46 protein-coding genes (2 of these 46 only partly in view) are annotated in these 57,671 nt (G+C 72.4%); 18 read left to right on the forward strand and 28 right to left on the reverse strand.

From position 1 onward, the window contains the following. The 3 genes from WME98_RS02850 to WME98_RS02860 form a co-directional block, all read left to right on the forward strand. Positions 1-374, forward strand: the 3' portion of a protein-coding gene (locus tag WME98_RS02850; protein WP_437949844.1) for a DoxX family protein. 118 nt of this gene lie to the left of the window's left edge; only the last 374 of its 492 coding nucleotides appear in the window; its start codon lies off the left edge, out of view; its stop codon occupies positions 372-374. A 45-nt stretch (positions 375-419) separates the two neighbouring features. After that, entirely contained in the window at positions 420-836 is a 417-nt protein-coding gene (locus WME98_RS02855; protein ID WP_437949845.1) for a VOC family protein, read from the forward strand. 112 nt (positions 837-948) lie between these two features. Further along, the gene (locus WME98_RS02860) at positions 949-1,581 is read left to right on the forward strand and encodes a glutathione S-transferase family protein (RefSeq protein WP_437949846.1); all 633 of its coding nucleotides are present in this window, start codon (positions 949-951) and stop codon (positions 1,579-1,581) included. A 28-nt stretch (positions 1,582-1,609) separates the two neighbouring features. Here WME98_RS02860 and WME98_RS02865 read toward each other — a convergent pair whose 3' ends face one another. From WME98_RS02865 to WME98_RS02875, 3 genes are all read right to left on the reverse strand, one after another. Further along, complete coding sequence (locus WME98_RS02865) at positions 1,610-1,966, reverse strand: ArsR/SmtB family transcription factor (RefSeq protein WP_437949847.1); 357 nt, start codon at positions 1,964-1,966, stop codon at positions 1,610-1,612. Between the two features lie 125 nt (positions 1,967-2,091). Next, positions 2,092-5,991 (reverse strand): ATP-binding protein, encoded by a 3,900-nt coding sequence (locus WME98_RS02870; protein ID WP_437949848.1) that lies wholly within the window; start codon positions 5,989-5,991, stop codon positions 2,092-2,094. A 223-nt stretch (positions 5,992-6,214) separates the two neighbouring features. Continuing rightward, complete coding sequence (locus WME98_RS02875) at positions 6,215-7,192, reverse strand: LysR family transcriptional regulator (RefSeq protein ID WP_437949849.1); 978 nt, start codon at positions 7,190-7,192, stop codon at positions 6,215-6,217. A 46-nt stretch (positions 7,193-7,238) separates the two neighbouring features. On the opposite strand from WME98_RS02875, the gene WME98_RS02880 reads away from it, so the two are divergent. After that, positions 7,239-7,622: a YybH family protein gene (locus WME98_RS02880; RefSeq protein WP_437949850.1), complete on the forward strand. Its 384-nt coding sequence runs from the start codon at positions 7,239-7,241 to the stop codon at positions 7,620-7,622. A 42-nt stretch (positions 7,623-7,664) separates the two neighbouring features. Here WME98_RS02880 and WME98_RS02885 read toward each other — a convergent pair whose 3' ends face one another. Beyond that, positions 7,665-9,140 (reverse strand): sigma-54-dependent transcriptional regulator, encoded by a 1,476-nt coding sequence (locus WME98_RS02885; RefSeq protein ID WP_437949851.1) that lies wholly within the window; start codon positions 9,138-9,140, stop codon positions 7,665-7,667. Further along, positions 9,137-10,675: an ATP-binding protein gene (locus WME98_RS02890; RefSeq protein WP_437949852.1), complete on the reverse strand. Its 1,539-nt coding sequence runs from the start codon at positions 10,673-10,675 to the stop codon at positions 9,137-9,139. The genes WME98_RS02885 and WME98_RS02890 overlap by 4 nt, the downstream gene beginning before the upstream one ends. Before the next feature lie 310 nt (positions 10,676-10,985). Between WME98_RS02890 and WME98_RS02895 the strand changes: the two genes are divergently transcribed. From WME98_RS02895 to WME98_RS02905, 3 genes are all read left to right on the forward strand, one after another. Further along, positions 10,986-12,677: a SulP family inorganic anion transporter gene (locus WME98_RS02895; protein ID WP_437949853.1), complete on the forward strand. Its 1,692-nt coding sequence runs from the start codon at positions 10,986-10,988 to the stop codon at positions 12,675-12,677. Between the two features lie 125 nt (positions 12,678-12,802). Then, positions 12,803-13,336 carry a hypothetical protein gene (locus tag WME98_RS02900; protein WP_437949854.1) on the forward strand — a complete coding sequence of 178 codons (534 nt, stop codon included), beginning with the start codon at positions 12,803-12,805 and terminating at the stop codon, positions 13,334-13,336. Between the two features lie 276 nt (positions 13,337-13,612). Continuing rightward, a complete protein-coding gene (locus tag WME98_RS02905; protein WP_020738171.1) occupies positions 13,613-14,116 on the forward strand; it encodes an SRPBCC family protein in 504 nt (167 codons plus the stop codon). Between the two features lie 112 nt (positions 14,117-14,228). Here the strand turns inward: WME98_RS02905 and WME98_RS02910 are convergent, their stop codons facing one another. The 3 genes from WME98_RS02910 to WME98_RS02920 form a co-directional block, all read right to left on the reverse strand. Next, positions 14,229-14,612 (reverse strand): DUF4180 domain-containing protein, encoded by a 384-nt coding sequence (locus WME98_RS02910; protein WP_437949855.1) that lies wholly within the window; start codon positions 14,610-14,612, stop codon positions 14,229-14,231. A gap of 135 nt (positions 14,613-14,747) precedes the next feature. Beyond that, positions 14,748-15,602, reverse strand: coding sequence for a M55 family metallopeptidase (locus WME98_RS02915; protein ID WP_437949856.1), 855 nt, complete (start codon positions 15,600-15,602; stop codon positions 14,748-14,750). 680 nt (positions 15,603-16,282) lie between these two features. Then, positions 16,283-17,215 carry a DUF2935 domain-containing protein gene (locus tag WME98_RS02920; protein ID WP_437949857.1) on the reverse strand — a complete coding sequence of 311 codons (933 nt, stop codon included), beginning with the start codon at positions 17,213-17,215 and terminating at the stop codon, positions 16,283-16,285. 624 nt (positions 17,216-17,839) lie between these two features. Between WME98_RS02920 and WME98_RS02925 the strand changes: the two genes are divergently transcribed. From WME98_RS02925 to WME98_RS02935, 3 genes are all read left to right on the forward strand, one after another. Then, positions 17,840-18,238, forward strand: a complete 399-nt coding sequence (locus WME98_RS02925) for a YciI family protein (RefSeq protein WP_437949858.1) — start codon at positions 17,840-17,842, stop codon at positions 18,236-18,238. After that, on the forward strand, positions 18,235-19,506 hold the full coding sequence (locus WME98_RS02930) for an RNA polymerase sigma factor (protein ID WP_437949859.1): 1,272 nt from the start codon (positions 18,235-18,237) through the stop codon (positions 19,504-19,506). Before WME98_RS02925 ends, WME98_RS02930 begins: the two co-directional genes overlap by 4 nt. A gap of 201 nt (positions 19,507-19,707) precedes the next feature. After that, positions 19,708-21,222 (forward strand): trypsin-like peptidase domain-containing protein, encoded by a 1,515-nt coding sequence (locus WME98_RS02935; protein WP_437949860.1) that lies wholly within the window; start codon positions 19,708-19,710, stop codon positions 21,220-21,222. Positions 21,223-21,363: 141 nt separating this feature from the next. Here the strand turns inward: WME98_RS02935 and WME98_RS02940 are convergent, their stop codons facing one another. Then, positions 21,364-22,359: a quinone oxidoreductase family protein gene (locus tag WME98_RS02940; protein WP_437949861.1), complete on the reverse strand. Its 996-nt coding sequence runs from the start codon at positions 22,357-22,359 to the stop codon at positions 21,364-21,366. Between the two features lie 80 nt (positions 22,360-22,439). Between WME98_RS02940 and WME98_RS02945 the strand changes: the two genes are divergently transcribed. Continuing rightward, on the forward strand, positions 22,440-23,303 hold the full coding sequence (locus WME98_RS02945; protein WP_437949862.1) for a helix-turn-helix domain-containing protein: 864 nt from the start codon (positions 22,440-22,442) through the stop codon (positions 23,301-23,303). A gap of 376 nt (positions 23,304-23,679) precedes the next feature. Further along, a complete protein-coding gene (locus WME98_RS02950; protein ID WP_437949863.1) occupies positions 23,680-24,414 on the forward strand; it encodes a YbhB/YbcL family Raf kinase inhibitor-like protein in 735 nt (244 codons plus the stop codon). 490 nt (positions 24,415-24,904) lie between these two features. Here the strand turns inward: WME98_RS02950 and WME98_RS02955 are convergent, their stop codons facing one another. Next, complete coding sequence (locus WME98_RS02955; RefSeq protein WP_437949864.1) at positions 24,905-25,747, reverse strand: hypothetical protein; 843 nt, start codon at positions 25,745-25,747, stop codon at positions 24,905-24,907. 364 nt (positions 25,748-26,111) lie between these two features. Between WME98_RS02955 and WME98_RS02960 the strand changes: the two genes are divergently transcribed. Continuing rightward, positions 26,112-27,110, forward strand: a complete 999-nt coding sequence (locus tag WME98_RS02960) for a hypothetical protein (protein WP_437949865.1) — start codon at positions 26,112-26,114, stop codon at positions 27,108-27,110. A gap of 72 nt (positions 27,111-27,182) precedes the next feature. Here WME98_RS02960 and WME98_RS02965 read toward each other — a convergent pair whose 3' ends face one another. The 5 genes from WME98_RS02965 to WME98_RS02985 form a co-directional block, all read right to left on the reverse strand. Then, positions 27,183-32,207 carry a protein kinase domain-containing protein gene (locus tag WME98_RS02965; RefSeq protein ID WP_437949866.1) on the reverse strand — a complete coding sequence of 1,675 codons (5,025 nt, stop codon included), beginning with the start codon at positions 32,205-32,207 and terminating at the stop codon, positions 27,183-27,185. Between the two features lie 358 nt (positions 32,208-32,565). Then, positions 32,566-32,874, reverse strand: coding sequence for an RDD family protein (locus tag WME98_RS02970; protein ID WP_437949867.1), 309 nt, complete (start codon positions 32,872-32,874; stop codon positions 32,566-32,568). Positions 32,875-32,963: 89 nt separating this feature from the next. Beyond that, the gene (locus WME98_RS02975; protein ID WP_437949868.1) at positions 32,964-34,145 is read right to left on the reverse strand and encodes a glycosyl hydrolase family 8; all 1,182 of its coding nucleotides are present in this window, start codon (positions 34,143-34,145) and stop codon (positions 32,964-32,966) included. A gap of 261 nt (positions 34,146-34,406) precedes the next feature. Beyond that, positions 34,407-34,601, reverse strand: a complete 195-nt coding sequence (locus tag WME98_RS02980; RefSeq protein ID WP_020738187.1) for a ferredoxin — start codon at positions 34,599-34,601, stop codon at positions 34,407-34,409. Then, positions 34,598-35,851: a cytochrome P450 gene (locus WME98_RS02985; protein WP_437949869.1), complete on the reverse strand. Its 1,254-nt coding sequence runs from the start codon at positions 35,849-35,851 to the stop codon at positions 34,598-34,600. The genes WME98_RS02980 and WME98_RS02985 overlap by 4 nt, the downstream gene beginning before the upstream one ends. A gap of 195 nt (positions 35,852-36,046) precedes the next feature. Between WME98_RS02985 and WME98_RS02990 the strand changes: the two genes are divergently transcribed. After that, positions 36,047-36,907: a YkgJ family cysteine cluster protein gene (locus tag WME98_RS02990; RefSeq protein ID WP_437949870.1), complete on the forward strand. Its 861-nt coding sequence runs from the start codon at positions 36,047-36,049 to the stop codon at positions 36,905-36,907. A gap of 622 nt (positions 36,908-37,529) precedes the next feature. Continuing rightward, entirely contained in the window at positions 37,530-38,270 is a 741-nt protein-coding gene (locus WME98_RS02995; RefSeq protein ID WP_437949871.1) for a translation initiation factor IF-2, read from the forward strand. Between the two features lie 29 nt (positions 38,271-38,299). Here WME98_RS02995 and WME98_RS03000 read toward each other — a convergent pair whose 3' ends face one another. The 7 genes from WME98_RS03000 to WME98_RS03030 all read right to left on the reverse strand — a co-directional run bounded on the left by WME98_RS03000 (position 38,300) and on the right by WME98_RS03030 (position 46,708). After that, positions 38,300-39,664, reverse strand: a complete 1,365-nt coding sequence (locus tag WME98_RS03000) for a porin (RefSeq protein ID WP_061621514.1) — start codon at positions 39,662-39,664, stop codon at positions 38,300-38,302. A 419-nt stretch (positions 39,665-40,083) separates the two neighbouring features. Next, positions 40,084-40,725, reverse strand: coding sequence for a bifunctional 4-hydroxy-2-oxoglutarate aldolase/2-dehydro-3-deoxy-phosphogluconate aldolase (locus tag WME98_RS03005; RefSeq protein ID WP_020738196.1), 642 nt, complete (start codon positions 40,723-40,725; stop codon positions 40,084-40,086). Continuing rightward, a complete protein-coding gene (locus tag WME98_RS03010; RefSeq protein WP_437949872.1) occupies positions 40,722-41,819 on the reverse strand; it encodes a PfkB family carbohydrate kinase in 1,098 nt (365 codons plus the stop codon). The genes WME98_RS03005 and WME98_RS03010 overlap by 4 nt, the downstream gene beginning before the upstream one ends. 101 nt (positions 41,820-41,920) lie before the next feature. Further along, the gene (locus WME98_RS03015) at positions 41,921-43,585 is read right to left on the reverse strand and encodes an MFS transporter (RefSeq protein WP_437949873.1); all 1,665 of its coding nucleotides are present in this window, start codon (positions 43,583-43,585) and stop codon (positions 41,921-41,923) included. Continuing rightward, complete coding sequence (locus tag WME98_RS03020; protein ID WP_061628366.1) at positions 43,582-44,355, reverse strand: SDR family NAD(P)-dependent oxidoreductase; 774 nt, start codon at positions 44,353-44,355, stop codon at positions 43,582-43,584. Before WME98_RS03020 ends, WME98_RS03015 begins: the two co-directional genes overlap by 4 nt. Beyond that, positions 44,352-45,470 carry a hypothetical protein gene (locus tag WME98_RS03025; RefSeq protein ID WP_437949874.1) on the reverse strand — a complete coding sequence of 373 codons (1,119 nt, stop codon included), beginning with the start codon at positions 45,468-45,470 and terminating at the stop codon, positions 44,352-44,354. The genes WME98_RS03020 and WME98_RS03025 overlap by 4 nt, the downstream gene beginning before the upstream one ends. Continuing rightward, positions 45,467-46,708: an enolase C-terminal domain-like protein gene (locus tag WME98_RS03030; protein WP_437949875.1), complete on the reverse strand. Its 1,242-nt coding sequence runs from the start codon at positions 46,706-46,708 to the stop codon at positions 45,467-45,469. Before WME98_RS03030 ends, WME98_RS03025 begins: the two co-directional genes overlap by 4 nt. Before the next feature lie 789 nt (positions 46,709-47,497). Here WME98_RS03030 and WME98_RS03035 point away from each other — a divergent pair. Then, positions 47,498-48,367: a PAS domain-containing protein gene (locus WME98_RS03035; RefSeq protein ID WP_437949876.1), complete on the forward strand. Its 870-nt coding sequence runs from the start codon at positions 47,498-47,500 to the stop codon at positions 48,365-48,367. Positions 48,368-48,404: 37 nt separating this feature from the next. On the opposite strand, the gene WME98_RS03040 is transcribed toward WME98_RS03035, so the two are convergent. Next, complete coding sequence (locus tag WME98_RS03040; protein ID WP_437332060.1) at positions 48,405-49,013, reverse strand: antibiotic biosynthesis monooxygenase family protein; 609 nt, start codon at positions 49,011-49,013, stop codon at positions 48,405-48,407. Between the two features lie 37 nt (positions 49,014-49,050). Further along, complete coding sequence (locus WME98_RS03045) at positions 49,051-49,494, reverse strand: hypothetical protein (protein ID WP_437949877.1); 444 nt, start codon at positions 49,492-49,494, stop codon at positions 49,051-49,053. 491 nt (positions 49,495-49,985) lie between these two features. Here WME98_RS03045 and WME98_RS03050 point away from each other — a divergent pair, with 491 nt between their 5' ends. Next, positions 49,986-51,185: a patatin-like phospholipase family protein gene (locus tag WME98_RS03050; protein ID WP_437949878.1), complete on the forward strand. Its 1,200-nt coding sequence runs from the start codon at positions 49,986-49,988 to the stop codon at positions 51,183-51,185. A 41-nt stretch (positions 51,186-51,226) separates the two neighbouring features. Here the strand turns inward: WME98_RS03050 and WME98_RS03055 are convergent, their stop codons facing one another. Beyond that, positions 51,227-52,318 (reverse strand): OPT/YSL family transporter, encoded by a 1,092-nt coding sequence (locus WME98_RS03055; RefSeq protein WP_437949879.1) that lies wholly within the window; start codon positions 52,316-52,318, stop codon positions 51,227-51,229. Further along, positions 52,279-52,824, reverse strand: a complete 546-nt coding sequence (locus WME98_RS03060) for an OPT/YSL family transporter (protein ID WP_437949880.1) — start codon at positions 52,822-52,824, stop codon at positions 52,279-52,281. Before WME98_RS03060 ends, WME98_RS03055 begins: the two co-directional genes overlap by 40 nt. 211 nt (positions 52,825-53,035) lie before the next feature. Between WME98_RS03060 and WME98_RS03065 the strand changes: the two genes are divergently transcribed. After that, entirely contained in the window at positions 53,036-55,717 is a 2,682-nt protein-coding gene (locus tag WME98_RS03065) for a serine/threonine-protein kinase (protein WP_437949881.1), read from the forward strand. Between the two features lie 85 nt (positions 55,718-55,802). Here WME98_RS03065 and WME98_RS03070 read toward each other — a convergent pair whose 3' ends face one another. Together WME98_RS03070 and WME98_RS03075 are read right to left on the reverse strand one after the other, a co-directional pair. Continuing rightward, the gene (locus tag WME98_RS03070; protein WP_437332065.1) at positions 55,803-56,537 is read right to left on the reverse strand and encodes a response regulator; all 735 of its coding nucleotides are present in this window, start codon (positions 56,535-56,537) and stop codon (positions 55,803-55,805) included. A gap of 27 nt (positions 56,538-56,564) precedes the next feature. Then, on the reverse strand, positions 56,565-57,671 hold the 3' portion of the coding sequence (locus WME98_RS03075; RefSeq protein WP_437949882.1) for a sensor histidine kinase. The gene runs 429 nt beyond the window's last position; the window shows 1,107 of its 1,536 coding nt (coding positions 430-1,536); the start codon falls outside the window, past its right edge — the gene reads right to left on this strand; its stop codon occupies positions 56,565-56,567.

The following is a 57,671-nucleotide window of genomic DNA, read 5'->3' on the forward strand; positions in this document are numbered from 1 at the left end:
GGGCGGGCCGCGTCCTGAGCGGGCTGGCCACGCTGTTCCTGACGTTCGACGCCGCGGTGAAGGTGCTGAAGCTGTTCCCCGCGGAGGCGTCGACCGCCGAGCTCGGGTTCCCGGCGCACCTCGTCCCCACCCTCGGCTACCTCCAGATCGCCTGCCTCGTGGCCTACCTGATCCCGCGCACCGCGGTGCTCGGGGCGATCCTGTGGACCGGCTACCTGGGCGGCGCGATCGCGATCCACGTGCGGGTCGAGAACCCGCTGTTCAGCCACACCCTCTTCCCCATCTACGTGGCCGCGTTCCTCTGGGCGGGGCTCTGGCTGCGCGACCGCCGCGTGCGCGCGCTGACCGCGAGCCCGTCGTCGCAGGGCCGATGAGCTTCACGTTTCACGACAGTCCATCACGGTAAAGGAGAAGCAACCATGACCACGAACACCCCTCGCAAGCTCTTCGTCAACCTGTCCGTCCGCGACCTGAAGCGATCGATGGAGTTCTTCAGCAAGCTCGGGTTCGAGTTCAACCCGCAGTTCACGGACGAGAAGGCCGCCTGCATGGTCGTCAGCGAGGAGGCCTATGTCATGCTCCTCGCGGAGTCGTTCTTCAAGACGTTCACGAAGAAGGAGATCTGCAGCACGAGCACGCACACCGAAGGGCTCTTCGCGCTCTCGTGCAGCAGCCGGGCCGAGGTCGACGACATGGTGAAGAAGGCGATCGCGGCGGGCGGGTCGCACGCGCTGGATCCGCAGGATCACGGCTTCATGTACGGCTGGAGCTTCTACGATATCGATGGCCACCACTGGGAGGTCATGTGGATGGATCCCAAGGCGATCCAGCCGTAGCCGGCGGGGCGCGGGCGCGCCGCCTGGAAGAGCCACCATGAAGGCGGGGAGGTGGGGAGGTCGTCGTCCGTCCTCCCCGCCTCCCCGCCTCTCGCGATCGAGGACGTCACCGATGATCAAGGTCTACAACTTCGCGCGCGGGGCCCGCGGCCTGCGGGTGATGTGGCAGTGCGAGGAGATGGGTTTGCCCTACGAGGTCGAGATGGTCTCGTATCCGCCGAGCGAGGCCTATCGCGCGCTGCATCCGCTCGCCAACGTGCCGTTCCTCGAGGACGAGGGCGGCGTGGCGATCCACGAGTCCGTCGCGATGATGCTTTACCTCGCGCAGAAATACGGGCCCACGCCCCTCTTGCCCGACAAGGACGATCCGGCGCTCGCGCGCGTGCTGCAGATGACCGTGTTCGGCGAAGCCGCGATCGGGGCGGGCGTCAACGCCCTGCTGACCGCGCATTTCGGCGCGCCGGAGGCGGACAAGCGCAACTGGTCGGTCGTCACGCACGAGGCGAACGTCGAGCGGGCCCTGCGCTTCACGGCCAGCCTGCTCGGCGACAGCCCGTTCCTCGCCGGGGAGCGCCTCACGCTCGCCGACATCTCGGTGAGCACCGCGATCGGGATCTACCGCGGCGCGCTCGGCAAGGCGCTGCCCGACGCGCTCGCCGCCTACCAGGAGCGGATGGCCGCCCGGCCGGCGCTCGAGCGCGCGCGCGCGAGGTGCCGCGGCCCGGAGAGCCCGTCGCGCGCGTGAGCGCGACGCCGGCGCGTCCGCCCCTGCCCTAGCGCTTCGAGCGCTCCCCCTTGTTCTCCCGTTCCTTCAGCTCCTCCAGCAGGTCGTCGAGGCGCTCGTAGCTGCCCTCCCAGAAGCGCTTGTAGTTGTCGAGCCAGCCGCTGGCGTCCGCGAGCGGCTTGGCCTCGATCCGGCAAGGCCGCCGCTGCGCGTCGCGGCCGCGCGAGATCAGGCCCGCGCGCTCCAGCACCTTGAGGTGCTTGGAGATCGCGGGCTGGCTCATCGCGAACGGCTTCGCCAGCTCGGTCACCGACGCCTCGCCGGACGCGAGGCGCGCGAGGATCGCTCGCCGTGTCGGATCGGCGAGCGCAGCGAACGTTGCGTCGAGGCGCTCGGACGGGGTCATTGCATAACTCCTTGGTATAAAAACCATTTAGTTATACAATGGGGTGTCTGTGTGGTCAAGCCTCCCGGCGACGGCGGCTCGGCCGGGAGGCTCCTGTCGCGTCCCACGTCACGTACGCCGCGCGGCTACGCGCGCGGCGCGGTGAGCACGTCCTGCAGCGTGGCGCCGCCCACGGGCTTGATCAGGTGCAGGTCGAAGCCGGCCCGCCTGGACCTGGCCTGATCGTCGGTCCCGCCGTAGCCCGACAGCGCCACCAGGTAGAGCGCTTCGCCGCCCGGCGCGGCCCGCGCCCGCCGGGCGACCTCGTAACCGTCGATGCCGGGCAGGCCGATGTCCACGAAGGCCACCTGGGGGCGCAGCTCCAGCAGCTTCGTCACGCCCTCCAGCCCGTCCGCCGCCACCGCCACCTCGTGCCCCAGCGCCTCGATGTACGCCCGCATCACCCGGCGCACGTCCTCCGCGTCCTCCACGACGAGCACCCGGCGCCGGTCGGCCGCCGCCTCCGGCGCCTCGGCGCGCTGCGCCGGATGCGGCGGCGGCCCCTCGCGCGGCGCTGGCGGCGGCTCGTCGCGCGGCGCGAGCGGCCCGGCGCTCGGCGCAGGCTGCGGCGCCGCGCCCGGGCCGAGCGGCAGGCGCACGGTGAACTCGCTGCCCTGGCCCGGCCCGGCGCTCGCCGCGACCACGCTGCCGCCGTGCAGCTCCAAGAGCCGCCGCACCAGCGTGAGCCCGAGCCCCAGCCCGCCCGTGCGCCGGTCGATCGTCTGGTCGACCTGCGTGAACAGATCGAACACCTTCTCGAGCATCGCCGCCGGGATGCCGCGGCCCGTGTCGCGCACCCGCAGCACCGCGGCCTCGGGCGCGCCGCCCGCCGCCTCGCGCGTGAGGCGCACCGAGATCGAGCCCCCCGGCGGGGTGTACTTCGCGGCGTTGGTCAGGAGGTTCGTCACCACCTGCTCCAGCCGCGTCGCGTCGGCCCGCATGCCGAAGCCCCCGGGCCCCACCGACACCGAGAGCGCATGGCGCCGGGCCTCGAGGGCCGGCCTCGCCGCGGCGGCGGCGTCCTGCACCACGGCCGCGAGATCGACGTCCCCGAGGCGCAGCTCCACCGTGCCCCGCGTGATGCGCGACACGTCGAGCAGATCGTCCACCAGCCGCACGAGGTGGCCCATCTGCCGCCGCGCGATCTCCCGGAAGCGCGCCGACGTGGGCCCGTCGCCGTCTACGTCGTCGAGCAGCGTCAGCGACAGGCTGATCGAGGCCATCGGGTTCCGGAGCTCGTGCGCGAGCATCGCGAGGAACTCGTCCTTGCGCTGATCGGCGAGCTTGAGCGCCTCGACGAGCGCCTCCACGCCCCGCCGGGCGCGCACCTGGTCGGTCACGTCGAACGCGAAGACGAAGACGCCCTCGATCGCCCCGTCGCGATCGCGCATCGGCTGGTAGACGAAGTTGAAGAAGACCTCCTCCGTCGTGCCGTCGCCCCGGCGGTCGAGCCGCACCGGGAGCTCCTTGCCGACGATGGGCTCGCCGGTGCGGACCACGGCGTCGAGGAGCTCCCAGATGCCCTGTCCATCGAGCTCGGGCAGGGCGGCCCGGATGGGCTCGCCCACGAGCGCGCGACCGCCGACGAGCCGCTGGTAGAGCGGGTTGACCACCTCGAAGACGTGCTCCGGCCCGCGGAGGATGGCGATGGGCCCCGGGGCCTGCATGAAGAGGTCGTTCAGGTACTGGCGCTGCCCCTCGGCCTCGCGCCGGCGGCGCGCGAGCTCCACGTGGACGCGGACCCGCGCGAGGAGCTCCTTCGCGGAGAACGGCTTCACGAGGAAGTCGTCGGCGCCGGCCTCGAGGCTGTCGACGCGCGCCTCCTCGCCCGCGCGCGCGGAGAGCATCACCACGGCCACGCCGCGGGTGCGCTCGTCGGCGCGCAGCGCCCTGAGCAGGCCGAAGCCGTCGAGCCGCGGCATCATCACGTCGGTGAGCACGAGATCCGGCGGGTGGGCGCGGGCGCGCTCCAGGGCGGTTTGACCGTCGGCTGCGGCCTCCACCGTCCACCCCTCCGCCGCGAGCAGCCGCAGCGCGTACTCGCGCATGTCCGCGTTGTCGTCGGCGACGAGGACGCGCCCCGGCAGCTTCCTACCCGGCCCCTCGCCCGCCGGCCGGGACGCCGGCGCCTGCTCGCCGCGGAGCCACTGCGCGGCCTCGTCGAGGAAGGGCGCGGCGTCCCGCCCCCCCGCGGCCGGCGGCGAGGCCCGAGCGACGCGGTCCTCGGGCAGGTGCGCCTTGCCGAGCGGGATGGACACCGTGAAGCGGCTGCCCTCGCCCAGGCGGCTCTCCACGGCCGCGACGCCGCCGTGGAGCTTCGCCAGCTCCTGCACCAGGGCGAGGCCGATGCCGCTGCCCTCGTAGCTGCGGCCGCTGGCCCCCTCGACGCGGTGGAACCGGTCGAACACGTGCGGCAGCTCGGCCTCCGGGATGCCGGTGCCGGTGTCCGCGACCGACAGGACGGCCCGCCCGCCCGCCGCCTCCAGCGAGACCCGGACGCCCCCCGCGAAGGTGAACTTGAAGGCGTTCGAGACGAGGTTGAGGACGATCTTCTCCCAGAGCTCCCGGTCGACGTAGGCCGGCTCGGCGAGCGGCGGGCAGTCGACCGTGAGGGAGAGGCCGGCCCGCTCCAGGAGCGAGCGGAACGAGCTCGCCAGGTCCGCGGTGAAGGCGCCGAGCTCGGTCGGCTGGTAACTCGCCTGGATGCGGCCCGCCTCGATGCGCGAGAAGTCGAGCAGCGTGTTGACGAGCCGGAGGAGCCGGAGGCTGTTGCGGTGGACGATCGCGAGGCGCTCGCGCTGCCGCGGAGGCAAAGGCTGCTCGGCGTCCGAGAGGCCGTCCTCCACGGGCCCGAGGATCAGCGTCAGCGGCGTCCGGAGCTCGTGGCTGACGTTGCTGAAGAACGCCGTCTTCGCGCGGTCCAGCTCGGCGAGCGCCTGCAGCCGGCGCTGCTCCTCCTCGCTGGCCCGGGCGTTCTGGATCGCCGTCGCGCAGTGGCCGGCCACGAGCCGCAGGAAGGCGCGGTAGTCGTCGTCCAGCACGAGCCGGGGGCTGACGCCGGCGACGAGGAACCCGGCCGGCCGCCCGCCGGCGCCGGCGCGGGGGAGCGGCAGCACCACCGCGCGGCGCGCGGCGTCCGGCCACGGCCCGCCCGGGAGGGGGCCGACGCCCGCGGGCAGCTCGGCGAGATCCACCTCCGCGTCCTCGCGCAGCGCGCGATGCAGCGGCCACACCGCGCCGCCGGCGGCGTCGAGGCTCACCGTCGCCGGCGCGGCGGCGTGGCCAGGGTCGAGCCCGGCGGTCGCCGCGAGCCGGGCCTGCGCGCCGCCCTCGTCGGCGACGTAGAGCAGCGCGAACGGCAGGTCGCGCCCGGCCTCCGCCACGGTGTCCATCATGACCCGACAGGCGTCCTCGACGTTCTTGGCGTCGGCCACCCGCGCGCCGAGCGCCGCGAGGAGCTTCAGCCGGCGCTGCCCGAGGATGTGCCCGGTGCTCTCGGAGCACGCCACGAAGACGCCCGCGACAGCACCCCTCTCGTCGCGGATCGGGCTGTAGCCGTAGTTGAAATAGCACTCTTCCAGGAAGCCGTTCCGATCGAGGATGAGCAGGCCGTCCCGGAGGTACGTGGCCCCTCCGGCGAAGACCTTCTCGATCATCGGCTCGATGACGTCCCAGATCTCCTTCCAGCACGCGCGCCCCGCCTGGCCTATGGCGGCCGGGTGCTTCTTGGAGCCGAGGATGGGGCGGTAGCCGTCGTTGTAGAACTGGATCAGCTCTCGGCCCCACCAGAGGAACATGGGGTGCTCGGACGAGAGCAGGATGGAGAGCGCGGTGCGCAGCGACTGGGGCCACGCCTCGACGGGGCCGAGCGCCGTCCGCGACCAGTCGATGGAGCGGATCAGCGCCCCCATCTCCCCGCCGCCCGAGAGCGCGGCGCCGCCCGGGTCCAGCCCGTCTCCGGCGCTCGCCGCCTCGACCCGGCTCATGCCGGCCTCCGCTCCCCGCTCCGATCGAGGTGGCTCGCGCGCAGTCCCGTCATGGCGACCGTTCGCTTGTACCACACCCCCCAGGGACCGGCCTCCGGCGCCGCCGCGTCGCGGGGTCCCCGCGCGTTTTACCTGATGAGTTCGTCAGAGGCTCTGTACACCGCTCGACACGATCCCTGCATGTCCATCGCCGCCGCGGAGCGGTGATGATGGGCTCGGCGCGTCACGCGGCGGCGTCGAGCAGCCGCGGGTGCTGGCTCACGTGCTCGTAAAGCAGGTCCAGGAAGACGCGGACGTGCGCCGGGACGGCGCGCGCGCTCGGCGTGACGGCGAACAGGCGGAGCGCCGGGCCGGTCCAGCGAGGCAGGACGCGCACGAGGCGCCCGGCGCGGAGATCGGCGTCGACGACGAACGGCGGGAGGAGCGCGATGCCCGCCGCGCCGAGGCAGGCCGAGCGCAGGTGGGCGTCGCTCGTGGTCAAGAGGCGCGGCACGGCGCGGACCCGGACGGCGCGGCCGGCGCGATCGACGAGGCGAAGGGAGAACGCGCTCCGATCGCGGCCGAACGCGCACAGGGCGTGCGACGACAGGCCCTCGGGCGCCCGCGGCGCGCCGCGCGCCTCGAGGTAAGCCGGGGACGCGCACAGGACGGGGCTCGTCTCGCCGAGGCGGCGCGCCCCCTGCGCGGAGCGGTCCCTTGGCGACAGGACCCGGAGGGCGACGTCGATGCGCTCGCCGACGAGATCGACATAGCGATCGTCGGTGAGGCACTCGACGCGGACGTCGGGGTAGGTCGCGAGGAGCCGAGTCACCGCCGGCGCGAGCAGCCGCTCGACGAACGCCTCCGGGACGGAGACGCGCACCGTGCCCTGCGCCCGCGAGGCGCGCGCCGCCATGAGGCGATCGGCCTCCTCCGCCTCGGCGACGATGCGCCTGCAGCGCTCGTGGTACTGCGCGCCGGCGTCGGTCAGCCGGAGCTTGCGCGTGGTGCGCTCGAGCAGGCGAGCGCCGAGGCGCCGCTCCAGCGCGGCGATCGTCCGGCTCATCGTGGACGGCGGGATCCGGAGCCGGCGCGCGGCCGCGGCGAAGCTGCCCTGGTCCACGACGTGCGCGAAACAGACCATCTCGTTGAGATCGATCACCGGTCGATTGTACCCCTCGATCGTTCCACCGGCGCACGAGTGAATTGAAGATTCGTGCATGGACGCCACGGCCCGTGGGGGCCACGGTCAGCGCTGGAGGTCACGCATGGACGTCAAGGAACCCCAGCAGATGAACGCGATCTTCGCCGATGCCTTCAACGCCGGCGATCTCGACCGGATCATGGCGCTCTACGAGCCCGGGGCCGTGCTGGCGCCGGCGCCGGGCCAGCGCGCCGCCGGCGCGCCCGCCATCCGGGAGGCGATCGGCGCCCTCCTCGCGCTGCGAGGCCGCATGGCGTCGAAGAACAACTACTGCATGCAGGCCGGGGACGTCGCCCTGCTGCAGGGCGAATGGCGCCTGTCGTTCGTCGGCCCCGACGGAGAGGAGGTCACCGAGACGGCGCGCTCGGCGGAGGTGGTGCGAAGGCAGCCTGACGGGACCTGGCGTTACCTCATCGATCACCCGGCCGGCGACGACACGCCCCGATAGCAGCGCCGCCCGGCGCGCCGCGCGCCACGTCCGCCGAGGGCGTCACTCCTTGAAGCTGGCGGAGGAGAGGCCGTGCTTGCGGAGGAGGTCGTAGAAGTCCGTCCGGTTCCTGCCGGAGAGCTTCGCGGCGGCGCTGACGTTGCCGTTGGCGCGGCGGAGCACCTCGACCAGGTAGGCGCGCTCGAACGTGTCGCGCGCCTCCTTGAGCGACGGGAGCGCCGAGCCGGGGTCGCCGAAGGCCACCGACAGGATCTCGCCCGCGGCGTCCGGGATGGCCGGGGTCTCGGCGTCCTCGGGCTCCGAGCCGCTCGACCAGCCGTCGAGCTTGCGGGCGGGGGGGACGAGGAGGGTGCTGAGGTCCTGCGGCCGCAGGCGCTCGCCGCGGCAGAGCAGGACGGCGCCTTCCATGACGTTGGCGAGCTCGCGGACGTTGCCGGGCCAGGGGTGCGCGAGGAGCACGCGCAGGGCCTCGGGGGTGAGCTTGGGCTCGGAGAGGCCGTGGCGGGCCGCGGCGCGGGAGAGGAACACCTCGCAGAGCAGGGGGATGTCCTCCACCCGCTCGCGGAGCGGGGGCATGACGATGGGGACGACGTGCAGGCGATAGAAGAGATCCTCGCGGAAGCGGCCGTCGCGGACCTCGGTGAGGAGATCGCGGTTGGTCGCGGCGACGACGCGGACGTCGACCTCCTCCTCGTTGAGCGAGCCGACGCGGGTGATGCGGCGCTCCTGCAGCACCCGGAGGAGCTTCACCTGGACCGCGGGAGGGGCGTCGCCGATCTCGTCGAGCAGGAGGGTGCCCCCGTTGGCGGAGGCGAAGAGGCCCTCCTTGTCGCGCGTGGCGCCGGTGAACGCGCCGCGCACGTAGCCGAACAGCTCGCTCTCCAGGAGCTCGGCCGGCAGGGCGCTGCAGTTGACCGCGACGAACGGCTTGCCGCGGCGCTGCGAGAGGGCGTGGAGCGAGCGCGCCGCGAGCTCCTTGCCGGTGCCGGACTCGCCGAGCAGGAGGACGGTGGCGTCGGTGGGGGCGACGCGGGAGATGATCTCGCGGACGGCGGCGATGCGGTCGCTCGTCCCGAGCAGGCGCAGCTCGTCGCTCTGGGCGCCGATGATGCGGCGCAGGCCGGCGACCTCGCGGCGGAGCGAGCTGCTCTCGACCGCGTGCGCGAGCTTCTGGAGCAGATCGAGGTCGTGGAACGGCTTCGTGAGGAAGCCGTACGCGCCGCGCCTCATCGCCTCGACGGCGATCTCGATGGTGCCGTGGGCCGTGAGGATGACCACGGGCACGTCGGGGGAGCGCTTCTGCACCTCGCTGAGCACGTCGAGCCCGTCGCAGTCGTCGAGGCGGAGGTCGACGATCATCGCGTCGACGGGCTCGCGGGAGAGGGCGGCGATGCCCCCGGCGCCGGTCAGCTCCGTGGTGACCCGGTAGCCGTGGTGCTCGAGGCGGAAGGCGAGCAGCTCGCAGAGGTGCGGCTCGTCGTCGACGATGACCACGTGGGGCTTACGGGCAGGGCTCATGGAACCGCGGGGAGGGGGTGTAGCGCAGCGGGGGCTTGCTCGGAAGAGCGCTCGGTCGAGAGCGGCAGCCAGAGGCGGAAGGTGGCCCCCGCGGCGCGGGCGTCCTGGCCCGCGCAGGCGGCGCTCGCGGCGTGGTCGTCGAGCTCCAGATCGCCGCCGTGGGCGCGGGCGATCTTGCGGGAGAGGGCCAGGCCGAGGCCGATGCCGACGCGCTTCGGGGAGTTCGCGACCGGCTGCGTCTTGAACTCCTCGAAGAGCGACTGCCGGATCTCCCCGGGGACGCCCGGGCCCTGATCGGTGACGCTGATCATCACCCGGCGGCCGGGCCGGCCGCCCTTCGTGTCCTCGACCAGCTCGCGCCGCACGAGCACCCGCTGGCCGGGCTTGGAGACGGAGGTCGCGTTGCGCACCAGGTTCGCGACGGCGCGCTCGACCAGGGCCACATCCAGGCTGCACGGGGGGACGTCGCCCGGCGTCTCGACCTCGATGGTGACGCCGCGCTCGCGCGCCTCCGCCTCCTCGTCGCGCACGGCGCTGCGGATCAGATCGTCGATGGAGGAGCCGTCCTGGAGGCGGATGGGAGAGCCGGCGCTGAGGCGGGAGAGGTCGAGCAGGGTGGTCACCATGCGGATCTCGCGCTCGCAGGCGACGCGGGCGATGTGGAGGATGCGGGTCTGGCGCTCGCTCAGCGCGCCGCCGCCGACGCCGTCCTCGAGCAGGGAGATGGCCTCGCGGATCTTCGTGAGCGGGGTGCGCAGCTCGTGGGAGACGGAGGCGAGGAAGCCCTGCTTGAGCGTCTCGATCTCGGCGAGGCGCCTGCGCATGGTCTCGATCTCCAGGGCGAGGTCGCGCACCTCGGCGGGGCCGCGCACCTCGGCGGCCGCGTCGAACTGGCCCTTGCCGAGGCGCTGCGCCTGCGTGGCGATGGCCGCCAGCGGCTCGGTGACGGTGCGCGCGATCCGGTGCGCGAGGAGCGCGGCGACGACGCAGGCGGCGATGGAGATGGCGAGGCCGTTCGAGAGCGCCGAGGCGCTGGCGCCGCGGGCGTCCTCCTCCTTGGAGCGGACGCGGTCCTGGAGCTCGCCGATGCGCATGACCCACGCGTCCGTGAGCTGCTCGTCGAGGCGCACGCGCTCGTGCTGGACGTCGGGGTCGGTGAGGTGGCCGCACGTGCCCCCGTCGAGCGCGCCCTGCGCGAGCTGGAGGTGGCCGTCGATCGACGGGAGCATCGGGTCGGACGTGAGCAAGGCGGGGTCGCCGGTCTCCGCCTTCAGCGCGGCGATCCGCGTGCGGAGGATCGGGGCGACCTCGTCCCACGAAGCGCCGCGCGAGCACGCCTCCTGACCGCGCCGCATCGCGAGCCCCATCGCCCAGGCGGCGTGGTGGAGCGCCGCCTCGCGCCGGAGCTCCTCGGTCTCGTCGCTCAAGAGGTTCTGCAGCGACGAGGTGATCTGGGCGAGCGACCCGAGGACCACGCCGAGGGCGACCAGCATCACGAGCACCGGGGCGGTGTGAGACAGCACGAGTCGGGTCAAGAGGCGCATGCGAGACCCCGACTATGATCTCGCGCGTCATCGAACGCACGAGCCGCCGACATTCCACACTTTTTCGAGGACACGGGACGTCAGGAGCGCCCCTGTGGGAGACCGCCGACAGCGTCGGCCGGGCCCCTCAAGCGAGTGTCGGCGGATCCAGACGCCGGGCGGCGGCGGCGCGCGGGGACGCGGGATTCCGGCGAGGCGCGGGCCTGGCACATCGCGTGAATTGCGGCGCCTCATGACCCCCTCGCCTACTCTGACAACGACGGCCCAACCGAACTTCTGGCGTTCGATGTGGGCAGACACGGTGACCTCCTGGAAGGAGATGGTCGCTCCCAGGAGCCTCGCGGACAACCTGCTGAGCGGGCTGACCGTGGCCTTCGTGGCGCTGCCGCTGAACCTCGCGCTCGCGCTGGCGTGCGGATTACCCGCGAGCGCCGGGCTCATCACGGGCGCGGTGACCGGCGTGATCGCGGCGCTCTTCGGCGGATCACGGCTGCAGGTCACGGGGCCCGAGGTGGCGCTGGTGCCGCTGACCTTCGAGATCTTGCAGCGGCACGGGCCGCACGGGCTGTTATGCGCGACGTTCCTGTGCGGCGTCCTCCAGGTGCTCATGGGGGTCGCGCGGGTGGGGCGGCTCATCCACATGATCCCCGTCTCGGTGATCGGCGGCTTCATGGCCGCGGTCGGTCTTCTGGTCTTCAACTCGCAGCTCCCGCGGCTCCTGGGCCTGCCGGCGGAGATGCGGCTCGTGTCCTCGCTGCCGGGGACGGGCTGGCTCGCGCACATCGATCCGTTCGCCGTCGGCATCGGCGCGCTGGTCGTCGCGGCGACGGTGCTCTTGCCGAAGCTGCACCGGCGGCTCCCTGGCGGGCTCATCGGCCTCGGGGCGGCGGTCCTCGCCGTGAGCGCGCTCGGCGTCGGCACGGCGTCGGTGGGGCCCATCTCGGCGTCGTTCCCCGCGCCCTCGCTGCCGGCGTTCGACCGCCTCGAGCTCATCGCGATCTTGCCCGAGGCGATCGCGCTGGCGCTCCTCGCGTCGATCGACTCGCTGCTGTCGGCGGTGGCGATCGACGCGCAGAGCAACGCGAAGCGCCACTCGAGCGAGCAGGAGCTGATGGCGCAGGGGGTGGCCAACATGGTGAGCTCGATGATCGGCGGGATGCCGGTCGCGGGCGCGATCGTGCGGTCGTCGGCGGCGCTCCAGTGCGGGGCGACGACGCGGCTCGCGGCGCTCACGCAGTCGGTGACGCTGCTCGGGCTCCTGTACCTGGCGCGGCCGTTCGTGGAGCGGCTGCCGCTCGCGGGGCTCGCCGGCATCCTGCTCGTGGTCGGCTACCGGCTGATCAACTGGCAGCAGGTGCGGCTCATGTGGCGGGTCTCGCGGTTCGAGGCGTTCGTGTTCGTGGCGACGGCCGGGTCGATCGTCGCGACCGACTTCGTCGGCGGGGTGCTGATGGGCCTTGTGCTGTCGCTCGTGCATTTCGCCCACATGCAGCGGCGGGTGGACGTGTCGCTGGTGACGGCGACCGACGAGCCGGAGGAGATGCCGCGGCTGCTCGAGCTGCCGGCGCGCCGGTCGCTCGGGCCGACGCCGCCCGTCGCGGTGGTGCGGGTGGAGGGGCCGATCTTCTTCGCGTCGCACACGGAGATCCGGTCGCTGGCCGAGGGGGGGCCGCTGCCGCGGCACCTCGTGTTCGATCTCGCCGGGGTGCCGCTCATCGACTGCACGGGCATCGAGGCGTTCCGGGCGTTGCTCGGGAAGCTGCGCGAGCAGGGGACGCGGGCGCTCCTGTCGCGGGCGTCGGATCGCGTGGCGGATCGGCTGCAGGAGGCGGGGCTCCTCCAGGCGTTCATCGGCGGCCGGGTGTTCTCGACCGTGGCCGAGGCGCTGGAGTCGCTGGACGAGCCCGCGGCGAGGGCGAGCGTGTTCGAGGCGCGGAGGCAGCAGCCGCCGTCGCCGCTGCTCCGGCCGGAGGCGCCGGCGGGCGCGTCGTGAGCGCGGTGCGGCGGGGCGCGCGGGCGGCTCGGCGCCGCGCGCCCGGCCTGGACCGGTGGACCGAGCCACGGATGAAGGTCAGAGGCGCTCCGCGCGGCGGAGGCGTCGGAGCAAGGGAGCAGAGCATGTCGACGTGGAGCCCGAGCACGAGGATGGACGCGGGAGCGGAGGGCCGGCCCGGCGCGGGGGGTCTGGCCGCCGGGGCGGCCGCGTTGCCGCCGGCGGGGAGCGGGTCGACGTCGAGCGAGCCGGACGCGGGCGCGGCCCTGGAGGACGGCCGCGAGGGCGGCGAGGGCGGCGAGGAGGTCCAGCCGGGGGCGGCGCGGGCGCTGGCGCAGGCCATGGCGGACGGGTCGCGCGCGCTGGGCGAGTCGATGGTGCTGTGCAGCGTGCTGCTGACGGTGGCGATCGGGTGCCTGGCGTGGTCGGTGCCGAGCCCGGGCGCGAGCGCCGGGCTCGCGATCCTGAGCCTGGTGCTCATCAGCGTGGAGCACACGAACGCCCGGGCGAGGTTCCGGCGGGCGGTGGCGCGGGCCGGCGCGGCGCACGGCCTGACGGCGCCGGAGGCGGAGCGCGCGGCCCGGGCGCTCCTCGGGGCGGGGGAGAGCGCGACCGCGGACGAGGAGCGCGACGGGCCGTCCCCGCGCGCATCGCGGTAGGCGGCGGCTTCCTCGACCAGGGGATGGGCGCCGTCCCGACCCCGGGCCAGCGCGCCCGCGCTCCGGGATGGCGAGCTCCATCCCTCTCGCGCTGCACGATCTCCTACGATCTAGACCGATTCCCGGGCGCGCCGCGCTCGGCGTTCCTCTCCTTGACAAGCACGGTGCGGCGATGTACTTAACCGAAAAGTTAATTAACCTTTCGGTTAGATACGGGTGCCGCCCCATCTGCGGCGCACCACGTTCAGGGACGGTCAGCGCAGGAGGAGAAGAGTCATGGTCGCAACCAGCGCAGCAAACAAGGACAGCTTCCAGGTCACGACGCCGTCGGAGCAGGAGATCCACATGACACGCCTGTTCAACGCGCCGAGGCACCTCGTGTTCGAGGCGATGACGAGGCCCGAGCACGTGAAGCGGTGGTGGGGCTGCCTGGGCGAGGGCTACGGGGTGTCCGTCTGCGAGATCGACCTTCGTCCGGGCGGCGCGTGGCGCTTCGTGAACCGCCACCCCCACGGCGAGGCCGCCTTCCACGGCGAGTACAAGGAGATCACGCCGCCGAGCCGGCTCGTGTACACCGAGATCTTCGAGATGTACCCGGACACCGTCTCGCTTGTGACATCGGTCCTCACCGAGGAGGGCGGCAAGACGCGCGTCACGACCACGACGCGCTATCCGTCGAAGGAAGTGCGCGACGCGGTCATCGCGTCCGGCATGGAGCACGGCGCGGCCCTCAGCTACGACCGCCTCGAGGACCTGGTCGCGCAGCTGCAGCAGCGATGAGCCTGCCGGCGGGCCGGCGCGGGCCTCGGCTGGCCCTCGCGCGCTCCTTCCGGCACTCCCCTGGATGCGCCGAGCGGGCGCGCGCGGCGCCCGCCCGGATCATCGCCGCGCGTCAGACCTGCTCTTCATCCGACGTCTCGCGAATCCACTCGACGGCGGCGTCTCGCGTCTCGAACACCCCGAAATACGCGCCGCGGCGCTCCTCGGCCAGCATCTCACCGAAACGGCTGCTGAAGCCCGACCCTCCCGGCGGACACACCACGGCGAGCCGGACCCAGTAATTCCGTAGCTTCTGCAGGATCTCCCCCGCCTGCCGCGAGCTCAGGTCGAAGAAGGGGGCCGGCAGGTTCGCCGCGTAGAGGAGGGCGCACCGCACGCCGTCCGAGAAACAGGCCTCGAGCAGGCGATCGACGTCGCGGTCGCTCGACAGGAAGGCCTCGTCCGGCACGCCTTCCACGAACTTCACACCGCCCTCGTTGGTCAACGTCAGTTCCATCGCTGCCTCGCATGCGGCCTCGGTGCCGCGCGCCCAGCGCTCGACGCCCGCCGGGCCCGCGCAGCGTAACCCCGGCCGGTCATCGCTGTACAGACGCCGTACGCCGGGCCGGCCCGGGGGGCGAGCGCCGCTCCGTCAGACCACCACCGTCCCGGCGATCTTCGTGATCGCGAGGACGGCGCGGAGCACCTCGCGCGCGCTCGGGGCGACGTAGCTCACGCGGCGCGCGTCCACGCGGACGACCCCGGGCACGAGCTCCGCCGCGTCGGCGTACGCGGTCGTGAGCAGCGAGAACGTCACGCCGATCGGCGGCGGGAGCGTGTACGGCCTGACGCGCGCGAGCCCCCGCAGGGCCTCGCTCGCCGCGGTCCGGATGCGCCGGCACGCCTCGTCGGGGTGGATCGACCGCGCGCTGTAGCGGGTGATCGACGACTTCACGGCCACGGTCGTCACCCCCGGGAACCGCTCGCTCGCGTGCGCGGTCACCGCCTCGTCCCCCGTGACCAGCGCCACGGGCACCCCCGCCTCCCCCAGGACGAGCGCGTTGATGGCGGCCTCGTCGACCCACAGCCCGGGATCGTCCGCCGCGCCGCTCGCGGGGTGCAGCCGGATCTCGCCCACCACCGCGCCGTAATAGGTGTGGTCGAGCACGCTCGCGCGCAGCCCCGCGCCCCCGTGATAGCCGACGAAGAACGCGGCGGCCGGCTGCCCCGCGTCCATCCCCTGCACCATCGACAGCGGCTTCAGCGCGCCCGAGATCACCTCGACGCGGGGATCCAGCTCTTCGAAGAGGAGGTTGCGCATGTCCGCGTGGCTGTCGTTGACCACGACCCGCGTGGCCCCCGCCTCGAACGCGCCGAGCGCGGCGGCGTTCGCCTCGCGGCTCATCCACGCGCGGGCGCGCTCGTAGTCGCCGCCGCCCCGGCGCGTCTGGTCGACATGCACCACCCCCGCGCACCCCTCCAGGTCGATCGAGATCAGCACGAACATCCGTGTCCCCTCCTCGCGCCGCCGCGGCGGTCGCGCGAGGGGCCTAGCGCCGCGCGACGGCAGAGGCCACATCGGGCCGACGTCGAGGGAAAGGTCGCGCGCGCCGGCCCGCGGCAGGCCGAGCACGCCGGTCCTGCTCCCCGCAGCGACGCTATCTGCCGGAGAACGGCCCCGGCCAGGGACGACAGCTCGCCAAGCACCTCCAGTAGCGCTGGTAGCACGCGTACGGCGGAGCAAACCGGTACGCCAAGCAGAAACGAAGCGCGCTCTGGCACCTCTGCCTGCAATACCACGGGAAGGGCTGCCGGGAGCTGCCGATGGCCTCGGAGTCCGTCTCCTCAGCAGCCCGAGGCTGAGCATCCCCAGCGGCGACGCCCGACGCCGCTTCCCCTGCGCTGGCAGCGCGCGCTGCGCCAGCGAAGGCCGCCAGCACGCCGAATGCGAGGATTGCCTGAATTCTTCTCGTCGACCTCATGGTCGCCCCCTCCGCGTTGAATCCACTGCAGACGATGAACGATGGGAATCGCGCACCGTCTTATGCCCGCACGACATCTTGTGCGGACCTCATCGGATGTCCACCCGGCCGGGCGAGGCGGCGCGCTGTCGCTCTTCTTCGCGTCTGAGGGGGCTGTCCATGCTCGCTCGTCGAGGGCAGCCGACGGGTGGAGGGCCGCGGGGACTCACACGGCGCGCCGCACCTCGTCGGAGAACCGCACCGCCTCGCGCAGGACGTGATCGGCGAGCGATGGATCGATGATGCTCTTGATCTGCCCCGCCTCGATGCCGTGCTCCGCGGCCGTCTTGAAGTCGATGACCTCGTCGGCCATCGTCGCGAGCTGCCCGCTGCCGACGCGGTGCGCGTGCGTCTGGTACAGCTGCTCCGCGCGCGCCTTCGCGTCCGCGACGAGCGCGCGCTCCTGCGGGTCGAGCAGGTGCGCGACGAACTCGAGGTGATCCGCCATGATCGTCGTCCAGAACGCCGCCACCTCGTCGCTCTGGAGCGCGGCGCTGCCTTGCGCGAGCAGAGCGAGCCGGTCGGCGAAGCGCTCGGCCTCGCGCGCGATGTGGTCGAAGAAGAGCGGCCAGACGAGGCTCTTGAGGGTGCCGGCCTCCTGCGCGCGCTGCATGCGGCGCTTGTACTCGATGAACTGGAGCACGTCCGCCCGCGTCGAGAGGAGGAGCGAGGAGAGCCCGTCATCGCGATAGCCGCGGTCGCGGGCCGAGAGGAAATGCCCGGCGAAGGTCATCTGGAACTGCCGCGCCTCGCTCCGCGGCCCACGGAGGCGGTCGCCGGGCATCAGCAGCGCGATGAACATCCCGTGTTCCATCAGCTGGTCCGTCCAGAAGAGGACCTCCGACACGGCGTGCGCGGCATAGCCGGCGTTCGCGCCCGGCAGGTAGATCGGCTTCCTCGCGCGCTGATCGACGTAGACGCCGGGCGTGAAGGCGGCCCCTTCCGGGAGGGAGATCGGCCCGACCGACTCGCTGTCTGCGCCCTTGCCCGCCCCGATCGCGAGGCCCGGTGTGGCGAGCAGCGATATGCCGGCGGTGGCCGCAGCCCTGCCCGCGAATTGCCTGCGTCCAAGTTTCCCTTGCAAAGCACGCTTCTCCATCGACGCTCCTCCAGGTTCGATCAGCGGTGAGAATCCGAGCGCGAGGGTGCATGTCCCGCGCCCGGTCCGAGGAGCGGGCCCGGCGCGCGAGGCGCCACGCGCGCGCCTCGCCGGGCGCGTCGACCCGCGGCGACGGGATTCGCCACGCCGAGGCACCTCACCTCGAGAGGCGCCGCCCACGACCGCGAGGGGGCGCAGGGCCGCGGAATCCGCCCGCGATGGGAGGCCGGTGGGCGACAACCTGCGAAGACCGAGCACACACCCCCTCATCCGCCGGGCACCTGCGACGGCCGAGCACACGGCACCACCCATCCCGCCGTCCGCGGGAGAGCCCGGACGCGCTTCGAGGACGTACCGTCGCTCGCCCCTCGCCGTCGCACGACGCGGGCGCAGCCGATAACGTCGTCCACGCAAGCGCGAGGGCCGCATCGCGGGCCCGGCGAGCGCCGCCGACGAACGCCCACCGCCGGGCGCGACGCCTACACTCACCCACCTTGGACCCTGTGTCGGTCCCTAAATTTCTTCGCTATCGTCGCCCGGGATGTCGAGACCCCGCCTTCGGCTCCGACCTCCCCATGAACGCGCCCCGATCCCCGGGGCGCCCGCGATGAGAAGGAGTCGGCCATGAAATACATCATGATGATGCACACCCCGCACGGCGGTCCCTACCAGGTCGCCAGCTGGCCTCAGAAGGACTTCCAGGCGCACATCGCCTTCATGAAGCGCTTCCACCAGCAGCTCAGCGCGTCGGGAGAGCTCGTGGGGGCCGAGGGCCTGGCGGGGCCCGAGCAGGCCAAGCTCGTGCGCGCCGGCAAGGACGGCAAGCCCATCACCGACGGTGTGTTCCCGGAGACCAAGGAGTTCCTCGCCGGGTACTGGATCGTGGACGTCGACAGCCCCGAGCGCGCCTACGAGCTCGCCGCCCAGGCGTCCGCCGCGCCCGGCCCCGGCGGCGCGCCGCTCAACCTGGCGATCGAGGTGCGCGAGGTGATGAGCGCGCCGCCCCCCCAAGAGCTGCCTTGACCTCACGGCCGCGGGACACCGGGGCCGAGCGCCTGCTGCGCGATCTCGCGCCGCAGGTGCTCGGCGTCATCCTCCGTCGATTCCGCGACTTCGGCGCCGCCGAGGACGCGGTCCAGGAGGCGCTCGTCGCGGCGGCCACCCAGTGGCCGCGCGACGGCGTGCCCGACGAGCCGCGCGCCTGGCTGATCCAGGTGGCCTCGCGGCGCATCACCGATCACGTCCGCAGCGAGGCCGCCCGCCGGCGCCGCGAGGCGTTCGTGGTCAGCCTCGTGCCGCCGGAGCAGCAGATCGCCCTCGCCGCCGACAGCGACGAGGCGGTGGAGCAGGACGACACGCTCGCCCTGCTCTTCATGTGCTGCCACCCCGCGCTGTCGACGTCCTCCGCGATCGCGCTGACCCTGCGCGCCGTCGGCGGCCTGACGACGGCCGAGATCGCCAGGGCGTTCCTCGTCCCCGAGGCGACCATGGCGCAGCGGATCAGCCGCGCCAAGCAGACCATCAAGGCGTCCGGCGTGCCGTTCCAGATGCCCACGGCGCCCGCGTCGGAGGAGCGCTCGGCGCGGCTCGGCGCCGTGCTGCACGTGCTCTATCTGATCTTCAACGAGGGCTACACGACGAGCTCCGGCCCCGCGCTGCACCGCGACGATCTGTCGAGCGAGGCGATCCGCCTGACGCGCGCCGTGCGCGCGCTCCTGCCGGACGACGGCGAGGTCGCGGGCCTGCTCGCGCTGATGCTCCTGACCGACGCGCGGCGCGCGGCGCGGACCGGGCCCGAGGGCCAGCTGATCCCGCTCGCCGACCAGGATCGGAGCCTGTGGGATCAGGGGGCCATCGCCGAGGGCGTCGCGCTCGTGACCGCGGCGCTGTCCAGGGGCTCGATCGGCGTTTACCAGGTGCAGGCCGCGATCGCGGCGGTGCACGACGAGGCGGCGCGCGCCGAGGACACGGACTGGCCGCAGATCCTGGCGCTGTACGACCTGCTCCTCGGGATGTCCGACAACCCCATGGTGGCGCTCAGCCACGCGATCGCGACGGCCATGGTGCGCGGCCCCGAGGCGGGGCTCGAGCTGCTGAGATCGCTCGACGCCGACCCGCGCCTCCAGGGCCATCACCGCCTCGACGCCGCCCGCGCGCACCTCCTGGAGCGGGCCGGGGATCGCGAGGCCGCGATAGCGCACTTCCGGAAGGCGGCCGGCCGCACGACGAACCTCCCCGAGCAGAGCTACCTCCTGTCGCAGGCGGCGCGGCTCTGCGACGCCCGAAAGTAGCGAGTCACGGGATCTCCGCGGGGACGACGCTGGCTACGCCGGCGTGAGGGCAAACCCGATGCACGGTGTGCATGAGGCTCATGCCGACTATCCATTGGGACCGCGCCGACCGGGAAACTAGAGTCCGACGCTGACCAGCTCTCGTGTCTTACGAAGCTTGAGCGCATTCGATGTCCTTACATTGCAGCTCGGGAGTTTGCCATGAAGATATTTCGATGGATCGCTTGCACGGGTCTCGTGTTCGCCGGGGCCGGCGTGGCTTGCGGGACGCCGGTCGATGTCGATGACGAGGCCACAGGGGAGATCCGCTCCGAGGTCATCTACGGTGACGACGACCGGGAGGAGCCGTTCACGTACTCGGATCCCGTGTGGGCGCAGCGCGTGCTGGATTTCACCGTGGCCCTGGTCCCCACCTCGGCGGTCGACGACTCGGACCCGAACGACATCCAGATCGCCGGGCCCAACTGGATCGGGCGCGACAACGTGTGCCCCGACGAGCGCTTCGCCACCCAGCCGGCGCTCGCCGACTGCAGCGGCACGCTGATCGACGACGACCTGGTGCTCACGGCCGGGCATTGCATCAACAACTGCAACGACAGCCGCTTCGTCTTCGATTACGCGATCAACCCCTCCACCGGCCAGCTCAACCAGATCACCAGCGACGACCTCTACCGCTGCGTGGACTTCCTTGCGTGGTACCGGGACCCGAGCGGAGCGGACTACACGGTCGTGCGCCTGGACCGGCCGGTCGTGGGGCGGCAGCCCGCGGACGTGCGCGCGTCGAGCGCGCCACTGGACGAGGAGACCGACCTCATCGTGCACGGCTTCCCCCGCGGGTTGCCGCTCAAGCTGGCCGACGGCGCGAACATCCGCGATGCGAGCGACCCCGAGTTCTTCGTCGCGAACCTGGACACGTTCGTGGGCAACTCGGGCTCGGGCGTGTTCGATCTCGCCACGCACGAGCTCGTGGGCATCCTGGTGCGCGGCGCGGCGGATTTCGAGCCCGACCCGAACGGCGCCGCCTGCGTGCGCCCGAGGCAGTGCGCGGACGACGGGTGCCGCGGCGAGGACGTGACCTACGCCCACCTCGCGGTCCAGGCCATGTGCGAGATGACGGTGTCCGACGTGTGCTCGTGCGGCGACGGCGCCTGCGGCCCGCTCGAGAGCCCGGCCTCGTGCGCGACCGATTGCTCCTGCGGCGACGGCGTCTGCAGCACCGGCGAGAGCACCTCGTCCTGCCCGGCGGACTGCCGGCTGGAGGTGCTGTACGACGAGCACACGCCGCAGGCGAACTGGGTGACGCCGGGGATCCAGGTGCGCAACACCGGGACCGACAGCCTCCTCCTCTGGAACACGACGGTGCGGTATTACTTCACCAAGGAGCCGCCTGGCACGCTCGCGGCCGAGTGCTGGGGCTGCTCGACCACGCCGGCGATGACCTTCCATGAGGTGCCCGGCGGCGGGTGCGCGAACGCGACGCACTACGTCGATGTGGCGATCCCGGAGGTCACGCTGGCGCCCTCGGGCACCACCGAGCAGTTTCGCGTCGCGTTCCACGCATCCAGCTGGCAGGACTTCAATGAGTCGAACGACTACTCGTACGCCGGAGCCAGCTGGAACTGGGCGCCCAACCCGAAGATCACGATGTATCGGCTCGGCATGAGGGTCTTCGGCGACGAGCCCTGTCCGGGCGTCTTCATCCCGCCTCCGAACTGAGCCGGCGTCGCTGACACCTCTCCGCGTGCCGTTGCCCCCGTCGCCAAGATCAGTAAGTTTGGCTAACTAATCAGCCGATCGGGGAGCCGGGAGCGCTGCCCCGCGCTGGCCCCGCGCTCGGGCCCGCAAGCGTCCCGCGGCTCAGAAGCCGTCTTCCACGCAAATCGCGATCTTTCCCACGGTGCGCGCCGACTCGATGGCGCGGTGGGCCTGCGCGAGGTCGCGCACCGGGTAGGTCGCGCTGACGACGGGCCGGACGTGGCCTTGCGCCGCCAGCGCCGCGACCGCGGCCAGCGCGCGGCCCTGCGCGTGCGGGTCGAGCCGCCACATCGAGGCGGCCCCCATCACGTGATAGACGAGCGACGCCGCCTTCAGGAAGAGCCGATCCGCGACCGGCGCCGGCGTCGGCACGATGCTCACCACGGTGCCCATCGGGGCCACCGCGTCGAGCGCCTGATCCAGCGCGCTGCCGCCGGCGTTGTCGAACGCCGCCGCGACGCCCGCCCCGCCGGTCAGATCCCGGCAGGCCTGCCCGACGTCCTGCGTGGCGTGATCGAGCACGACCGCGGCGCCGAGCTCGCGGCACAGCGCCGTCGACGCGGGCCGGCTGGCGGTCGCCACGGCGCGCAGCCCGAGGTGCCGCGCGAGCTGGAGCATCAGGTGCCCCACCCCGCCGGCGCCCGCGGTGATCAGCACCGTAGCGCCGGCCGCGGGCTGCGCGCGGGCGAGGCACTCCCAGGCCGTGACGCCGGCCAGCGACAGGCACGCCGCCTCCTCATGCGACAGGGCCGGCGGCTTGCGGGCGATGGTGCGGCTGTCGACCACGACCAGCTCGGCGTTCGCGCCCTGCCCGAACAGGCTGGGCGAGCCGAACACCTCGTCGCCGACCGCGAACCCCTCGACGCCGGGGCCGACCGCGTCGACCACGCCGGAGACGTCGTAGCCGAGCACCAGCGGGAGCTGCCGCTCGATGCGGCGCGGCCCGGGCGACGGCGAGCGCGCCCGCACGTCCGCCGGGTTGATCGACGACGCGATCACCCGCACCCGCACCTGGTGCGGCCCCGGCGCCGGGTCGGGCAGCTCCAGCGGCACGAGCTGCGAGGCGTCGCCGTGGCGATGGATTCCGATTGCCTTCATGCGCTTCGCTCCTCACGATCGGCGCCGACGTCCGCGGCGCCGGAGCAAGGTGACCACCGGCGGCCGGCGCGTATTGAACGATGTCGACATCGAGGCTCGCCACCGCCGCCCGCGAACGCCGCGCGTCGCCGCTCCTCGCGCACGCCGCGGCCGGCGCCGGCCAGCCCGGGATCACCGGGCTCGTCGATGTGGCCGGGAGCGTCGCGTCGTGGGGGCCGCCGGCGCCGCGCGCGCTGCCGTCGCTGCACGCGGTCCTGAGCGTCGGCCTGGTCGGCGAGATCCAGAGCGAGCGCGACGACCGGGCGGGCGGCGCGGTCTGGCTGTCCGGGGTCGCGACGCGGCCGTTCGGCTACCGGTTGCCCGCCGAGCTGCACGCGGTGATCGTCCTGCTCGAGCCGTGGGTGCTCCCGGCGTGGTTCGGCCTCGACGCCGGGAGCCTCGTCGACCGCCGCATCGATCTGCGCGACGCCATCGGCGCGGCGCCCGTGGCTGGGCTCCTCTCGGCCGTGCGGCGCGAAGGCACGCCGCACGGCCGCCTGCTCTCGGTGCGGCGCTGGGCGGCCGCGCTGCCGCCGCGCGCGGCGGCGCCGGCCCCCGCGCTGCGCGACGCGCGGCTCGCTGACCGGGACGCGGCTGGCCTCGCCCGCGCGCTCGGCGTCTCGCTGCGCCAGTCGGAGCGGCTCCTGCGGCGCCACCACGGGGTGACGCTGCGCGAGATGAAGGGCATCCGGCGCTTCCAGCGCGCGCTGGAGCATTTCGACGAGGGCCTGTCCTGGGCCGCGCTGAGCGCCGACGCCGGGTTCGCCGATCAGAGCCACCTGTGCCGCGCCGTGCGGCGGTACGCCGGCATGACGCCCGCGGCGCTGCAGGGCGCGGCCGGGGCCAGCCTGATCGCGCCGCTGTACCGGCCGCTGATCTGCCGCGACCGGTTCGTCGCCATCTGACGCCGCGACGAAGGGGCGGCGCACGGCGACGACGGCGGGGCGGCGCACGGCGACGACGGCTCTCTCTGCAAATCTCCTCCGGCGCCAGACGTGTGCGCCGGGGCTGTAGAGATGAAGCGTGTCGACACAAAGACGTGTGCGCCGGAGCTGTAGAGATGAAGCGTGTCGACACCAAACGTGTGCGCCGGAGCTGTAGAGATAAAGCGTGTCGACACCGGACGTAGTCCCGGGAAATGTGCCACTGAATTGAGATTCTTTTTTTCGTGGAGCGAAGCGACTGCCATCGCGAGGGAAACCTGGACGTGACATCATCGCGCGCATGCGAACCATCACGGATAGGCTCACTCGCAGCATAGGAATTCTCATCCTCACAAGCGTGCCGCTCGCAACGTTGAACTGCTCCGACGATGACTCCGGGCCGTCGGGCGACGGCGGGGGTTCCGCGACGAGCACCGGGACCACGAGCGGCCCCGGGAGCACCAGCAGCACGGCCTCGGCGAGCTCCACGACCACGGCGGCGACGACGGGGACCGGCGGAACGGGCGGCGCGGGCGACGGCGGCGGCGGCGGCGACGCGGGTGGCGCGAACGAAGGCGGCGGCGGCGGCGAGTCCTCCGCCGAATTCAAGCTCACGAGCCCCAATCACGAGGAAGGCGCCGAGTTCGCCGACAAGTACACCTGCGCGGCGGCCGGCTTCAACGGCAGCCTCCTGCCGGAGCTCAACTGGACCGCGGGGCCTCCGGGCACGAAGAGCTACGCCATCACCTTCATCGACGTCACCCTGGCGCATAAGACGCCGCCCAACATGAACGGCTATCACTGGGTCATCTACAACATTCCGGCCAACGTCACCTCGCTGCCCGAGGAGTTCAAGGACGCGGCGTCGATCGGCGCCAAGCAGAACAGCAACTACCTCGGGCCTTGCCCGAATTTCGGCGGCGGGAGCGCCAACACCGACACCTACGAGTTCACCATCTACGCGCTCGGGGAGGAGTCGATAACGATCGCGGGCACGAGCACCGCCGCGGTCAAGGACGCGGAGACCAAGCTCGAGGCGAACAACCTGGCGAAGGCGAAGCTCACCGGCATGTCCAACGCCTCCCCGCCCTGACGAGCGACAGCGGGCCTCGACGCGGGTCGAGGCCCGGGTCCTCGCGGTCACGGGACCGCTGTTTCGAATCCTTCGAGTCGACGGACGGCGGCGCGCTTCCACGGCGCGCCGCCGCGCTCGGCGGGGAGACGAGCCACCGCTCGCGCCGGCTCTCCGGCGAGCGCCGGAGACCCCTGCGCAGGCACAGCACATCACTTAGTTTGGCTAACTATCGAAGGGGTACGGCGCACGTTAAGCACCCGTCGGGGGATGTTCGAGCGCGGGCGCCGGACCTTCATCGCATTGCCGCGACCCAGGTCGAAGTGCCATGCTCCGGTCGCCGCGCTGCGCTGCCTCGCGGGTCCACGCGAGGGTAGCAGAGCAACGGCCTTGCGACGAGGGGAGCTGACGGCGGCAGGCGGACTGCTCGGGAGGCACGGAGGAGGAGAGCGCACCTCGACGGTGTCGCAGCCAACTCGCTGTCGTGCGGGCAGCGAGCGCCGCGGGCGGCTCACGCGACGGGGAATTGCTCCGCGACCCAGTCCTGCCAGCCCGGCGGCATGCGCGTGGCATCGAGGTAGCGGCGGAGCTGCTCGGCGTCGTCGAAAGCCGACATTCCCCACAGGCGGAACGCGTCGACATAGCCCATGTCGTCCTCGAAGGAGTCGGCGAAGTCGGCGAGCGACAGGCCGAGCTGCCAGGGCGCCTCGACGTGCCCGGCGCAGAGCAGCTGGGCGAGCGACAGGAGCCCGCGCTGCGGGTCGATCGCGCCTGCGTCCCCGGTCTCGAGCGCCCGCGCGCACGCTCTCCAGGACGCCGGCACGGCGGGGGGCGCCCATTCGCGGCCTCTCCGGAGCTCGGCGACCTGGCGCGACCAGAACCAGAGCTCGCGGGTGTCGTAGCGGGCCGCCTCCTCGGGGACGGGGTGCCGTTCCCACGGCCAGCGCAGCCCTCGCTGCTGGCCGAGCCAGGTGGTGAAGGCGACGTCGGACGCGATGAGGCCCTGTTCCAGGAGCGCAGAGCGGCGCTCGGCCGCCGCGCTCGGGTCATCTTCGTCGCCGTCGTCTTCGTCGCCGTCGCCTGGCTCCGCGGGGTACAGGACCTCGTGAACGGCGTCTGCCCAGCTGATGGGAGCGGGCGGGTGACGCCGCAGGTAAGCGATGCGGGTCTCGGGATCCGGGGCGAGCTGCTCGAGGAAGACGCTCCACATCCCCATCCAGTCTTCCCCGGCGCCCATGCGCCAGCCGAGGGTGTGGCGCTCGTAATCGGGGAAGCGCTCCCACGGCGGGGCGAGATCGCCGCGCGCGTCGAGGTGCTCGCGGAGGCGGGAGCGACAGCTCTCTTTCCAGCTCATGACGGCAGCATACGCCAGGACGCGCTAGCTCCGCCCGCCCGAAGCCCCGGCGCCAGCCGAATCCCCCGCGAGGCGCCGGGCGTTCATGAATTCGCTCGACGCCGCCCTCGATACGCGGCACGTTCACCGACGGTCGTTTGCGTGGCCCATGAGGGTGAGAACCGGCGTGCAACAGGCCGCGGACCGCTCGGGCTTCATCTCCGATCACGAGCGACGCGACGTCCCCGAGAGCGAAGGAGATCTCATGAAGAGAGCGGCCAATCGTCCTGCAGCAGGCCTCCGACCGAGCTTGCCGGGGGTGGTCTTGCTGAGCGCCCTCCTCGCAGGGTGCGGTGACGGCGAGATGGCGTCCAGCTCCTCGTCCATGTCTTCAGGCACCGGAGGCAGCGGCGGCGGAGGCACGAGCGGCGGAGGCGGTGGTGGAGCGGGAGGCGGCGGCGCGCCAAGCACCAGGGGCTACCCCGATCGCTTCACCGTCGGCGCCCCCGGCGTGGGCCCCTACGCCCAGTCCGATCCCGAGCTCCCGGTGCCGCCCGGGTACACGGAGGTGTGGCCCAGCGACGACGAGAGCAAAGAGTGGGATCTGTACGATTGCGACGGCACCGTCAACCTGGACCACATGTATTTCCACGCGTTCATTTACATCGGCACCGGCTGCCACGGCACGGTCAACATCACCAACTCGATCATCGCGCCGCCGCCCGGCTCCACGAACCGCAGCATTCTGGTCAACGCCGACGAGTCCGCGCCGCTCACGTTGAACATCAGCGATACCACCATTCGCCCCGAGCCGGTCGGCCTCGGAGGTACGAACGCCGCCCTCACCGAGCATGCCGTGAACGCCTGCGCGACGTGCGCCATCCGCTTGACCCGGGTGGACGTGGCCAATACCGGTGGCATGTGCCTTTGCGGCCAAAACACCGTCATCGAGCAGAGCTGGTTGCACGACAACTACATCGCGCACCTGGAGGACCCCTCTTTAGCGCATACGGGCGGCGTCTTCCCGTACGGGGGCAGCGGGCCGCTCGAGATCAGCCACAACCGACTCGAGCCGGGCGTCGACGCCGCGACGGGCAACGAGGTGCCGAACTACTGGCAAGCCATCACCGCCGTGCTCTTCACCCAGAGCGTCGATGGCTCGACGCTGAAGAACTACGATGTCCACGACAACTTCGTCTCGCTCGGCGCCTACGACTTCTACCCTCAGAACGGCGAGGACATGATCCTGCGCAACAACGTCTTCGGCCCGAGCCACTGGGGGTACACGACGTCGTGCGCGACGTGTACGTACGCTGAGTGGTCCAACAACGTGGTCGGGGACATCGACGGCAACCCCACGAGCGAGGTCGTCCCCCAGCCATGAGGCCGCGCCCTCGGCGGCGCCGAGGGGACGCGCGGCGTTCGCGAGGCCGCTGCGGCCACCGCTCCCTCGAGGCTAGCCGCCCGGGCGGCGGAGCGCGTACGCGATGCCGCTCCGCAGCGTCCCCATCGTGACGAGGTCGCCGAGGTCGATGTCCAGCGCGACGAGCGCCTGGGCCACCTCGGCGCGCACCCCGGTGAGCACGACCCGGGTGCCGAGCAGCCGAAGGGCACCCGCCGCCCTGAGCAACGTGCTCGCGACGCCCGTGTCGACCGCTCGGATCCCCGTGATGTCGATGATCACCACCTCGGCCCGATGCGCCGCCGCTCCCTCGAGCGCCGTCGAGAGCATCTGCTCCGCGCGCTCTGCATCCATCTGGCCGATGAGCGGCATGACCAGGATCCTGTCGGTGATCGGGATGATCGGGCTCGACAGCTCGAGCAGCCGGGCCCTGTGCGCGCGCAGCACCTCGTCCTGGAGCGCGGCCCGCTCGCGCTCGGCCCGCTCGCGCTCGGCGAGCTCGCGCGTGAGCTGCTCGTTGGCCGCGCGGAGCTGCTCGGTCTGGGACGCGACCTCCCGCGCGAGCGACGCGTTCGAGCGCTGGAGCTCCTCGCGCATCGCCTCCACGCGGGCATAGAGCTGCGCGTTCTCGATGGCGCTCGCCGCCTGCGACGAGAGCGCCCGGAGGATCTCCAGCCGCGCCGGCGAGAAGGCGTCGCCGAGCGCGCCGTGCTCCAGGTAGAGCACGCCCGTGAGGCGGCCCTGGTGCGCGAGCGGCAGGCAGAGGATCGACCTCGGCCGCCTCGCGGCGATGTGGGGGTCGTCGGCGAAGCGCCGCCCGGCGGCGGCGTACCCCGTGATGACCGGCTCCCGGGTCCGCTGGACGTGGCGCACGACGCTCATGGCCAGCGCGTCGCCCACGCGCGCCGCCGCGTCGGGGCCGAACGCCCTCTCCTCCGGAGCCACCGCGATCACCGCCTCGACGCGCAGCGCGCCCCCCTGCTGGAGGAGCAGGATCCCGCGCTGCGCGCCGGTGTTCTCGACGAGGATCTCGACGAGCCGCGCGAGCAGCCGGTCGAGGACGATCTCGCCCGAGATGGCCTGGGCCGCGCGGAGGACGGAGAGGGCGTCGAAGCCGAGCCCCCCGGTGCTGCTGGACGAGCTGGAGACGGTGGCCGACGGGACGAAGCGCGCCGCCGGCTCGCCCGACAGGAGGAGGTGCGCGTGGCGCTGCGCGAGCCGCGCCGCCTTGGCCGTCGCGCCCCACTGGAGGTAGCCGTAGTAGGCGTCGGTCATGTAGATGCGCGCGAGCTTCGGCCTGCCTCGGTCGAGCAGGAGCCTCGCGCACAGCTCGCTCGCGAGCGCCGCGTGGTGCGCGAAGCCGTTCTGCCGGGCCGCCTCGATCGCCTCGTCGTAGAGCGGCAGCGCGGCGTCGAGGCCCTCGCCCGACACGCGCGCCGCCTCGGCGCGGACGAGCGCGTGTTTGTGCTGGAAGTTCTCGGGGCAGCGCTCGGCCCACGCCGCGAGCTTCGCGCCGTGGCGCGCGAGCGCCTCGGCCGGCGCGGCCGGCGGGTCCGCCGCGAGCGTCGCGAGGCACGTGTAGAACGAGAGCTCGGTGAGGAGGTAGAGGTTGTTGCCGCTCGCGCTCCGCGCCTCGGCCTCCGCGGCCATCGCGAGCGCGGCCGCGTGCTCCTCGTGCAAGTACGCGAGCTCGGCCTTCAGCAGGTAATAGGCGCAGGCGATGAACTCGGCGTCCGGCCCCCGGTGCGCCTCGACGAAGGCGGCCTCGTCGAAGCCGTCGCCGTTCAGGCTCAGCGGCCCCTCGGTGCCCCCGGCGAGGCTCGCGGCCGCCTGCTTCACGAGGAGCAGCCCGGCCTCGCAGATCGCGACCTGCGTGCGCCGCGTGAGCTCGACGCCCCGGCCCGCGTCCGCGCGCACCGCCCCGAGCTCGTCGCCCGCGCAGAGCCGGATCGCGACCGCGTGGAAGAGCGCGTACGAGAGGTAGAGGAAGTCTCCGGACTCCAGGCCGGCCTGCTGCGCCCGATCGAGGTAGGCGAGCGACGCGCGGACGGGCCGGAAGAAATGGCTGAAGACGCCGATGAGCTCGTTCAGCTTGCACGCGAGGCCGTCGTTCCTGAAGCGCTCCTGGAGCGCCAGGCCGAGCTCGCTGAACGCGCGGGCCTCGTCGTGCCGGTCCAGGACCATCGCCAGCATGAACCCGAAGGAGATGGCGCCGTACGCCGACAGCTCGGTGTGGCCGTGCTTCAGGAACAGGTTGATCTGCGTGACGTTGAGGAACCCGTAGAGGACGGGGCCGATGAGGGGCCCCGGCTGGATCAGCGTCGAGAGGATCTCGCAGGCGGCGCGCGCGTCCGGATCGGTCATCTCCGGCGCGGCGGCGAGGTCGCTGGGGCTGCGGCCGGCCAGGTTCCGGCTCACCTCCTCGAGACCAGCGCCGAACGCGGCCCCGAGCGCGGCCTCGCCGTTCGGCACGTCGATGCCGAAGAGCGCGAGGGCCTCGACCCCGGCGCTCACGGCGTCCGCGAACCGGCTCGAGGTGAGGTAGAGGACCGCGCGGAGCCTGAGCACGCGCGCCCGCTCGACGCGGGCGCCCGCGCGCGGCAGGAGCTCCTCGAACAGGCGCTCCGACGCGCCGTGGTCGCCGGCGAGGTACTCGCACTCGGCCCGCTCCAGCCGGAGCGCGAACGCGAGGTCGGGCTGAGCCTCCCAGCCCGCCTCCCCCAGCGCCGCGATCCCGGCGCGCAGGTACGCGGCCGCCGCCTGGTACGCGGTCGACGCCTTGGCCTTCCGCCCCGCCGTCAGGTTCCAGGCCGCGAGGCGCCGCCGCTCGTGCGGCGCGTCGAGCCGCGCCGCGACGAGGTTCAGGTGGCGCAGGGCGGCGAACAGGTGGTCCTCGTCGACCTCGCGATCGCCGCTCGCCAGCAAGAGGCGCCCGATCGTGAGGTGCGCCTCCTCCCGGAGATCGCCCTCGAGGAGCGCGTACGCGGCCTGGTGGATCCGGTCGTGCAGGAACCGGTACGAGACGTCGAACGACGCCGCGGTGCTGTCGTCGTAGAGGAGGCGGTACTCGGGATCCCTCGGCAGGACGAGCCCCTCGCGCAGCGCTCCCCAGAGATCGCGGCCCGTCTCGACCGGGGACTTCCCGTGCAGCGTCGCGAGCAGCTTCAGCGTGAACTCGTGGCCCACGCAGGCGGCGAGCTTCAGCGCGCGCTGCGTCTCGGGCGCGAGCCGCTCGATCTTGCTCGCCATGAGCGCCACGACGTCGCGCGCGAGGCCGCGCTCCCGGATGCGATCGAGGTCCCAGGAGAAGGCGCCCTCGCGCTCGTCGAAGGCGAGCTCTCCCGCCTCGTGCAGCGCGAGCAGCACCTGGCTCAGGAAGAACGGGTTGCCCCCGGTCCGCTCGAAGACGAGCTCGGCGAGCGGCGCGGCCCGCTCCTCGCTGCAGGCGAGGGTGTCGCCGATGAGCCGGGTGACGTCGGAGAGCGGCAGCGGGCCGAGCTCGATCGCGCGCACGGCGCCGCCCGCCTCCCTCAGCGCGTCGAGCGCCGTCGCGAGCGGGTGCGCCGCGTCGACCTCGCCGGCGCGGGTCGCGCCGATGACGAGCAGGTGCCCGCCGTCCCCCTCCGAGGGGCCGCTGGCCGGGCCCGCGAGGAGGAGCGGGAGCAGCTTGAGCGAGGCGGGGTCGGCCCACTGCAGGTCGTCGAGGAACAGGCAGAGCGGCCGCTCGGCGGTGAGCGCGTGGAAGAAGCGCTGCACGACGAGCGCGAAGCGGTTCTGCGCCTCGGTCGGGCCGAGCTCCGGGACCGGCGGCTGGGGACCGATCAGGAGCCCGAGCTCCGGGACGAGGTCGACGAGCACCTGACCGCCCTGGCCGACGGCGCGCAGCAGCGCCGCCCGCTGCCGCGCGAGCGCCTCCGCCGGCTCCGCCAGGATCTGCCGCACGACGTCCTGGAGCACGCGCGCGACGCCGACATACGGCGTGCCGCGCGAGAGCTCCTCGAACTTGCCGGCGGCGAGGAGGAACGAGCGCCGCTCGCCGGTGAGGACCCTGGGCAGCTCGCCCACGAGCGCCGATTTGCCGACGCCGGCGTGCCCCGAGATCAGGACGAGCTCGGCCGCGCCCGCGGCGGCCCGCAGGGCGGCGGACGCGAGCGTCGAGAGCTCCGCGTCGCGGCCATAGAGCTTCTGCGACAGGCGCAGCTCGCCCGACGCGTCCCGCTGGCCGAGCGAGAACGGCGCGACGCGCGCGGTCGACTCGAGCCTCTCGAGGCACGCCGCGAGGTCGTGCTTGAGCCCCTGAGCGCTCTGGTAGCGGTCCTCCGCGGCCTTCGACAGGAGCTTCATCACGATGTCCGAGACCACCTCGGGCACCTCCGGCGCGAGCGCGCGCGGCGGCGGCGGCGTCCTCGCGATGTGGCTGTGCACGAGCTCCAGCGGGTCCGTGACCGGGAAGGGCGGTTTTCCGGTCAGGAGCTCGTAGAGGGTGGCGCCGAGCGAGTACAGGTCTGTCCGGCGGTCGACGACGCGGTTCATCCGCCCGGTCTGCTCCGGCGCCATGTAGAGCAGCGTGCCCTCGAGGGCGTCGGGCGCCTGCGCGCGCTGGATCTCCTGCGACAGGAGCGTGGCGATGCCGAAATCGGCGAGCTTGACCGAGAGCGGCTCCTCCGTCCGGACAAGGATGTTGTGAGGCTTGATGTCCTTGTGGATGACGTTGCGCTGGTGCACCGCGCCGAGCGTGTCCGCGAGCGACACGGCGATCCGGAGGACCGTCTCCAGGCCGAGGCGCTCCCGGGCGATGACCTGGGCCAGCGACCGGCCGCCCGTGTCCTCGAGCACGAGGGCCACGCCGTGGTGGTGCTTCTCGAGCGCGTGGGCCCGCACCACGCCCGGCAGGACGAGCTGCTTCAGGATGGCGAACTCGTGCCTCAGCTTGGCGATCTCCCGCGGCTCCGGGTACTCGCTCCTCAGGACCTTGGCCACGATCGGGACGCCGTCGGCGCTGCGGCGCCCCCTGTACAGGATGGCGGATCTGCCTTCGTGAATCGGCTCATCGAGCGTGTATCGGGAGAGTAGGGCCATTGTCTCTGCGTGAGGAGCTCTGTCGGGGCGGGGGGTGCTCGCGAGGCGCCGCTCGCGTCGGACAAGCTATATCGTGAGGTGTCGAGCGGCGAGAGAGAGCGTCGAAGGCGCAGGAGATGACGGGACAAGGCACATCGCCTCCGGCGTCCCCCGCGCCTTTCGGTTCACTGTCTCGTCACTTCTATCGCATGCGACGCGCGGGACCAACCGGCGATGAGGCGCGCAGGGCGCGCCGGCCACGTGACGTGAGCCACATGCGTATGGCCCAATACCGATTCGGTGGCCGACGCGGAAGCTCTGGGATGATGTGCTGTGGTGTACGGAGCCCTCACGCGTCTCGACGAGCTTCGCGGTGCGCCTACCGGACGCGCACCACCCGCGTACCGCCCGCGAGCAGGTCGTGCTTGCCCTGGCGGAGCGGGCTCGAGCGGATCGTCATATCGATCCACACCCAGGCGGCGAGCGCGAGCAGCGGCCCGACGATCGGGATCGAGCCGACGAGCGTGAACGCCTCGCGGACCAGCGCCTGATTCAGCGACGGCCGGCCGCCGTCCGGGCCGACGACCCGGAGGCCCGACGGACGAGACAGCGGACATGGCGGCCTCCGGAAAAGGGCGGGCGGCAAAGCCGTCCGGATGTAGAGACCCGGCCACCGGGCGAAGCTCATCGGTCCGCGCTAGAAGAAAGAAGAGGCGCAGCCGCCGATGCGGGTCGAGGCCCTCCGAGCCGCGACCGCCGGCGCGGCGCTCCGTTCGATCACGGCGTCAGCCAGTTGCGTGAGACGCACAGCATCGACAGCAGCTTGAGCGTGTCGCCGTAGTAGTCCTCGGTGGGCGCGGTGGAGACGATCTCGTTCCACAGGCTGTCCAGCCACGCCTGGCCGCCGGCGTCGGTGGTGGCCGCGACCGCGAACGGGGCCATGAACACCATGTCGTTGTAGGGCTCGATCGCGCGGCCGGCGAGGGTGTATCCGGCGCGGATGCTGCTCGGGTTCCCCCCGGTCTTGCCGCGGATCCAGCGGCTGATCCTGCTGGCCGCGTTGCGCGAGCGCGTGTCGCCGCTGATGGCGGCGTCGATGCCGAGGCGCCACGGCACGCGGGCCGCATTCCAGGAGTAGCTGCCGTCGTGCGGCGCCTCGAGGAAGTTGGCGTCGGCGGGGCGAGGCGTCGTGTGGGTGTTGATGATGAAGTCGGGCAACAGGCCGGTCGAGCTGGCGTACCGGTTCTGCATCGTCTCGATCAGCGTCTGGTGCGCGCTCAGCACCTGCGACCAGTCGGTGCCGGCGCGGCCGATGAAGCTGCGGAAGTGGCCGAGCATCCAGTCGGAGCTGCGCGTGGCATAGTAATACGTCGGGTCATCCGGCCACTTGGCCCAGTCGCCGAGGTTGACCAGCCGCGTGGTCGGGTTGACGTTGCTCGCCGCGATCGCGTTGAGCACGCGGGTGGCCTCGGCCGCGTAGTCGATCCCGCCGCTGGAGCCCCATTGCGCGTCCGCGAGCAGCAGCGCGTAGGCGATGTCGAGATCGCCGTCCGTGGCCGAGTCGTGGTCGAGGATGTCGCTGCAGCTGGAGTCCTGCGCCCACGCCATCAGATCGGGGTTGTTCTGGCTGGGGTGACGGCGGTTGTAGCGGTGCAGGCCGTCGAAGATCGTCCGCGCCTGGGCGTCTTGCCCGGCCATCATCGCGGCGATCAGCATGCCGTATCCCTGGCCTTCGGACACGACGTGAGCGCCGTCGCCCGTGCTGGCCCGGATGCGGTATTCGTCCGGCCGACAACCGGGCTCGACGTAGCGACTCTTCCACTGCCAGTAGAAACTTGATGTTGCGCTGTCGGCCGCGGCCTGGCCGGCCGACACGCGCAACGTCGACGCGTGGTAGGCTTGGTGGTGGCTACCGAACGGGTGGTTCTGGGCGTGCGCGCTGCCGGCGATGCAGAGCAAGCTCAGCGTCAGCCCTTGCAGGGCCCGCTTCGACGCTCCGGTCCGTCGTGACGATGAGACCGTCGAGGGTGACATGAACATGGAAGCAGCCTCCGATCGGAGAAGGGTTGTCCGAAACGACAGCGTGAGCAGCGGCGAACGCGATGGAACGGCCCGCACAGGGCCGTTCCGCTCCGTCAGCCATGCTCCGGGGAGAGCCCAGGAGTCACGCTGCCAGGCTGAATGCCGCCGGAGGCGACCTCCCTTCAGAGAATCTGCGCTCTAATCCACGATCGCGAGCGCTTTTCGCGGACACGCCCGCACCGCGCGCTCGATCTTCGGGCGCAGCGCCGGGTCCACCTCGGTCAGGAGGACGTGGAGCCGATCCTCCTCGTCCACGCGGAAGGCCTCCGGCGCGGCCCGCATGCAGGCCTGGTTGGCCTCGCAGAGATCCCGGTCCACGACGATCCGGCTCATCGGGCCACCTCGGACCGCGCCGCGGGCGTCACCGCCACGCGCAGCGACGCGAGCTTGCGGAGGGTCGGATGCCCCGCGTACGTGGGCTCGCCGACGACCCGCATGTCTGCATAGCGGCGGAGCAACGTGCCGATGGCGACCTCCCCCTCGAGCCGCGCGAGCGACGCGCCCAGGCAGTAGTGCGGCCCGAGGCCGAAGCTCAGGATCTCCTCGTGCTGCCGCCGCGCGTCGTAGCGATCCGCGTCGGGGATGGCGCGAGGATCGCGCAGCGCCGCCGGGAGGATCGCGACGATGATCGACCCCCTGGCCATGTTCACCCCGCCGATCTCGACGTCCTCCGTGCAGTAGCGCACGATCCCTCCCTTGCCGAAATTGTCGAAGCGCAGGAGCTCCTCCATCGCGCTGCGCAGGAGGGCGGGCTCGGCCCGCACCGCGGCCGCGCGCTCGGGCACGCAGAGCAGCGACATGACGCCGAAGCAGATGAAATGCACCGTGGTCTCCGAGCCGGCAGCGATGATGGCGGCGACGAGCCCGAGCATCTCGTCCTCGCTCAGCCGGTCCCCCTCGGCCTCGGCGCGGAGGAGCGTGCTCAGCAGATCGTCGCCCAGGCGGCTGCGGCGCTCGGCGATGAGCTCGCGGAGGAGCGCCATGCCCGCGGGCACCGGGGCGACGACCGCCGCGTACGCCTCGGGGGTGAGGCGCGGATCGACGGTCTTGATGAGCGCCTCGCCGAAGTCCCGGAAGGTCTTCTCGTGCGCGCCCGGGATGTCGAGCATCGCGGAGATGACGCGCAGGGGGATGAAGTCGGCGAACTCCGCGACCTCGATCTCGCCCTTCCCCTCGAAGGGCGCGAGCGCCTCGTCGACGATGCGCTGGATCATCGGCCGCAGGCGGTCGCACGCGCGCGGGGTGAAGGCGGGGCTCACGGCCCGGCGGACGCGCGCGTGGTCCTTGGGGGCGAGGCGGAACAGCGACCGCTCGAACGGCCCGCGAATCGCGTCCGGCAGGCCCGCGTCCGGCGCGCGCAGCCCGGCCGCCACGGGGTCGGTCGCGAGGCGCGGATCGCGCAGCACGGCCGCCACGTCGTCGAAGCGGCTGACCACGTAGGACTGCGCGTCCGGCCAGAAATACACCGGCGCGGACTCGCGCAGCGCCGTGTACGCGGGGTAAGGGTTCGCGTCGAACCCCGGCGCGTCCGGCTTGAAGTGGAGCACCGGACATCCCTTGGCGGCTTGATTCGGCGTCATCATCGTCGCTCCTTGGCCTGCAGAGACGGGCGCCCCTCCGGCCTCCGCCGGCGCCCCTCGCACCCAGCGTGACCGGCGAGCGAGCCCGCCATCCCGTCGGCCAGCATACTCAGGAATCGAGCGGGGAACGCAGCTCGAAGCCCCCTGAGCAGCGCTTCGACGCGGCGCGGGACCTGTCCTCCCACAGGAGATTTCTCCATGGGCGTAGCGAGCGGATGGCGCGCTTCCGGGGAAGGGCCGTGCGCCTCGCGGGCGCAGGGCGACCCGCCTCGCCTGGGTGGCGCGCAGCGCTGGCGTGAGCAGACGCCTTGCTTCTTCTTGAACGCCGGCACCGCGCAGTGCTCGATCTACCCTGTGCGCCCGCTGGTCTGCCGCCTCCACAACTCGGTCGATCGGGATCAGTGCCAGCGCGCGTCCGAGGATGCGACGCAGAACACGCCCGTCCCCAGGCATGCTGCCTTCGAGATCCTCTATGGCCTCGCGCAGTCCGCGATCATCGTCGCGTGCCTGGAAGCGGGGCTCGACGCGCGCTCCCTCGAGCTCACGACCGCGGTCGACGTCGCTCTCCGCGGACCGGACGCGAGCGCGCGATGGGCGTGCGGCGAGAAGCTCTTCGAGCCCGCAGCGACGCGGAGCGAGCCGGCGCCCGCGTCTCCCGCGGCGCCTCGGGCGGTCCGGCCCGGCCTCGTCCCGTCCGAGCGCCTCGTCGCAAACACGAGCAACGTCGCCAGAAACGCGCGCAAGCGTGAGCGGCGAGCCCGCGGAACGGCACGTGACTCGCCCTGCGGGCGCCAGCTCCTGCGTGCCGTCTTGCGCCCGCGGCGGGTCCGTCGGCCAGCGCCGCGCGGCTTCGTTCATGCAGGCGCCGCGCCAAGGCGCGCCCCACCCGGGTTGACCCCTCGGCGGCGGCGCTCCTCAACCTGGGTCGGTCGCCTCAACCTGGGTCGGTCGCCTCAACCTGGGTCGGTCGCCTCAACCTGGGTCGGTCGCCTCAACCTCGGTCGGTCGTCGCCGCCTCAACCTGGGTCGGGCGCCTCCGCCTCCAGCTTGGGCCCCTGACGTGAGTCGGCTCGGCCCGCCGCCCGTACCGCAACCTGGGTCGGTCGCCTCAACCTGGGTCGGTCGCCTCAACCTGGTGGTGCCAGATCGTCTGGCGATGCCCCCCGCGTGTGACACCTTCGACAGAGGTGACGCAGGACGGCCGCTCGCACGCGCCACGAGGCGCGCACCGAGCGCTCGGCACACCCCTTGCGCTCCGCCATCCGTGACTCTCGCTCGCCGTCGCCTGATTCTCGCCCTGGGGCTGATCGCCGTCCTCTCGCTGGCCATCTGCGTCGCGTGGACGGCGCGACGCTCGGGTGCTGCCAGCGCCTCCGCCCAACCTCGGTCGACGTCGGCAGCGGGGAGCTCCGGCGCTCCGGCGCCCGTGCCGCCCCCCCTCCGCGCGCACCGGCGCGCCCCCAACTCCACGCCGACACCGATCGGGCCAGCTCCCGGCGCTCCTCCCGTCGCGCCGCCCGCGCGGACGGCGCCGGGGCCGGAGCCCCCCATTCCGCCCGGACCCCCGCCTGCCCCCGTCGACGAGGGCTCGTCCGAGCGCCCCCTCACGGAAACCCCCGCCCACGCAAGCGCCGCCCCGCACCGCGCGCGCCAGCTGGATCAGTCCGCCTTCCGGCGGCGGTTGCAGCCTGGCCTGTGCCCGGACCCGAGCGAGGCCGCCCAGATCCGACAGACGTTGATCGCGCGCTTCCGCAACGAGGACTGGGCCGCCGCCGGCCGGCTCTATGTCGATCCCAGGCTGCCGGAAGGCGCGCATCTCCCTCTCCTGCATCACCTCCAGCAGGCGGAACGCGAGGTGCTCGCGCAGCTGGGCCTCGATCCCGAGCCTCCGGACGTCTTCGCGTACTTCGACAAGGAGCTGCTCGTGGCCGCCGCGTGCACCAACCGCAACGTGGTCGCCTACTACGACGGCGCCCTGCACGTGGTCCTCGATCACGACGACGTGCAGGCCAGCGTCGTGCACGAATACACGCACCACGCCCTGATGAGCCAAGGAATCCTGGGGCCGGCCTGGGCGCAAGAAGGCATCGCCATGCTCGTCGCGCGCGAAGCCTGGTGGCTCGATCCGGCCCGCCTCGAACAGGTGAGGGATGCCCCCATGCCCCTCGAGGTGATGGAGCAATCGATCCCGTACACGCTCCTCCCGGAGCAGGCGGTCCTGTTCTACGTGCAATCCGCCACCATGGTGGCCTGCCTCGTGCGCGGCACCGACGCGGGGCTGCGCGGGCTCATGGGGGCCCTGGGCACGCCCGCAGGAGCAGCGCAGGGCGCGGGATCGTACGATCCATCGCAGCTCCTCGACCCCTCCGCATGGCCAGCGTGCGTCGACGGGTTGATGAGGGCAGCGCTCAGCGAGCGTTAGCGCCGCCGCCAGGCGCGCCCGAGCTTCGCTCAGAAGAAGCTGTAGAGCGACAGCTTGAAGCGCTCGTTGGTCGCCGTCACGTCGTCGGCGAAGGTCTGCTCCGATCGCTGGAACGAGAGGCCCGCGCGGAGCGCCGGCATGATGTCGACGAACAGGTTGCCATCGATGTAGCGCGACTCGCGGAAGGCGGTGCGAAGGTCCCTGTAGCCGTGCTCCGCCGTGATCCGATCCGACCAGCCCTGGGTATAGTTGGCGGAGACGGAGACGCGGCCCGAGGGCGGCAGATAGTACTGGAGACCGACCATCATCCCGCGCCAGCCGATGGTCTTGAGGTTGTTGTTCGCGTCGTACACCGCGAGGCCGTTGTCGATGTCCGGCGTGTAGACCGCGCCGTCCGGGAGCGGCGGGCTCGGCACGTTGCTCGCGACGCCCACGATGTCCGCGATGCCCGTGCCGGAGAAGAACGAGCCGGTCAACGTCAGCGCATTGCCCGGATCGTCGAGCGCGCTCGCCGGGATGATCGGGACCATCGCGTCGACCGAGATCGCGTAGCCGTTGGCCGACCTCGAGTAGAGCGGGGCGGCGGTGTGCTCGGCCACCTTCAGGTGGCGGAACGTGCCGGAGACGCCGATGGAAAGCGGGTCGATCAACATCCCGCCCGCGCCCAGCGTGTGAATCCCCTTCCAGCCGTTGACGCCGAAGCGCATCCCCGCCTGGATGTCCGGAATCTCGGAGTCACGCTGCGGCGGTTTGACGGCCGCCGCCGCGAGCTCGAAGTTCAAGGGCTCCGACTTGAAGGTGTGGCCGACGCGCAGCTGCGGCATCCTGCCGAAGACCTGATTCATCACCGGGAAGAACGACGTGGTGGCCGGGAAGAAGAACGGCTGCCACCCGAATAGGTGATAGGTCTGGCCAATCACCACGTCGACGTAATCCGACTCCACCTTGATGTACGCCTGGCGCAGGCGGAAGGTCCCGCTGCTCACCAGCGCGGCCTCCGAGACGTTGGGCGGCTGGCTGCCGAAGAAGTCGAGCTCCAGGGCGGCGGTGGTCTTGAACCCCTCGTACTCGGGCGCGCTCACCTTGACGCCGAGCCGGGAGTTGCGCGTCGTGAAATGCGTGCGGGCGTGCCTGCCCGCATAGGTGTCCTCGCGCTGGATCACCGTGGCCCCCACCGACTCGCCGAAGCTCTGGGTGGAGTCGTGCATGATGTCGAACTCCGCCATCCCGTAGATCGTGGCCTTCCACTTGGAGGTCACGGGAACGGGCGTCGCGGCGGGCGGCTTGGCCAGGTCCGCGGGGGGAGCCGGCGGCGGGGCCGCGGCCGCAGGCCCGGTGCCCAGCATCGGCGGAGGCGTGGCCGGCGCCTGCGTGCCGGTCGGCAGCTGCGTCATGCCAGCGTCCGGCTGGGGAGCCTGCGCCGCCGCCGCCGGCGCGGCCGCCGCCGGCGCAGCCGCGGCCGCCGGGGCGGGCGCAGCCGCCGCGGGCGCAGCCGCCGGAGCAGGCGCAGCCGCCGGAGCAGGCGCAGCCGGACCCTGCGGCGGCGCCGGCGGGGGAGCCTGGCCGTGCGCGGCCCCCGCCACGAAGAGAATCGACGCACCCAATAGGTTCGCAACCTTCGATTGGTTCATGTCCGAAGCCCCTGGTGTTCGATGGCGCCGGGAATCCTCACTGGCGCCGCAAGTGATTGATTTTATTGACATTTTCATTGCACTACACCGGACAGATCACGGCCCGGCGTCGCGTCGATCTCTGCCCGGCAGCGCGGGAGAGCTCGACGCGGCGAACGGCGCTTACGTTTCCTGTTGCCCCTTCAGGCCTGGCGGGCCGCTTCGCGGAACGCGCGGGCGCGGGCGACGAGCTCCTCGCGCCGCCCCTCGCGCAGGAGCTTGAGATCGACGAGGTTGCTGCCGACGCCGACGGCCACCGCGCCCGCGGCGAGGAACGCGCCCAGGTTCTGCAGCGTCGCGCCGCCGGTGGGCATGAGCGGGATGTGCGGCAGAGGCGCCTTGAGCGACTTCAGATACGAGGCGCCGCCGAGGGCGTCGCAGGGGAACACCTTCACGACGTCCCCGCCCGCACGGTGCGCCGCCACGACCTCGGTCGGCGTGAGCGCGCCGGGCGCGCTCACCACGTTCATCGCGAGGCACGCCTTCACCGTCCCCTCGTCGAGCGCGGGGCTGACGACGAAGCGCGCCCCCGCCTCGACGCACGCCTCGGCGGTGCGGGCGTCGAGCACGGTGCCCGCGCCGACCAGGGCCCGATCGCCGTGGCGCGCCGCGACCTCGCGCACGACCTCGACCGCGCCGGGCACGGTCATCGTGATCTCGAGGACGTCGATCCCCCCCTCGAGGAGGGCGTCGACCGCCTGGAGCGCCTCGTCGGCCGAGCCCGCGCGCACGACGGGCACGACGCGCGTGCGACCGATCCACCCCAGCACGTCTTGCTTGTTCATCGATCCACCCGGGCCGTGCCCATCTTCATCGCCTTGAGTACCTCGTCGAGGGTCGCCATCGTGGTGTCGCCGGGCGTCGTCATCGCGAGCGCCCCGTGCGCCGCGCCGCAGTCGACGGCCCACTGCGGCCCCTTGCCGGCGAGGAAGCCGTAGATCAGCCCCGAGGCGAACGAGTCGCCGCCGCCCACGCGATCGTAGATCTCCAGCTCCTTGCGCTCCGGCGCCTGGTAGAGCCGGCCGCCCTGGTACAGCACCGCGCTCCAGTCGTTGCGCGTCGCCGACGTCGCCACGCGCAGGGTCGTCGCGACCGCCTGGATGTTCGGGAACGCCTCGATGACGCGCTGGATCATCGCCTCGAATGCGCCGACATGGAGGTGCTTGTGCCCCTCGTCGAGGTCCTCGACCTCGAAGCCGAGGGCCGCCGTGAAGTCCTCCTCGTTGCCGAGCATCACGTCGACGTACGGCGCGAGCGCGCGGTTGACCTCCCGCGCGCGGGCCTGGCCGCCGATCGACTTCCAGAGCGAAGGGCGGTAGTTCAGATCGTAGGAGACGACGACCCCGTGCCGCCTGGCCGACTCCATCGCCTCCTTGGCTACGCCCGGCGTGGTCTCGGAGAGCGCGGCGAAGATGCCGCCGGTGTGGAACCACCGCGCGCCCTCCCGGCCGAAGATCGCGTCCCAGTCGATGTCGCCGGCCTTCAGCTGCGACGCGGCGGTGTGGCCGCGATCCGAGACGCCGACCGCCCCGCGGATGCCGAAGCCCCGCTCGGTGAAGTTCAGGCCGTTGCGCACGGTCCGCCCCACGCCGTCGTGGGGCACCCAGCGCAGGTGCGAGAGATCCACGCCGCCCTGCAGCATGAGGTCCTCGATGAGCCGCCCGACGGGGTTGTCCGCGAGGGCGGTCACGATCGCCGACCTCAGCCGGAAGCAGCGGCGGAGGCCGCGCGCGACGTTGTACTCGCCGCCGCCCTCCCAGGCGTTGAAGCTGCGAGCGGTCGAGATTCGACCGTCGCCGGGATCGAGGCGCAGCATGACCTCGCCGAGGGAGACGAGGTCCCATCGGCAATCGGCAGGATCGCGGAGCGTGATGGACATGGCTTACCCGTAGGTGGGCTGGCCCCGCGACGGAAGGGCCGAATCGAGGAGGTGGCCCCGAGGGGCCGAGCAAAGGCGATGAGGCGCGCCGAAGGCGGTGATCACGGGCTGCCTCCCGGCGCGCGCGTCGACTGCACCTCGGTGGCGGACGGGCCGATGTAGCCCTTGGCGCCGGCGCCCTTCGACTCGACGATGGGCCGCCCGTCGCGGTCGAGCTTGACGAGCTCGGCCTTGGTCCCCTGGGCCGTCGGCCAGAGGTACCAGCGCGCGTCCATCCAGCCCACGTGCGCCGCGGGGCCTTCGACCGGCGCGCCCGTCGCGCCGAGCTGGCCGGGCCGCGTCGCGCGGTAGTCGTCGACGGAGGCGTACGGAGGACGGTTGAGGGCGAGCTGCAGGCCCGCGATGCTGGCGAGCATCGCCAGGCCGCCGGCGACGATCGCCGCCTGCGGCACGCGCCGCTTGGGCGTGACCGGCTCGACGCGCGGCAAGAGGAGGTGCAGCACGAGCAGCCCGACGAGGTACAGGCTCCCCGCGAGCAGGAACGGCACGGCGTACGAGCCGGTGAGCGTGAGCGACCGGCCCACGAAGATCTGGAAGATCGCCCCGCCGACGACGCCAAAGGCGGTCTTGATGCCGACCACCGTCGCCATCGCCGGGCGAGGCAGGGTGTCCGAGACCAGCGTGTAGAGGTTGCTGCTCCAGCCCTGGTGCGCCGCCGCGGCGAGCGAGATGAGCGCGACCGCGACGTACACCGACGGGATGCCGGCGACGCTCGGGACGTCGACGAGCTGCCCGACCGCCATGACGGGCACCGCGGCGAGCGCGCAGGCGAGCATCGCGAGCTTCCGCGCCGTGCCGACCGACCGGCCGCGCGCGATGAGCTTCGAGGAGAGCCAGCCGCCGCCGACCGCGCCGACGTCGGCCACGATGAACACGACCGGGATCGCGTAGGCCATGAACGTCGGCGTCAGCTTGAACTCGCCGACGAGGAACTTCGGCAGCCAGGTGAGGTAGAACCACCACGGCGCGTCGGTGAAGAACTTCGCCATCGCGACCGCGTAGACGGGCCGCATCCCGAACACCTCGCTGACGCCGAGGGACTCGGTCGACTCCTTCGCGTCGGAGCGGATGTGCGCGAGCTCCTCGGGCGACACCTTCGGGTGCTCCTCCGGCCGCCGGTAGAGGCGCGTCCAGAAGAAGATCCACACGACGCCGATCCCGCCGAGGACGAGGAAGCAAGCGCGCCAGCCGTACGCCTCCGCGATGCGCACCGCGAGGAGCGGGGCGAGGATGGCGCCCACGTTCGAGCCGCAGTTGAACAGGCCGGTCGCGAGCGCCCTCTCCTTCTTGGGGAACCACTCCGCGACGGTGCGGACGGCGGACGGGAAATTGCCCGCCTCGCCGACCCCGAGCAGGAAGCGGATCGCCGCGAAGCCGCCGAAGCTGCCGACGAAGGCGTGGGCCGCAGAGGCGATGTTCCAGACCAGGAACGTCGCGCTGAGCCCCTTGCCGGTGCCGACGCGGTCGATCCAGCGCCCGACGAACACCATGCCGAAGCCGTACGCGAGCAGGAAGCTCACGTTGATGAGCGCGAGGTCCGTCGGCCCGAGGCGCAGCTCGTTCTCGAAGAACGGGACCAGCAGCGAGAAGAGCTGCCGATCGAGGTAGTTGATCGTCGTCGCGAAGAAGAGGAGCGCGCAGATGGTCCAGCGGGTGCGCGTCATCACGCCGCCGCTCGCCGGCACCACGGGAGAGGCAGCGGTCACTGGTTCACCCCCGAAGCCAAGAAGCCACCGTCGACGGCGATGCTCGTGCCGGTGATGAAGCTCACCGCGTCGGAGCAGAGGAAGAGGGCCGCGCCGATCAGCTCCTGGGTCTCGCCGAAGCGGCCGAGCGGCGTGCGGGCGAGCAGCTCCCGCCCGCGCGGGGTGCCGTCGAGGAGCGCGCGGTTGAGGTCGGTCACGAAGACGCCGGGCACGAGGGCGTTCGTGCGGATACCGTGCTTGGCCCACTCGGCGCCGAGGCTCCGGGTGAGCGCCATCACGGCCGCCTTCGACGCGCCGTAGGCCGCCACCTCGTGGAAGGCGACGAAGCTCGACAGCGAGGCGATGTTGACGATGCGGCCCCGGCCGCTCTCGCGCAGCGGGCCATGGAACGACTGGCAGGCGCGGAGCATGCCTGTGACGTTCGTGTCGAGCAGGCCGTTCCACTCGGCGTCTCCGACCTCGGCCGTGGGCGTGCGGAACGTCCTGCCGGCGCAGTTGACGAGGATGTCGACGCCGCCGAGCGCCTCCACCACGCTGTCGCGCAGGGCGTCGAGGGACGCCCGGTCGCTCACGTCGCACGTCGCCTCGAGCGAGCGGACGCCCCGCTCGCAGATCTCGCCATAGACCGCGCGGGCCCGATCGGCCCGGGTGCCCGAGGCGACGGTGTGGACCCCCGCCTCGGCGAGGCCGAGGGCGATCGCGCGGCCGATGCCAGAGGTGCCGCCGACCACGACGGCCCTGCGGCCCGCGATGTCGAAGAGCTTGGTCATGCTCCCAGCCATTCCCCGGCGATGCCGCCCAGGAGCGCGCGCGCGTCGCGCTCGATCTGCGCGTCGGTCGGCGGTACGGGCATCGCCCCATAGCGTCGCGCAAGCGCGCTCGCGATCGACCGCCGCGAGTGGCGCCACTTGTAGATCAGCTGATCCAGGACGCGCGCGTCGGAGTGCTGCGGCACGAAGGTCGGCCCCAGCATCTCCAGGCGCATCGAGGTCGTCTCCTCGATGAGGCTCGGGTTGTTCATGAACCACCAGCACCCGAACGGGAGGACGTTGGCGAACTTGCGCGCCACGACGCAGAGGCTGTGCGTGTTCTCGCGCGAGAGCGTCGTGACGAGGAAGCGGACGTCGGGGTTGTCGCCGGCGAGCCGCTCGAGCGGGGTGAGGTCGACGGTGCTCACGCCGTCGCCGGCCACGCCGAGGCGGAGGTTCACCGCGCGCCGCACGCCGATCATCATCGCGAACGGCAGGCCGTGCGCGCGGCACGCGTCCAGCACGGCCCGGGGCGGGGCCGCGACCTCGTTGACGGAGATCGCGAGGTAGCGCGGCCGCATGCGGGCGATCCAGCGGTCGAGCTCGGCGGCGAGGTCGTTCGCGGACACGAGGCGGTCGATGCGCAGCGCCGCGTAGAACCGCGGATCGGGCGTGACGCCGGCCTCCCAGATCGCGCGCTCCGCGGGGTCGGTCGGGTCGTTCGTCATCGCGAGCGCGCTCACCCCCGCGAGGCGCAGCACGTCCTCCAGGTGATCCTCGGCCTTGCGGCCGGCGAAGTAGGCGCGCGCGTCGCGCAGGTTGGGCGCGGCGGGGTCGAGGCCGAGCGCGTCGAGCACGGTGGCGACCCCCGCGGTCGCCTCGGACAGCGGCGATCGGCGGACGAAGAGCGCCTCCCACACGAGGTCGGCCTGCGCCTTCTTGTCGAGGGCATAGAACGCCTCGGGCGTGACCTTCGGCTCGGCGCGCAGGGTCTCGGCGACGAGGTAGTGGTACGTCAGGAGCTCGTCGACGCCCCAGAGGTTCAACGCCTGGAACTGGGGGGCGAAGAGGTGGGTGTGGAGATCGATGATGGGCGCGGCGTCGATCGCCTTGGCAACGCGCTCGGCGAGGGTCATCTCGGCACCTCGGGGATCCGGTCGTCCTTGGGATCGGCCCAGCGCTCGTTCGGCACGGTCGCGCACCAGGCCGGGCGCAGGGGATCTTTGTCGTAGGGATAGGGGCCCAGGCGGCGGTATTCCTCGGCGTAGCGGGCGACCTTCTCGCGATCGAGGCGGACGCCCAGGCCGGGGCCGTCGGGCACGCGGATACGGCCGTTCTGGTAGGGGAGCGGGCCCCCGCGGATCACGTCGTCTTTCAGGTGGTGGTAGTGCGCGTCGGCGGCGAACGAGAGGTTCGGGATGACGGCGCCGAGGTGCAGCATCGTCGCGAGCTGCACGCCGAGCTCGCCCGAGGAGTGGACGGCGACGCCGAGGCCGAAGGTCTCGCAGATGCCCGCCGCCTTCACGCACGACCGGATGCCGCCCCAGAACGTCGTGTCGAGCAGGATGACGTCCACCGCCGTGTCGAGCACGTTCGCGGCGAGCTGCTCGAAGTTCACGACGACGGTGTTCGTCGCGAGCGGCATCCGCACCTTCTGTCGGGTGCGCCGCATCGCGTGCAGGCCGAAGACGGGATCTTCCAGGTAGTCGTTGTTCAGGCCCTCGATCGCCTGACCGAAGCGGATGCCCTGCTCCGTCGACCAGACGGCGTTCGGGTCGAAGCGGACGCGGTCGTCCGGGAAGGCGTCGGCCACGGCGCGGTAGCACTCGAGCTCGTAGTCCGGGTGGAACACGCCGCCCTTGAGCTTGTGCGAGGTGAACCCGTGCTTCTTCTTCAGCGCCCTCGCCTCCTCGACCAGCTGCTTCGGGGTGCGGACCTCGCCAGAGCCGTCCGCGTTCGGGTAGCGGAAGAAGAGGTAGGACGCAAAGGGCACCTCGTCCTGCAGCTTGCCGCCGAGCAGGTCGTAGACCGGCACGCCGTAGGCCTGTCCGAGCAGGTCCAGACAGGCGAACTCCAGCGCGGCGAGGATCTGGGTGCGGTTGTTGTAGAGAGAGGCCGTCGGGTTCGCGATCTTGAACCGCATCTCCTCGAGGCGGGCCGGATCGTGGCCCGCGAGGTACCCCTTCATGGCGCGGAACACGGCCTCGGCCGACTCGCCGCCGCCGCCCATCTCACCGAGGCCGACCAGCCCGTTATCCGCCTCGACCTCGACGAGCGTGCGCACGAAGCGGCCCCAGTGGCAGCCGTTGGCGTGGCGCAGCGGCGCCTCGAGGGGGACGGTGACGGTGATGGCGCGAATGTCGACGATTCTCATGCAGGACGGGGCTCCCGGGGCCCCAGCGTTCGATGGGTTGGACTAGAAGCTCTCGATGGTCAGCGACACCTGCATGGCGCACCATCGCCCGATCGGCTGAAGCGCACAGCGACCCGATCGGCAGCGATGACGGTAAAAATTGCAGCGAGCACGCGATTCACGAAGGCGTGCTGCGGGGCGCCGGTGAATTCCCTGACCTCGGATGTTTGATCACGCTTCTATCCTAAACGTGCGAGCTGCGCTACCTCGCCGACGACGTCACGCGAGGAGACGTCCGGGAGGCGCTCTGCGGCTGCACGAAGAGAAGCCTACAGGACGCCAAGAGAAGAAATTTCCGTGTCCTCGCGACACCAGCTCGCAGGTGGGCGCGGTAGTCCCCCAGCCCTTCGGCGTGCTGCCGGCGACGAACCCCGCGAGAGGACGACGAAGATCTCCGCCTCGGGGCTGCGGCGCGCGAGCGAGCCCTCGATGCGGCGGCGAGCGAGCGCACGGCGCGGCTCGGCCTCTCCGGCGCGAGCGAGGCGCGGTGTGGCTCCTCCCGCCGCCCCTCCGCGCGCTCGACCCGAGCGCGGGAGCTCGATCCGCGCGTGCTCCCGCCCTCGCGCCGCGTGAAGCCTTCTCGTAAATATGTAGCGCAGGCCAGAAAGACGAAGTACGTCCACGCCGTTATGGCGTGCGCCAATACGTCTTTGCCATTCGGCGCACGATCCTGGCCGCTTCTGTCCTTGCGGAGCCATCCCCGATGGCTGATAACGAGAGGCTGGCCCGGGGGGAGATCGGGTTTTCTCCATGGCGTTCACGCTCCCGTGCATCGACGTCTCGGACTGGAAGACCTTCGAGCTCCTCCAGCTCGTCATCGACACCATCCCGGATCCTATCTTCGTCAAGGATCGTCGACACCGCTGGATCGCGTGCAACCCGGGCTTCTGCCGGCTTATCGGGCGGCGCTACGAGGACCTGATCGGCCGGAGCGATCCGGATTACTGGCCGAAGGAGCAGGCCGCGCTCTTCTGGAGCTACGACGATATCGTCTTCAACTCCGCTGAGCCGAGCGAGAACGAGGAGCACGCCACGGGCGGGGACGGGGTGACGCGCACGATCTGGACCCGCAAGTTCCCCATGAAGAACGCGCAGGGCGAGGTGGTCGGCCTCTGCGGGCTCATCACGGACATCACCGATCTGAAGCGGCGGCACATGGAGGCCGAGCGGATCGCGGCGGAGAACCGGGAGCAGCGCGCGATCATCGACGCGCAGGCGGCGCTGCTCGATCGCATGGCGATGCCGGTCATCCAGATCTGGCAGGGGATCCTGCTGATGCCGCTGGTCGGGGAGATCAACGACCGGCGCGCGGCCCAGGCGCTGGAGAGCATGCTCGTCGCCATCGGGCAGCGAGGCGCGGAGTTCGTGATCCTCGACATCACCGGCGTGCCGGTGATCGACACCGCCGTGGCGCGCCACCTGATCCGCGCCGTGCAGGCGGCGGAGCTGCTCGGCTGTCGGAGCGTGATGGTGGGCGTCGGCCCGGACATCGCCAGGACGCTGGTGAGCCTCGACATCGACTTCAGCCGGATCGCCACGCAGGGCACGCTCCAGAGCGGGCTCGCCTTCGCGATGAGCCGCCTCGGCGCGCAGCGCGCCGCGGGCGCGCCCGCCCGCTGACCCTGGACCGGAGCGGGCGCGACCGGCGCGGCGTCAGCTACCGCGCGCGGGCGTCGCTCGCGTGCATGTGGCGGGCCCCCTCCTCCATCGTCACCTCGTCGGCCCTGGCGGTCTCCCAGTGGGTGACGGCATAGTTCGGCTGGACCAGCTCGTTCACGGCGTCCATCGCCGCCAGGTGAGCGGGGCTCATGACGAACTCGTACATCGCCTCGGTCGACGACCAGACGGCCAGCGTGCGCCCGGAGCCGCAGGACGACGACTGCGCCAGCTGGATCGCCACGAGGCCGGGCTGAGACGCGAGCTGCGCCTGGATCGCCCCGAAGTACTGCACGTATTTCTCCATCACCGCGTCTCCCGGCCTCGGCATCCCGTAGGTCGCGCTGACCGTGTACGACGAGCCCTCCGGAGGAGGCTGGAGCTCCCCGGTCGCGGGATCGACGCCAGGCCCGCTCAGCGGGTCGGCCTCCAGATCAGCCTCGATCACGCCGCCCGTGCACCCGGCGGGGAGCGTGTCAGAGGGCGCGTCGGAGGGCGTCGCGCCGGTGTCGGATCCGCACCCCGCGAGGAGCGCCGCGAGGACGGCGGCGGCGAGCGCGCGCGAGGGGCGTTCGAGGGTCTCGTTCAACATACGTGTCGTCGTGGTCATGGTCAGGGTCCTTTCTGATTCGGGCGCTGCTCGGGGCTCAGTCGGCGCGCGAGACGACCCCGAAGACGAGCTCGGGGAACGTCCGCGCGAGGCGGCTCGAGTGGAAGTTCGTCCTGCGTCCCATGCTCCGCACCTGCACCGGGGTGCCGGGCGGCGGGGCGTCGCCGACCGTGACAGCCCACGTGAGGGCCTCGCCGGCGCGCACGGCGAAATAGGTGTACGAGCCGGCCGGGAGGCGCTCCTCGACGCGGCCGACGAGGAGCGCGCGATCGGCGGCGGACCGGGAGAGCTGGCCGAGCGGGCTCGCGGCCACCGCCGCGAGGGGCCCCGCCGCCGTGGAAGGCCTGTCGTCCAGAGCCCACGCCAGCGCGAGGAAGAGCGCCGCGAAGACCATGAGACCGAGCAGCGGCTTCACGAGCCGGCGAAAGGCGGATCGCGGCGCAGAGCTCCGCGCCAGAGGGGCAGAGGAGACGGGCGTCATCGGTGACTCCTTGTGGGCGCGCCCAGGCGCCCCTCCACGGGGCCGCCGTTGCGTTGGCCGAACGAACCTCCGTTCCCGGACGCCCGCGAAACGTTCAATCGACGCCGCGATTTCGCTCATGGCGGTCTCCCCAGGCGCGAGGAGGCGCCGAGGGCGACGATGACGCAACGCGTCGAACTCGACGGCTGGGGCCGAGATCCCCCGGGATGTCCGCCACGATCGCGCAGGATCCAGCGATGACATCAGGGGCCATCCCCGCGGCCGCGGATTTACGACATGTCCAGGCCGGGCGACGGCGCGGGAATGCGCGGTGGTCCCCTCCAGCGCAGCCCGCCGTTCGCACGCGGATTGCAAAGCGCGTCGACGTGCGTCGACGTGCGTCGACGCGCGTGGACATGCGTCGACGTGCGTCGTCGACCCCGGCTGGACAGGGGCCGTGATCGCAGCGAGCGCCCGCCGGGGAGCCGAGCGCCGCGGGAGGGGGAAACCACATGAAGAGCGCGGTGGTGGACGAGGAGCGCGGCGCCGGGCAGGCGCCCGCTCCGGGGGCCGGGATGGCGCGAGCGCTGAGCAAGAAGCTGAACCTCGTGCTCGAGGGCGGCGGCGTGAAGGGGATCGCGCTGGTCGGCGCCCTGAAGGCGCTCGAGGCGCGGATCGCGGAGTTCAACCGGGAAAACGCGCGCGGGCTCGCGCTGTCGCTCGACGAGTCCCGGTACGCGGGGACCTCGGCCGGCGCCATCGTCGCGGCGTTGCTCGCGGCCGGCTACACGCCCGCGGAGCTCGAGACCATCGTCGCCAGCACGGAGTTCTCGCGCTTCGCCGACCACGGCGTGCTCGCCCGGATCCCGGTCGTCGGCAGGCCGCTCAGCGTCGCCCACGGGGTGCTGTGGAAGCTCGGGATGTTCCGGGGAGACTACTTCCTCGATTTTCTGCGATCCAAGCTGCGCGACAAGGGGGTGAGGACGTTCGGCGACCTGCTCGCGGATCACAAGGAGCCCGAGGGGTCGCTCCGGCGGTACAAGCTCTACGTCACGGCGTCGGACATCACGCGCGGACGCATGCTCTTCCTGCCCTCCGACCTGAACTGGCGGCAGTATGGAGTCAGCCCGGACGACATGGATGTGGCGCTCGCCGTGCGCATGAGCATGGGCGTGCCGTTCGTGTTCCGGCCCGTGACGACGACGGGGGAGAACGGGGTCGTCAGCTACCTCGTCGACGGCGGTCTCCTCAGCAATTTCCCCCTGGAGGTCTTCGACCCCAGCATCGCGCGGAGCGAGCCGCTCCCGCTGGATCGGCCCGCGACCGTCGGCATCCGCATCCTTCGCGACCGGTACCACAGCATCCGGTTCCCCGGGAAAGCGCTGCGGGCGATCTACGCGCTCGCCTCCACGGCCGTCGAGGCGCACGATTACCGCGTCTCGCGCAACGCCGTGGACGAGCTCAAGTGGGCGAGGGCCATCGAGGTCAACACCGAGGCGGTCCCGGTCTTCAAGTGGGACATCTCGCAGCTCGAGAAGGAGATCCTCTTCAACGAGGGATACCAGGCGACATATCGAACGGCCACCGCGGAGTACCTCGAGCGGCTGCTCGACATCGACGAGCTCCTCCGCGAGACGTACCGCGCGGCCATGGGCGGCGGAGGGCGCGCAGAGCAGCCGGTCGATCTGCTGCAGCACCTCCGGAGGCCCTAGGAGGCGCAGCGGCGCGGCCCGCCCCGGAGCCGGCGCCCGGCCTACGTGAGCACGAAGTTGTTCAGCGCGGCCACGACCACCCCCACGAGGCTCTCCCCCGCGATGAGCCCCGAGGCGACCGGCACCACGTACGCCTCGGCCTTGCCCTTGCGCGCGCCGACGATCGCCGCGATCACGGCCCCGAGGAACATCGAGAGCGGCTGATAAAAGGGCAAGATGAGCCCGAGCCCGACGCCGGTGGCCGACGGGACGTATCTCCTGTACGCCTTGTGCCTCTCCCCCGAGAGCGCCTTGTCCGCGAGCACGAGGACGATCGCCGCGACGATGCCCCCGGCGATGCACGCCCGCGCCATCGGGTGCAGGTTGCCGACCCCGAGCTTGAAGAGCTGCGCCACCGCCCTCCACTGCTGCGCCGCCGGCGCGGGGAACGGGGCCTCACCGCCGCTCCCGCCCGTGAGCGCCGACGCGTCCGGGACGAGGAGGTGAAACCCCACCACCGTGGCGACGGTCCCGGGGACGATCCCGAGGATCTGCGCGATGAACTGGCGCCTCGGGTCGGCGCCGAGCAGGTAGCCCGACTTGAGATCCGTCATCAGGTCGGCGCTCGCCGCCGCCGCGCCCGACGTGATGCCGGCCGTCATCAGGTTCGCCGTCGCGTTCTGCGGGATGAGCACGCCGTAGACGAGCTGCATGATCTTGCCCATCGCCCCCGTCGGCGTGACGTCGCTCTCGCCGGTCGCCCGGCACGCGACGAGCGACAGCACGAACGTGAGCAGCACCGCGAGCACGCCGAAGTAGGGCGGAATCTCGAAGAATCGCCACGCGATCGCGACCACCCCGGCGCCAGCGAAGAGCCCGCCGCACCAGAACCACGCGCCCGGCACCTCGGTCCGCGCGACCCGCTCGGCGAGGCCCTCCTGCGGCCGCCCGCCCTCGCCGCGCGGAGGCGCGCTCGCCGGCCCCCTGCCCCGCAGGCCCGTGAACGCGCGCGCGATCGTGCGCCACTCCAGCGCCAGCGAGAGCAGGCCGACCGAGACGAGCATCGGCGCGCCCGCCCACAGCCCGATCTCGCGCCAGGCCGCCTGCGGGCGCGTCACGGCCGGGACGGTCGCGCCCGCGGGGTTGGTCCACATCGACTCCATGCCCCAGGGCCGAGGAAGAACGTCCACGCGGCGAGCACCGGCCAGGGCAGGTGCTCGCCCCCCGGGCGCTCGGCCGAGGCCGAGAGCATGAGGAGCGCGGGGATGGCCGAGACCATCGTGCTGCCCGTCGAGAAGCCGGCCGCGGAGGCCGTCGACTGCATGCAGTTGTTCTCGAGGATGGTCATCGGCGTGCGCGCCACGCCGAGCCGCACGAAGGAGCCCCAGATCGCGAATGACAGGAGGCACGCGGTGATCGCGACGCCGATGTGCCAGCCGATCTTGAGCCCGAGGTAGAGGTTCGTGAACGCGAGGACGAAGCCGAGCGCCGCGCCCATGACGATCGCGCGCACGGTGAGCTGCGGCGTCTCGTCGCCGCGGTAGGCGCGCGCGTACCAGGCCCCCTCGTCGAGCTCGCTCACCTCCTCGGGGGACAGGTCGAGCGGCCTGTGGCGATCCATCTCCTCGGGTGTCGCGGGGGCCTTTTGAAAGAGCGGCATGCGATGTCTCCTCGGGCCGGCGCGGGCCCCGCGAGCGCGCTCGGGTGGGCTCCTGCCGCCCGCCGCGCCGCCCCCTCGACCTGCGATACCCATTCATGAAGATACCTGAACGTGACGAAGTCACCGGTGCGCGCCGCGCCGGCTCCATGACACGATCGCGCCGCCCCTCCGCCTTGCCAGGCCCTCGGGGGACGGTGCATCCTGCTCACAGATGCTCCCCGGCAGGCTGCTCGACGACCGCTTCGAGCTGGCGGAGGTCGCCGGCTCCGGAGGGATGGGCACGGTCTACCGGGCCCTCGATCGCGCGAGCGGCGAGGTCGTCGCGATCAAGCTGCTGCGCCGGCTCGACGCGCGCGCCGAGGCGCGCTTCCTCCGCGAGGCCGCGGCGCTGTCCCGGCTCTCGCACCCGCACATTGTGCGGTATGTCACGCACGGCGTGGCGCCGACGGGGGAGCCGTACCTCGCGATGGAGTGGCTCTCCGGCGAGAGCCTCGCGGACCGGCTGTCGCGGCAGGAGCTGCGCGTCGACGAGAGCGTCGCCCTCGCCCGGAAGGTGGCGGACGCGCTCGGCGCGGCGCACGCCCGCGGGATCGTGCACCGCGACATCAAGCCGAGCAACCTCTTCCTGGTCGACGGCGCGCTCGATGGGGTCAAGCTGCTCGATTTCGGGATCGCGCTGCTCGCGGACGCCACGTCGCGCCTGACCGGGACGTCGGCGGTGGTGGGCACGCTGGGCTACATGGCCCCGGAGCAGGCGCGCGGCGACCGGGAGGCGCTCGACGGGTGCGCCGACGTCTTCTCGCTCGGCTGCGTGCTGTTCGAGTGCCTCACCGGGCAGCGGGCGTTCCGCGGGCAGCACCTGTCGGTCGTGTGGAAGCTGCTCCTCGAGGACCCGCCGCGGGCGCGGGAGCTGCGGCCCGAGGTGCCCGAGGCCCTCGACGCGCTCGTCGCGCGGATGCTGGCCAAGGATCCGTCGGAGCGACCCGAGGACGGCGCGGCCGTGGTGCGCTGCCTCGACGCGCTCGGCGCCCTGGAGGGGAGCGGCGCCGCCTCGGCCCTGCCCCCGCCCGCGGCGATCTCCATGCGGGAGAGGCGGCTCGCCTCGGTCGTCGCGGTCCGGTCCGCGCAGCCCTCGTTCTCCGCGACGACCGAGTCCCTGGACGCGCACGCGCCGCCGCCGGGCACGCTCGCCTCGGTGCGCCGCGCGGCCATGACGCTCGGCGCTCAGGTGGTCGAGCTCGGCGACGGGATCGTGGCGGCCGTCGCGGCGAGCGCGGGCTGCGCGACCGATCAGGCGGCCATCGCCGCGCGCTGCGCGCTGCAGATCCGCGCGATGCTCCCCGGCGCGGCGGTCGCGCTGGTGACGGCGCGGGGCGAGGCCATGGGGGGGTCGCCGTTCGGCGAGGCGCTGGGTCGGGCGGCCGCGCTGCTGGACGTGGCCGCCGCGCCCGCCCGCGCGGACGGCCGGCGCGAGGGCGTCCTCGTCGACGCGGCGACGCGGGCCCTGCTCGACGCGCGCTTCGAGGTCGTGGCCGAGGGCGGCGGGCTCGCGCGGCTCGAGGCGGAGCGCGAGATCGGCGAGGGAGCGCGCTGGCTCCTCGGCGGGCCGAGCCCCTACGTCGGGCGCGAGCGGGAGCTGCAGCAGCTGCTCGAGCTCGTCGACGACAGCTTCACCGAGCGGCGCTCCGCGGCGGCGCTGGTGACCGCGGCGGCGGGCATGGGGAAATCGCGCCTGCGCCGCGAGGCCGTCGAGGCGCTGCGCCAGCGTCACCCCGGCGTGGCGCTGAGCGTCGCCCGCGGCGACGCCCTCGGCGGGGGCGCCGCGCTCGCGCTGCTCGCCGGCGCGCTGCGGAGCGCGCTCGGGCTCGCCCCCGGCGAGGCGCCGGGCGCGCAGCGGGCCAGGCTCGCGCAGGCGCTCGGGTCGCTGCTCGCGGGCGAGGCGGGGCGACGGGCCGCCGCGTTCCTGGGCGAGCTGCTCGGCCTCGCCCCGCCGGACGAGGCGCCGGCGGCGCTGGAGGACGCGCGGCGCGACCCGGCGCGGATGGCCGAGGAGATCCAGCGCGCGTACGTCGACTACGCGCGGGCGGTGACGGGCGCGCGCCCCATGCTCGTGGTGCTCGAGGATCTCCACGGGGGAGACGCGTCTTCGGTGGGGATCTTCGACCGGGCGCTGCGGGAGCTCGGCGATCGGCCCTACGCGGTGCTCGCCTTCGCCCGGCCCGAGGTCCACGCGCTCTTCCCGCAGCTCTGGGCCGAGCGCGGGCTCTCGGAGCTCCGGCTGCGCGAGCTGCCCGTCCGGGCGGCCGAGCAGCTGGTGCGGAGCGCGCTGGGCGCGTCGCTCGCGCCCGAGGAGGCCGCCGCGCTCGTGCAGCGGGCCGCGGGCAACGCGTTCTGCCTCGAGGAGCTCGTCCGGGCCGCGGCGGAGGGGCGCCGCGCGCCGCCGGAGGCCGCGCTGGGGCTCGTGGAGGCGCGCATCGCCGCGCTCGGGCCCGAGGCGCGGCGGCTCCTGCGGGCGGCGAGCGTCTTCGGGGAGGTCTGCTGGGCCGGGGGCGTGCGCGCGCTGCTCGGCGCGCCGGCGCAGGGGCCGAGCGAGCGCGCGGCGTGGGCCGAGCTGCTCGATCGCGAGATCCTCGAGCGCCGGCCGGGCTCGCGGCTCCCGGGCGAGGAGGAGCTCGCCTTCCGCAATGCGCTCCTGCGGGAGGCGGCGTACGCGATGCTCACAAATCGCGACCGGGAGCTCGGCCACAAGCTCGCCGGCGCGTGGCTGGTCGAGGCCGGCGAGCAGGATCCGGAGGTCCTCGCCGAGCACCTCGCGCGGAGCCGCGAGACTGGGCCGAGGAGCCCGGATCGGTCGCTCGGGTGGAGCGACGGCCGTGGGAGGGGCGTCGCATGAGCGCAGGGTGGGACCGGGCCGAGCCGAGCCGACGGGAGCACCTCGGCGAGCCGCTCGCCGGCCGGCAGGGCGGCGCCGCGGCGGCTCACTCGGGCGGCGCGTCGCCCCGGGCGCGGGCGATGGTGTGGATGAGCTCGCGCGCGTCGAACGGCTTGCGCAGGCACGTGTACCCGCCCTGGCTCATGATCGCGCCGACCATCTCCGGGACCGAGTGGCCGGTCATGGCGATCACCGTGACGCGCTTCTTCAGCCCCCGCATCTGCGCGCACGTCGCGACGCCGTCCTGATCGGGCATCACGATATCGAGCACGCAGACGTCGACGCGCCGCTCGAGGACGTGCTGGACCGCGGTCCGCCCGTCGTGGACGGCGTGGGCCGACAGCCCGGCCGCCCGGAGCACCGCGACGATCGAGTCGGCGACCTTCGGGATGTCGTCCACCACGAGGACGGCCGGCGCGTCGACCGCGCGAGCGACGACGCGCGCCAGGTGATCCATCGAGAACGGCTTGTAGATCACGGTGTAGACGCCCTCCGTGATCGCCTCCTCGATGAGCTGCTCGAGCGCGAACGCGGTCATCAGCACGACGGTGAGCTCGGGCTGGATCCGCTTGAGCTCCCGGAACGTCTCGACGCCGTTGAGCCCGGGCATGCGGACGTCGCTGAGGACGAGCGTGAACGCCTGCCGCTCCGCGAGCTCGAGCGCGTGGGCGCCGTCCCTCGCCTCCACCACCTCGTACCCCTCGAGCTCGAGGTTGGCGGCGAGCGTCATGCGCATGCCCTCCTCGTCGTCGACCACGAGCACGCGTTTGACCTGCTGCATGGACCCCTGCATGGCTCGACCCCCCTGTCATGTGCCCTGCGCCCCGGAGGGCGCGGCGGTGGGCTCCGCGGCCGTCGCGGCCTCGCGCGCCGGCAGCCGGACGACGAAGGTCGCGCCGCCGCCGGGCTCGCTGTTCGCCTCGAGCGTGCCGCCGTGCCGGCGGGCGATCCCGGCGCTGATCGCCAGGCCGAGGCCGGTCCCCTTCAGCTTGGTGCTGAAGAGCGGCTCGAAGATGTGCGCGAGCATGTCCGCGGGGATGCCCGTCCCGTTGTCCGCGACCGAGAGCGTCAGCCCGTCGCTCCCCCACGCCGCGGCGACCCGCACGCGCCCCTCGCGCCCGGCCGGGATCGCCTCGGCCGCGTTCTGGATCAGGTTCACGAGCACCTGACGGAACTGGTCCCGGTCGAGCTCCACCACGGGGAACGCCGCGGGCACGTCGTTCTCGACGCGCACGTGCGGCGGGACCTCCACGACCGAGATGGCGTCGTCGACGAGGGGGCCGAGCGCGCACGCCGAGAGCAGCGGCCGCCGCTCGCGCGCGAAGTCGAGCAGGTTGCTGATGATCCGGCCGCACGCCGCGAGCTCCTTGTCGATGATCGAGAGGAACTGCGCGATGCGGGGCTCTCTGCCGAGCTCCGTCGCGGAGAGGCGCTTGCCGAGGTAATGGCTCGCGTTCCGGACGGCGCCGAGCGGGTTCCGGAGGTCGTGCCCGACGCTCGCCGCGAGCTGCCCGACCGCCGCGAGCTTTTCCATGCGCAGCCTGGCCTCCTGGGCGGCCTGGAGGCTCTGCGCCATGTGGTTGAACGCGGCGCTCAGGCGGCCGAACTCGTGCTCATCGAGCTCGGGGAGGCGCAGCTCGAGATCGCCGTGCGCGATCCGCCGGGAGCCCTCGATCAGCGCGTGGAAGCCGCGATCCATCGCGCGGAGGAGCCTCCCGAGCAGCGCGACCAGGATGACCAGCGCTCCGCCGATCGCCGCCGCCCCGAGCGCCGCCACCCGCGCGCGGAGGCGCTGCTCGTCGGCGAGGACCCTGGCGATGTCCCGCTCCGCGTCGTGGACCGCCGCGTTGATGTGCGGGAGGAACCGCTCCTTGTACTCGTGATCGGAGAGCCGCACGAACATCGCGTGCCGCTC

Source organism: Sorangium sp. So ce296 (assembly GCF_051529605.1).
In the GTDB taxonomy this organism is placed as follows: Bacteria; Myxococcota_A; Polyangia; order Polyangiales; family Polyangiaceae; genus Sorangium; species Sorangium cellulosum_D.

Coding starts and splice junctions, on each gene's coding strand:
- WME98_RS02970 (WP_437949867.1), bottom strand. CDS start 32,874: ATGAGCTTCGCCCGGTGGCCGGGTCTCTACATCCGGACGGCTTTGCCG.
- WME98_RS02985 (WP_437949869.1), bottom strand. CDS start 35,851: ATGATGACGCCGAATCAAGCCGCCAAGGGATGTCCGGTGCTCCACTTC.
- WME98_RS03010 (WP_437949872.1), bottom strand. CDS start 41,819: ATGTCCATCACGCTCCGCGATCCTGCCGATTGCCGATGGGACCTCGTC.
- WME98_RS02910 (WP_437949855.1), bottom strand. CDS start 14,612: ATGGAACTGACGTTGACCAACGAGGGCGGTGTGAAGTTCGTGGAAGGC.
- WME98_RS03055 (WP_437949879.1), bottom strand. CDS start 52,318: ATGTGGACCAACCCCGCGGGCGCGACCGTCCCGGCCGTGACGCGCCCG.
- WME98_RS02965 (WP_437949866.1), bottom strand. CDS start 32,207: ATGGCCCTACTCTCCCGATACACGCTCGATGAGCCGATTCACGAAGGC.
- WME98_RS02915 (WP_437949856.1), bottom strand. CDS start 15,602: ATGTTCGTGCTGATCTCGATCGACCTGGAGGGGTGCGCGGGGGTGGTG.
- WME98_RS03050 (WP_437949878.1), top strand. CDS start 49,986: ATGAAGAGCGCGGTGGTGGACGAGGAGCGCGGCGCCGGGCAGGCGCCC.
- WME98_RS02900 (WP_437949854.1), top strand. CDS start 12,803: ATGTCGACGTGGAGCCCGAGCACGAGGATGGACGCGGGAGCGGAGGGC.
- WME98_RS02865 (WP_437949847.1), bottom strand. CDS start 1,966: ATGACCCCGTCCGAGCGCCTCGACGCAACGTTCGCTGCGCTCGCCGAT.
- WME98_RS02880 (WP_437949850.1), top strand. CDS start 7,239: ATGGACGTCAAGGAACCCCAGCAGATGAACGCGATCTTCGCCGATGCC.
- WME98_RS02940 (WP_437949861.1), bottom strand. CDS start 22,359: ATGAAGGCAATCGGAATCCATCGCCACGGCGACGCCTCGCAGCTCGTG.
- WME98_RS02870 (WP_437949848.1), bottom strand. CDS start 5,991: ATGAGCCGGGTCGAGGCGGCGAGCGCCGGAGACGGGCTGGACCCGGGC.
- WME98_RS03025 (WP_437949874.1), bottom strand. CDS start 45,470: ATGACCCTCGCCGAGCGCGTTGCCAAGGCGATCGACGCCGCGCCCATC.
- WME98_RS03000 (WP_061621514.1), bottom strand. CDS start 39,664: ATGACGCAGCTGCCGACCGGCACGCAGGCGCCGGCCACGCCTCCGCCG.
- WME98_RS02990 (WP_437949870.1), top strand. CDS start 36,047: ATGGGCGTAGCGAGCGGATGGCGCGCTTCCGGGGAAGGGCCGTGCGCC.
- WME98_RS02905 (WP_020738171.1), top strand. CDS start 13,613: ATGGTCGCAACCAGCGCAGCAAACAAGGACAGCTTCCAGGTCACGACG.
- WME98_RS02955 (WP_437949864.1), bottom strand. CDS start 25,747: ATGAGCTGGAAAGAGAGCTGTCGCTCCCGCCTCCGCGAGCACCTCGAC.
- WME98_RS03005 (WP_020738196.1), bottom strand. CDS start 40,725: ATGAACAAGCAAGACGTGCTGGGGTGGATCGGTCGCACGCGCGTCGTG.
- WME98_RS03030 (WP_437949875.1), bottom strand. CDS start 46,708: ATGAGAATCGTCGACATTCGCGCCATCACCGTCACCGTCCCCCTCGAG.
- WME98_RS02935 (WP_437949860.1), top strand. CDS start 19,708: ATGAAGATATTTCGATGGATCGCTTGCACGGGTCTCGTGTTCGCCGGG.
- WME98_RS03060 (WP_437949880.1), bottom strand. CDS start 52,824: ATGCCGCTCTTTCAAAAGGCCCCCGCGACACCCGAGGAGATGGATCGC.
- WME98_RS03070 (WP_437332065.1), bottom strand. CDS start 56,537: ATGCAGCAGGTCAAACGCGTGCTCGTGGTCGACGACGAGGAGGGCATG.
- WME98_RS02920 (WP_437949857.1), bottom strand. CDS start 17,215: ATGGAGAAGCGTGCTTTGCAAGGGAAACTTGGACGCAGGCAATTCGCG.
- WME98_RS02885 (WP_437949851.1), bottom strand. CDS start 9,140: ATGAGCCCTGCCCGTAAGCCCCACGTGGTCATCGTCGACGACGAGCCG.
- WME98_RS03065 (WP_437949881.1), top strand. CDS start 53,036: ATGCTCCCCGGCAGGCTGCTCGACGACCGCTTCGAGCTGGCGGAGGTC.
- WME98_RS02980 (WP_020738187.1), bottom strand. CDS start 34,601: ATGAGCCGGATCGTCGTGGACCGGGATCTCTGCGAGGCCAACCAGGCC.
- WME98_RS02855 (WP_437949845.1), top strand. CDS start 420: ATGACCACGAACACCCCTCGCAAGCTCTTCGTCAACCTGTCCGTCCGC.
- WME98_RS02960 (WP_437949865.1), top strand. CDS start 26,112: ATGTCTTCAGGCACCGGAGGCAGCGGCGGCGGAGGCACGAGCGGCGGA.
- WME98_RS02925 (WP_437949858.1), top strand. CDS start 17,840: ATGAAATACATCATGATGATGCACACCCCGCACGGCGGTCCCTACCAG.
- WME98_RS03020 (WP_061628366.1), bottom strand. CDS start 44,355: ATGACCAAGCTCTTCGACATCGCGGGCCGCAGGGCCGTCGTGGTCGGC.
- WME98_RS03040 (WP_437332060.1), bottom strand. CDS start 49,013: ATGACCACGACGACACGTATGTTGAACGAGACCCTCGAACGCCCCTCG.
- WME98_RS02860 (WP_437949846.1), top strand. CDS start 949: ATGATCAAGGTCTACAACTTCGCGCGCGGGGCCCGCGGCCTGCGGGTG.
- WME98_RS03045 (WP_437949877.1), bottom strand. CDS start 49,494: ATGACGCCCGTCTCCTCTGCCCCTCTGGCGCGGAGCTCTGCGCCGCGA.
- WME98_RS02875 (WP_437949849.1), bottom strand. CDS start 7,192: ATGCACGAATCTTCAATTCACTCGTGCGCCGGTGGAACGATCGAGGGG.
- WME98_RS03035 (WP_437949876.1), top strand. CDS start 47,498: ATGGCGTTCACGCTCCCGTGCATCGACGTCTCGGACTGGAAGACCTTC.
- WME98_RS02945 (WP_437949862.1), top strand. CDS start 22,440: ATGTCGACATCGAGGCTCGCCACCGCCGCCCGCGAACGCCGCGCGTCG.